The sequence below is a fragment of the Burkholderia sp. 9775_39 genome (assembly GCF_015712225.1).
Lineage (GTDB): Bacteria > Pseudomonadota > Gammaproteobacteria > Burkholderiales > Burkholderiaceae > Burkholderia > Burkholderia cenocepacia.
The window spans coordinates 57,474-105,852 of the sequence record NZ_JACCQC010000025.1 but is presented as its reverse complement, the minus strand read 5'-3'; the positions used below and the strand labels follow the sequence as shown (position 1 = coordinate 105,852).

The following is a 48,379-nucleotide window of genomic DNA, read 5'->3' as shown; positions in this document are numbered from 1 at the left end:
CGAAGCACATCACGGGCAAGGCGGCGGAAGCGGCGCTCGGCGCGGCGCACATCACGGTGAACAAGAACGCGATTCCGAACGACCCGGAAAAGCCGTTCGTGACGAGCGGCATCCGTCTCGGCTCGCCAGCGATGACGACGCGCGGCTTCGGGCCGGCGGAAGCCGAGCAGGTCGGCAACCTGATCGCCGACGTGCTGGAGAACCCGGAAGACGCAGCGACGATCGAGCGCGTGCGCGCGCAGGTCGCCGAGCTGACCAAGCGTTTCCCGGTCTATCGCTGATCGCCGATGCGCTGCCCGTTCTGCCGGCATGACGACACGCAGGTCGTTGACTCGCGCGTGTCCGAGGATGGCGCCGCGATTCGGCGGCGCCGTCGCTGCTCGGCTTGCGACAAGCGCTTCACGACGTACGAGCGGGTCGAGTTGTCCCTGCCGTTCGTCGTGAAGAAGGACGGCAGCCGCACCGAATTCGACCGTCGCAAGATCGTCGCCAGCATGCAACTCGCGCTGCGCAAGCGGCCGGTTGCCGCCGACGCGATCGACGCGGCGGTCGCTCGCATCGAATATCAACTGCTCGCGACCGGCGAGCGCGAAGTGCGTAGCGAGAAGCTGGGCGAGCTCGTGATGAACGAGTTGCGCGGCCTCGATACGATCGCCTATGTCCGCTTCGCATCGGTGTATCGCCGGTTCGAGGACGTTTCCGAATTTGCCGACGTGATCGAAGAGTTCCGTCGCGCCTCTCCCGCCAAGACCCCACGTAAGCGCTGACGCGCTGCGTCCGTTCATCGTCTGCTCCGTTGGTTCGATTCGCGCCGATTGTGTCGGTCGCGATCGCATGTCGCCAGTCGGCCGTTCGGCAAATGGCGCGCGTTTGCACGCGCCGCTACAGTCGTCGCATCACCGTGGCGGAGGACGATTGCGATGGAACGGGGCGCTCAACCCTTGAAGAATGTGGTGCAACGAGCGGGCGGATTCACGCTCGTCGAGTTGATGGTCGCCATGTCGCTGGCAGCGGGGCTTGCGCTCTATGCGGTGCCCACGTTCGACCAGTGGCGCATGCGCGAACGCGTGGATGCCCGCTCGCTCGCGCTGCTCGGTGCGCTGTCGTTTGCGCGTACCGAGGCAACGCGTCTCGGCGCGCGCGTCACGTTGTGCCGCGCGGGGCGCGACGGCGCCTGTCTGCGGGCCGGCGAGCGATGCGATCCGGCCGAATGGTCGTGCGACTGGATCGTCAGCGGGCAGATCGACGGGCGCTCGCGTGTGCTGCGCCGCTATCCGCGCGATGCCGAAGTGGCCGTCACGGGCGCGGCGCACGAGCTCGCGTTTGCGCCACCGGCCGGTCAATCGATCGGCGGAATCCGGCGTTTCGAATTGCGCCCGCGGCGCGGTGTGTCCGCGGCCGACGATACGCGCGTGTCGCGTTGCGTGCGGATTGCTGCAGGCGGCCGCGCGCGGATGGTCGCCGGCCGCTGCGACGCGGCGTGATCGCCATGCGCAATGCCATGCGCGGTACATCGTTGATCGAGGCGACACTGGCCATCGCGCTGCTCGCGACCGTGATGCTGGCGGTGGTCGGCAGCCAGCTCGCGATGGCGCGCGCGCAGCGTGCGACGATCTGGCGCGAACGCGCGCTGTGGCTGGCCGATGCACGTATCGAGCGTCTGCATGCCGCGGTGGCCGCCGACGACGGCCTTGCGGCGCTGGCGGCGGCATCGTTGCCGGGTGGCGCGATGACGCTCGATGGCGGGCCGGGTGCCGTCCGTTACGCGGTTGTCGGCTGGCGTGGCGGAAATGGAGGTGCGTCGTCGCGCTGCGAGGCGACGGGGACGTCGACGCAGCCGCCATCGTGTGTCCGGATGCCGTTTCGCGACGGGCTAGCCGATGAACGCTGATCGTCGTACGCGCGGCCATACGCTGCTCGAAGTGCTGATCGCGATGACCGTCGGGCTCCTCGTGCTTGCGGCGGCCGGTGCGCTGTACCACGCGCAGCGCATTGCGCAGCGTCGCGCGGAAGACGGGTTCAGGATGCGCGACGCGGCCGCGACCGCGCTGATGCTGATCGGTCAGCAGGTCCAGATGGCCGGATTCCGGCCGCTCGATGCCGAAGCGACATCCTCGTCGTTGCCATCGGTGTTCGGCTGCTCGATGGCGCGCGTGCGCGGTAGCGGCGCACAGGTGCGCTGCGAGCCCGCGCGTCTGTCGTCGGACGCGTTGCTGGTCCGGTATGTCGGCGATGCCGTCTCGACGTGGACGACGGTGAGCGGTCAGGCGTCGGATTGCCTTGGGCAGGGTGTCGGTGTGCCGGGTGAACCTGTGCCGGTGGAGAATCGCTTCGACGCGCATGTCAGCCCGTCGACGGGCGAGCCCGAACTGTATTGCGAAGGAAGCGGCCGTCCGGGTACGCCACAGCCCGTGGTGGCCGGAATCGATCAGTTGCGCATCCGCTATTTGCGTCGCGACGCCATGCGGTTCGTCGACGCCGATGCGATGCGTGCCGACGACTGGCGCGATGTCGTGGCCGTGCATGTCTGCGTGCGGGCGCGCGGCGAACCAGTGCGCGAACCGACACCGCATATCGACTGTGACGGTCGCGTGGCCGTTGCACCGGACGGCCACGCACGTTTGACGCTCGATCGCATCGTCGCGGTGCGGAACGTCGCTGTCGCATCCGATGCTGCGTTGCATGGCGCAACTCAAGCAAGCGAGGCGGCGCGATGAGCGGAGCAGCGCAGCACGCGCGGGACGACCTCTCCCGGCGCACGAAGGCCGGCCACGCCCATGACCGCACCGCCGCAAATGACGACGAACGGCAGCAGACCGCGCGCGTTGGCGTTCCGGCGGCGAGCCCGCGCGAGCCGCACATGCGTCTCCGACCCGCCCGCCGCGCCGGGCGTCGCGATGCGGGCCTTGCGTTGCCTGCGGTGATCGCGGTCGGCGCAGCGGTCGCGGCACTGACCGGCACATGGTTCGACGCCGCACTGACGGAGTCGCGCCGCACACGCGCATTGTCGGATCGATTGATCGCGTTCCACGCGGCCGATGCCGCGCTTGCCGCGTGCACCGCGCGATTGCTGCGCGGCTCGGCGCCTTATATGAGCGAAAGCGAATCGCACGCGGAGCCCGACGCATGGCGGCGCATGCCGCCGCTGACGGCTCCCGAGGCGTTCGCGCCATTTGCCGGCTGGCCGATGGCCGCGCAGCCGCCGCGATGTCTGATCGAGGCATGGCGGCGTCCGGCAGGGCAGGCCGGCGGCCGCGCTTACCTGATTACCGCGCGTGGCGTCGGCACGCACGCATCGAGCGCCGTGTGGCTGCAACACCAGGTTGCGATACGCGACGGCCATATCGTCGCGCTGCATTGGCGTCGTGTCGCGACGGTGCTCCGATGAGCGGCCGCCTGCCTATCTGCCGCGCGGCAGGGTTCACGCTGATCGAGCTGATGATCGTGCTTGCGATCGTCGCCGTGCTGGCCGGATGGGGTATCCCGTCGTATCGCGAACATGTCGTGCGCGTTCACCGCGCGTCGGCGGTGTCCGCGCTGTACCGTGCGGCCCAGTATCTTGAAACGTTGGACGGTGCGCCGCCTGCGGCGTTGCCGGACGCGCTCGCACACGCGCCGCCGGACGGGCACGCCGTGTATCGATTGACGCTCGGGCGGCCGGACGGCGACGGTTCGCCGGTGAGCTATGAACTGACGGCGACGCCGCTCGACACCGGGCCGATGCGCGACGATGCATGCGGCACGTTCACGCTGCGCTCGGACGGAACGAAAGGCAACGCAGCAAGCGATGGCACCGACGAACCGGGTGCTGCGTGCTGGGGCGTGCGCTGAGTTCGCAAGAAAGGCGCGCAGCGGCGCATGGCCGTACGCGCGGAATGCCGACGATCAGTCGTCGTGTGCGTCGAGCCCGCGCTCGTCGCGGGACTGCTTCCAGATCCGGTAGACCTCCCATGCGGCGAAGCCGAGCGCGCCCCACTTCAACGCGGGGCCCGCGCTCGCGCGCAGCAGCGAGCGGACGGGCTTCGCCAGCACGAGCGACGCGAGCGAACTCAGCATCGGATACTGGTTGACGAGCTGGCCGAGGCTTGCGTTCAGGTTCTTGGCCGACTGGCCGAACTTGTGCGAGGACAGGCCGGGGATGAACACCTTGAGCCAACTGAAGCGCGTGACGGCCTGACGCATTTCGGCGGCGGCTTCCGCGAGTTCGAGCCGCTCGACTTCGGATCGCAGGATCAGCAATTCCTTGCGGAGCGCGCGGTGCTGCGACGCGCTCCAGTGCGATCGCGACGAATGGGAGCGGGATGGATTGCCCGTGATGTTCTGGCTCATGGCGCGTCGGCGAAGTAGGTGAGAGGGATGAGCGCGAGGGCGTTCACGGCTTGCCGCGGAACAGGTCGCGGTCTTTCTCGAGTTCGGCGAGCGTCGCCTCGAACACGGTCGGCGCGTCGCGCAGGCCCGAACGCGCCTTCAGCGCGCATACGATGCCGCCAACGGCATACAGTGCGGTGATCGCGGCGAGCGCCTGCCAGCGGTAGGTATCCCAGAACGCGATCGCGATCAGCACGGTCAGGCTGATGAGCGCCATCGTCGCGAGCATCATCGCGGCGAGACCGAGGAACAGCACGCCCATCAGGCGCTCCTTCTCCTCGGCAAGCTCGATGCCCACCAGTTCGAGGCGCGTCTGCAGAAGGCCGATGGCGGAGCCGACGAGGCGGCGCAGCGGTCCTTGACCGGACGGCTGCGAGTGGGTGTCTGTCGTCATGGATGAGGTGCTTGCGCGTGCAGTGAGCAGCTAGGACAAAGCCGGCCGGCGCAGACCGGCAGGCTTCGACGCCCGCGGGCCGCACATGCGGCCTGCGGGACGAAACGGCGCAGAGCGCGTTACTTGCGGTTGATCAGCAGGCCGATCAGCACGCCGACGCCGGCGGCCACGCCGATCGACGTCCACGGATGCTCGTGCACGTAGTCGTCGGTCGCGCGCGCGGCCTTCTTGCCTTTCTCGACCACCACGACCTGGACGTCGGCTGCCTTTTCCTTGGCCTGCTTGAGGCGCGACATGGCCTTCTCGCGCAGCTCGGCCGCACGGTCGCCCGTGCTGCTCGCAGCTTGCTTGAGCAGGTCTTCGGCGTCCGAGAGAACGGTTTTGATATCCGACATCAGTTTCTCCTTGTTGATTTCCGACATTGCAACTCCCTTCGTGCTGTCATGCTGCAGGTTCACATCGTAGCGAAACCCCTGCCTGCTGGCGAGCCGGGAAGACACACGGCGGCAGCGCAAGACTGCATGGTAAACGACTTGTAATCATGAACAGAGCGGCAAACGGGTTGAAAAGTTTCCTCTCCAGCCCGCCGTCCTGCCACGACGCCGGGTAAAAATGACAAAAAAGTATGAATATCAAACGGAATAATCGTTCGCACGGCCCATTGCTTCCCGTAAGCTGATGGACTGCCCCGCGCTGTCCAGCGCGCGGTTTCAACCAGCATCGTTCGAGGAGGGAACATCATGAGTCTGCGTCTTGGCGACATCGCACCGGATTTCGAGCAGGAATCGAGCCTGGGCACGATCAAGTTTCACGAGTGGCTCGGCAACAGCTGGGGTGTCCTGTTCTCCCATCCGGCCGACTACACGCCGGTGTGCACGACCGAACTCGGGCTGACCTCGAAGCTGAAGGGCGAATTCGAGAAACGCAACGTGAAGGTGATCGCGCTGTCGGTCGACGGCGTCGAATCGCACAAGGGCTGGATCAACGACATCAACGAAACGCAGTCGACGGTCGTGGGCTTCCCGATCATCGCCGACGCGGACCGCAAGGTGTCGCAGCTGTACGACATGATTCACCCGAACGCGAACGAAACGCTGACGGTGCGTTCGCTGTTCGTGATCGACCCGAACAAGAAGGTCCGGCTCACGATCACCTATCCGGCCAGCACGGGGCGCAACTTCGACGAAGTGCTGCGCGTGATCGATTCGCTGCAACTGACCGACAATTACAAGGTCGCGACGCCCGGCAACTGGAAGGATGGCGACGACGTCGTGATCGTCCCGTCGCTGCAGGATCCGGAAGAACTGAAGAAGCGCTTCCCGAAGGGCTTCAACGCGGTGCGTCCGTATCTGCGCCTGACGCCGCAGCCGAACAAGTAAGCATCGGCGGCCCGCAGCCGCGGCTCCGCTGAAAAAAGCCCGCCCGGCAGCGATGCCGGGCGGGCTTTTTCCTTGGCGGCGTGCGCGTGCGCGGCAACGCTGCCGCGTGCGTCATGGCCGGATCATCAGAAGAATGCCTGGATGCCCGTCTGCGCGCGGCCGAGGATCAGCGCGTGGATGTCGTGCGTGCCTTCGTACGTATTGACCACCTCGAGGTTCACGAGGTGGCGCGCGACGCCGAATTCGTCGGAGATGCCGTTGCCGCCGAGCATGTCGCGCGCGAGGCGGGCGATGTCGAGCGCCTTGCCGCACGAGTTGCGCTTCATGATCGACGTGATCTCGACGGCGGCCGTGCCTTCGTCCTTCATCCGGCCGAGGCGCAGCACGCCTTGCAGGCCGAGCGTGATTTCGGTCTGCATGTCGGCGAGCTTCTTCTGGATCAGCTGGTTCGCGGCGAGCGGCCGGCCGAACTGCTGGCGGTCGAGCACGTACTGGCGCGCGGTGTGCCAGCAGGACTCGGCGGCGCCGAGCGCACCCCACGCGATCCCGTAGCGCGCCGAGTTCAGGCACGTGAACGGGCCGCGCAGGCCGCTCACGTTCGGCATCAGGTTCTCGTCCGGCACGAACACCTCGTCGAGGACGATCTCGCCGGTGATCGAGGCGCGCAGCCCGACCTTGCCGTGGATCGCCGGCGCCGACAGGCCCTTCCAGCCCTTCTCGAGGATGAAGCCGCGGATCGCGTCCTTGCCGTTCTCTTCGAGCTTCGCCCAGACGACGAACACGTCGGCGATCGGCGAGTTGGTGATCCACATCTTCGCGCCGGACAGCGAATAGCCGCCGGGCACCTTCTTCGCGCGCGTGACCATGCTGCCCGGATCGGAGCCGTGGTTCGGCTCGGTCAGGCCGAAGCAGCCGATCCATTCGCCGCTCGCGAGCTTCGGCAGGTATTTCTGCTTTTGCGCGTCCGAGCCGAATTCGAAGATCGGCACCATCACGAGCGACGATTGCACGGACATCATCGACCGGTAGCCGGAATCGACGCGCTCGACTTCGCGCGCGATCAGCCCGTAGCTCACGTAGTTGAGGCCGGGGCCGCCGTATTCCTCGGGAATCGTCGGGCCGAGCAGGCCGACCTCGCCCATCTCGCGAAAGATGGCCGCGTCGGTGCGTTCGTGGCGGAACGCTTCGGTGACGCGCGGCGCGAGCTTGTCCTGTGCGTACGCCTGCGCGGCATCGCGAACCATCCGCTCTTCCTCGGTCAGTTGCTGGTCGAGCAGCAGCGGATCGTCCCAATGAAAAGTTGCAGCACTCATCGTCTCATCTCCTGTTGGTCCGGTCTTCGAGCCGGCCCCGTGTCAAAGTTTGCTTGACTCGCGTTCCGCTGTGCGGAACAATGTTTTGCAAATCGAACCCAGTGTAGCACCGGATGACACTTTCAACCATCGACGAAACCACGATCGACGAGCGCAAGTTCGTCGTCGCGCTCGCGCGCGGGCTCGACCTGCTGCGCGCCTTCCGCCCCGGCGAGACGATGCTGGGCAATCGCGATTTCGCGGAACGCACGGGGCTGCCGAAGGCGACGGTGAACCGGCTCGCCTATACGCTGACCGTGCTCGGCTATCTGCGCTACGACGAGACGCTCGGCAAGTATGCGCTGGACGCCGGCGTGCTGTCGCTCGGCTACGCGCTGCTGTCGGGCTCCGGGACGATCGATCTCGCGCGGCCGCACATGCAGGCGCTCGCGCGGGAGATCGGCGCGGCCGTGTCGCTCGGCTGCCGCGACGGGCTCGACATGATCTATCTGGAGACGATCCGCAGCGAGACCGCCTTGACGCTCGGGCTCGCGCCCGGTTCGCGGCTGTCGATGCTGACGAGCTCGATGGGGCGCGCGTACCTGGCCGTGCAGCCGGAGGACGTGCGCCGCGCGCTCTATGCCGAGCTGCACCGTGCGGCCGGCGGCGCGGCCGACGCCGATGCGCTCGTCGCCGCCGCGCAGCAGGCGGTGGCCGAATTTTCGGCGGGCGGGTGCTGTTATTCGTTCCGTGCGTGGCACATGGACGTGAACGCGGCGGCCGTGCCGTTTCGCGAGCCGCGCGAGGGACGCTGGCTGATCCTGAGCTGTAGCGGCCCGGCGTCGTCGATGGACGAGGGCGTGTTTCGCACGCAGGTCGGGCCGCAACTGAAGGCGCTCGCGCAGCGGCTCGGCCAGACGGTCTGAGCCACGCGTGCGTGGGCTGTTGCCGCCGCGCGGCAATCGGCTCGTGCGCGGCGGATGGAGAGGCGGCGCGGTGGCGTATTGCGCGATGGGCGAACCGCGCTCATCATCGTTCGCCTGCTTACCGACGACGAGGTCTGCGATGGCGCACCCCGAACCGATGGAAGGCGGATGCGCGTGCGGCGCGATCCGCTACCGTATCGCCGACGTGCCGACCGATGCCGGCTTCTGCCACTGCCGGCTCTGTCAGCGCACGACCGGCGCGGCGGTCGTCGCGTCGGCAACGGTGCCGATCGACGCGTTCGAATACCTGCAGGGCGAACCGACCGTCTACGCGTCGAGCGCATGGGGCGAGCGGCGTTTCTGCGGCCGTTGCGGCGCGCAACTCGAATACCGGCGCGCTGACGCGCCGCAGACGGTCGAGATCAACTACGCGACGCTCGACGAACCGTCGCGGTTGCGTCCGGCGTGGCACGTCTGGTATCGGGATCGTTTGCCGGGTGTCGAGATCGGCGACGATTTGCCGAAGTACGACGACGGTGGAAGAGAATAGGCGGCTCATCCGCGCCGATACACCGGTGTCGATCGCGCGCGCAGGCACGGCCGATCTTTCTGCGTGAACGAACAGCGAACCGGCCGGCGTCGAGCGACGCCGCGTGCTGAACCCGCTTCCCGAAGCAGCACGACTCCGGAATCCGCGATCCGGCGCGCCGCTCCCCGCGCGCGCCTTCCCCGCGAATCGCTCAGGCCGTCACGACCTTCGCGAACACCGGCCCCTGCATGAACCGCACGTCGTGCTGGCGCAGCAGCTCGCACTGCGTCTCGTCGACGACGCCGTCGAAGATCAGCGGGATCCGCACGCGCTGCGCATAGGCGACGAGCGCCTTGACCATCCCGTCGCGCAACGCGATGCCCGCATCCATCTTGATGTAGTCGGGGCGCGCCATGTCCGATTCGACCGCGAGGATGCGGCCCGGGTCCGGCAGCTTGTCCGCGACCTTGAAACCGTGATGCTGGTAGCTGCGCGTCAGGTAGCCGAGGAACGTCTTGTGGGCGACCGCGACCGCCGGCAGCTCGATCACGATCCGCTCGGGCGGCAGCCCGAAGCGCTGCAGCACCGATGAGAAATGCTTGCCGTGGTCGTACTTCACGCTCTTGAGCAGCCGCTCGTGCACGCGCAGGAACAGCAGCCCGTGGCGTTGCGCGCCGAAGAAATTGATCGCATGCAGCGCGCGCGACAGGCGGTCGATCGCGACCAGCGTCTGGTCGTCGACGGCCGCGTCGACCGGATCGTGCTGCGCCCCCGTGACCAGTGTGACGGCCTGGAAGCCGAGCTCGTCGCCGTAGCGCTCGATCGCGTCGGCGAACGACGTCGATTGCGGCGCGCCGGGCATCGTCACGTCGTAGATCGGCTCGTACGCACTGGCGAGCGTGCGCTCGGGCAGATTCGCGCACGCGGTGCCGCCTTCGGCTAGCGCGAGGTGTTCCCGCAGATACGGCAGTTGCCCGGCACGGCTGACCAGCTCGGGGATGGTAGGCGGAATCATCGGCGTGAGAAGGAAAAATGGCGGCCGAAAGGGCCGCCTCATGACTTGATATTAGCAGCGCGCGCCGCGCTCGGCTTGGCGTTTCACTCATATGGTTATCCCGTCCTCGCGCCAGCGCCTAGGGTTTACGTTGATTTCACTATTCGTAATTGGTTTTACTATTCGTAAATCCAAGGATTTGTCGCCGATCAAGAAATGCGGCATGCGGGCGCCGCGAAACGGCGCCGTTCACGAATCAACAGGAAGCAAGGAGCGAGACGTGGCGGTTGACAGGACAGGCGGGCGGGCGCGCCGGCAGGAGACGGACGGGACGACGGGCGCGGCGGTGCGCGCACGGCGGGGTTGACGCGCGGATGGCGACCATGAGCATCGATTACCAGACGCTGAAGTTCGAGTACCGCGCCCGCGCGCACGACGCGGCCGTCCACCCGGTGATCGTCGTCGGCGCGGGCCCGGTCGGCCTCGCGGCCGCGATCGACCTCGCGCAACAGGGCGTGCCGGTCGTGCTGCTCGACGACGACGACACGTTGTCGACCGGCTCGCGCGCGATCTGCTTCGCGAAGCGCACGCTGGAGATCTTCGACCGGCTCGGCTGCGGCGAGCGCTTCGTCGACAAGGGCGTGAGCTGGCACGTCGGCAAGGTGTTCCTGCAGGACGAGCAGCTTTACGCATTCGACCTGCTGCCCGAGGAAGGGCATGCGCGCCCGGCGTTCATCAACCTGCAGCAGTACTACGTCGAAGGCTATCTGGCCGACCGCGCGTTCGAGCTGCCGAACATCGACATCCGCTGGAAGCACAAGGTGACGGGCATCGACCAGTCGGCCGAACATGCGGTGCTGACGATCGAGACGCCGGACGGCGTCGCGACGCTGCGCGCGCAGTACGTGATCGCGGCCGACGGTTCGCGCAGCCCGATGCGCACGATGATGGGCCTCGAGAGCCGCGGCCGCACCTTCAAGGACCGCTTCCTGATCGCCGACGTGAAGATGAAGGCGGAGTTTCCGACCGAGCGCTGGTTCTGGTTCGACCCGCCGTTTCACCGCAATCAGTCGGTGCTGCTGCATCGTCAGCCGGACAACGTGTGGCGCATCGACTTCCAGCTCGGCTGGGATGCCGATCCGGTCGCCGAGAAGCAGCCGGAGCGCGTGATCCCGCGCGTGCGCGCGCTGCTCGGGCCGGACGTCGAGTTCGAGCTCGAGTGGGTGAGCGTCTACACGTTCCGCTGCCAGCGGATGGAGTCGTTCCGGCACGGCCGCGTGTTGTTCGCGGGCGACTCCGCGCATGGCGTGTCGCCGTTCGGCGCGCGCGGCGCGAACAGCGGCGTGCAGGACGCGGACAACCTCGCGTGGAAGCTGAAGCTGGTGCTCGACGGCCGCGCGCACGACCGCCTGCTCGATACGTATGCGAGCGAGCGCGAGTTCGCGGCCGACGAGAACATTCGCAATTCGACGCGCTCGACCGACTTCATCACGCCGAAAAGCGCGGTGTCGCGCGTGTTCCGCGATGCGACGCTGAAGCTCGCGCGCGACTGCGAGTTCGCGCGCAAGCTGGTGAACAGCGGGCGCCTGTCGGTGCCGGCCGTGCTGGCCGATTCGCCGCTCAACACGCCGGACCGCGGCGGCGACGCATTCGCGTGCGCGATGCGGCCGGGCGCGGCGGCGGCCGATGCGCCGGTGCGTGCGCAGGGTGCGCCGGGCTGGCTGCTGCAGCATCTGCGCGACGGTTTCACCGGCGTGCTGTTCGGATTGCCGGGCGATGCGGCCGCGCTGGCGCAGGCCGTCGACGGGCTCGCGCTGCCGGTGCGTCCCGTGCTCGTCGTGCCGGCCGGGCACGCGCAGCCGGTCGCCGGCGTCGACGTCGTGGAGGACGTCGACGGGCTCGCCGCGCGGCGCTACGACGCGCAGCCTGGCACGTTCTACCTGCTGCGTCCCGACCAGCACGTCTGCGCCCGCACGCGCACGCTCGACCGTCAGGCGATTGCCGACGCACTGGCGCGCGCGACCTGCGCACGCTGATACGACCAAGATACCGGAGACACCGTCATGCCCTCACTCGACACCCGCCCGCGCCTGGCCGATCCCGACGCGTTCTACGAAGCGCTGATCGACATGCATCGCGACCTGTCCGACGCCGACAGCCAGCTCGTCAACGCGAAGCTGATCCTGTTGCTCGCGAACCAGGTCGGCGACGCCGACGTGCTGCGCGAAGCGATGGCGCTCGCACGCCAGGGCGTGACGCCGCCCGTGCATCCGGCCGCCGAGGTGGCGCAATGAGCGCGGCGCCGGCCGACGCGCGCGTGCTCGAAGTCGAGCGCGTGATCGACGAGACTCGTCGCCCGGGGTTTCACTGGATGCTGCTCGCGCTGTGCGGGCTGTGCCTCGTGATCGACGGTTTCGATGCGCAGGCGATGGGCTACGTCGCGCCGAGCGTGATCGCCGAATGGGGCGTGCCGAAGCAGGCGCTCGGGCCCGTGTTCAGCGCGAGCCTGTTCGGGATGCTGCTCGGCGCGCTCGGGCTGTCGGTGCTCGCCGACCGGATCGGGCGGCGCCCGGTGCTGATCGGCTCGACGCTGTTCTTCGCGGTGACGATGCTCGCGACGCCGTTCGCGGGCTCGATCCCCGTGCTGATGGCGTTGCGCTTCGTCACGGGGCTCGGCCTCGGCTGCATCATGCCGAACGCGATGGCGCTGGTCGGCGAGTTCAGCCCGGCCGCGCATCGCGTGAAGCGGATGATGATCGTGTCGTGCGGCTTCACGCTCGGCGCGGCGCTCGGCGGCTTCATCAGCGCGGCGCTGATTCCGGCGCTCGGCTGGCGTTCGGTGTTCTTCGTCGGCGGCGCGGTGCCGCTCGTGCTGACGATCGCGATGGTCGCGCGGCTGCCGGAGTCGCTGCAGTTCCTGGTGCTGAAAGGGCGTGTCGCGCAGGCGCGTGACTGGCTCGCGCGGTTCGCGCCGGAAGCCGGCATCGATGCGAACACGCGACTCGTCGTGCGCGAACGCGCGGCAAGCGGCGCGCCGGTCGCCGAGCTGTTCCGCCATGGCCGCCTGCCGGTCACGCTGCTGCTGTGGTCGATCAGCTTCATGAACCTGATCGATCTGTACTTCCTGTCGAACTGGCTGCCGACCGTGATGCGCGACGCCGGCTATTCGCCGGGCACCGCGGTGATCGTCGGCACGGTGCTGCAGACGGGCGGCGTGATCGGCACGCTGTCGCTCGGCTGGTTCATCGAACGTTACGGCTTCGTGCGCGTGCTGTTCGCGTGCTTCGCGTGCGCGGCCGTGTCGGTGGGGCTGATCGGCTCGGTCGCGCATGCGCTGCCGTGGCTGCTGGTCGTCGTGTTCGCGGGCGGGTTCTGCGTGGTCGGCGGGCAGCCGGCCGTGAACGCGCTCGCGGGCCAGTATTACCCGACGTCGCTGCGCTCGACGGGCATCGGCTGGAGCCTCGGCATCGGCCGGATCGGCTCGGTGCTCGGGCCGCTCGTCGGCGGACAACTGATTGCGCTCAACTGGTCGAACGGCGCGCTGTTCCATGCGGCCGCGGTGCCCGTGCTGTGCTCGGCGCTGTTCGTGCTGGGCCTCGCAGGCGTCACGCGGCGCAGCGGCGCGCAGGCGCCGAACACCGTGATGAATTGATGGAGAAAGGAAACGATGACGCTTGACCTGTCGAAACCGGCAACCGCCGGCTACCTGAGCGGTTTCGCGAACGAATTCGCGACCGAGGCACTGCCCGGCGCGCTGCCGCACGGCCGCAACTCGCCGCAGCGCGCGCCGTACGGGCTGTACGCGGAGCAGCTGTCGGGCACCGCGTTCACCGCGCCGCGCGGCCACAACCGCCGCTCGTGGCTGTACCGGATTCGCCCGGCCGCCGTGCACCGGCCGTTCGAGCCGTATGCGGGCCCGCAGCGGCTCGTGTCGGAGTTCGGCGATTCGGCCGACGTGCCGCCGACGCCGCCGAACCAGTTGCGCTGGGATCCGCTGCCGATGCCGGTCGAGCCGACCGATTTCGTCGACGGCCTCGTGACGATGGCCGGCAACGGGTCGGCCGCCGCGATGAACGGTTGCGCGATCCACCTGTATGCGGCGAACCGCTCGATGCAGGACCGCTTCTTCTACAGCGCCGACGGCGAGCTGCTGATCGTGCCGCAGCAGGGGCGCCTGTTCATCGCGACCGAATTCGGCCGGCTCGACGTCGAGCCGTTCGAGATTGCGGTGATCCCGCGCGGCGTGCGTTTTGCCGTCGCGCTGCCGGACGGCGACGCGCGCGGCTACATCTGCGAGAACTTCGGCGCGCTGCTGCGCCTGCCGGATCTCGGCCCGATCGGCTCGAACGGGCTCGCGAACCCGCGCGACTTCCTGACGCCGCAGGCCGCCTACGAAGACCGCGAAGGCGCGTTCGAGCTGATCGCGAAGCTGAACGGGCGCCTCTGGCGCGCGGACATCGGCCATTCGCCGCTCGACGTCGTCGCGTGGCACGGCAACTACGCGCCCTACAAATACGACCTGCGCCTGTTCAACACGATCGGCTCGATCAGCTTCGATCATCCCGATCCGTCGATTTTCCTCGTGCTGCAGGCGCAGAGCGACACGCCGGGCGTCGACACGATCGACTTCGTGATCTTCCCGCCGCGCTGGCTCGCGGCCGAGGATACGTTCCGCCCGCCGTGGTTCCACCGCAACGTCGCGAGCGAGTTCATGGGCCTCGTGCACGGCGCGTACGACGCGAAGGCCGAGGGCTTCGTGCCGGGCGGCGCGAGTTTGCACAACTGCATGTCGGGCCACGGACCCGATGCGGACACGTTCGAGAAGGCGTCCGCGAGCGACACGACGAAGCCGCACAAGGTCGACGCGACGATGGCGTTCATGTTCGAAACCCGCACGCTGATCCGGCCGACGCGCTACGCGCTCGACACCGCGCAGCTGCAGGCCGATTACTTCGAGTGCTGGCAAGGCATCAAGAAACACTTCAATCCGGAGCAACGATGAGCGACACCCAAGACTGGCGCGCGACGCTCGACCCGGCTCGCAAGAGCTGGATCGAGACCGCGAACGATCCCGCCTGCGATTTCCCGATCCAGAACCTGCCATTCGGCATCTTCAGCGATGCGAAGGGCGCGCGCCGCCCGGGCGTCGCGCTGGGCGACCAGATCGTCGATCTCGCGGTGCTCGCGCGTGCGGGCCTCGTCACGCTGCCGGCCGGCGTCGACGTGTTCGCCGCACCGACGCTCAATGCGTTCATCGCGCTCGGCCGCGACGCGTGGCGCAGCGTGCGCGTGCAGCTGTCGGCGCTGTTCTCGCGTGACGACGCGACACTGCGTGACGATGCGGCGCTGCGCGCGCAGGTGCTCGTCGCGCAGCGCGACGCGACGCTGCATCTGCCGGTCGAGATTCCCGGCTACACCGATTTCTATTCGTCGAAGGAACACGCGACCAACGTCGGCTCGATGTTCCGCGATCCGAAGAATGCGCTGCTGCCGAACTGGTCGGAGATGCCGATCGGCTACAACGGCCGCGCGTCGTCGGTGGTCGTGAGCGGCACGCCGGTGCGGCGCCCGAACGGGCAACTGAAGCTGCCCGACCAGGAGCGCCCGGTGTTCGGCGCGTGCCGCAAGCTCGACATCGAACTGGAAACGGGCTTCATCGTCGGCAAGGGCAACGCGCTCGGCGAGCCGATCGCGTGCGAGGACGCGGAAGCGCATATCTTCGGGATGGTGCTGCTGAACGACTGGAGCGCGCGCGACATCCAGCAGTGGGAATACGTACCGCTCGGCCCGTTCAACTCGAAGGGGTTCGCAACGACGATCTCGCCGTGGATCGTCACGCTCGATGCGCTCGAACCGTTCCGCGTCGCGCAGCCCGAGCAGTCGCCGCAGCCGCTCGCGTATCTGCGGCATGCGGGCAAGCATGCGTTCGACATCGCGCTGGAAGTGACGCTGCGCGCCGAAGGTGCGGCCGAGGCCACGTCGATCTGCCGCACGAACTTCAGGCACATGTACTGGACGATGGCGCAGCAGCTCGCGCATCACACGGTCGCCGGCTGCAACACGCGCGTGGGCGACCTGATGGGTTCGGGCACGATCAGCGGGCCGACGAAGGATTCGTTCGGCAGCCTGCTCGAACTGACGTGGAACGGCAAGGAGCCGGTCGCGCTGAACGGCGGCGGCAGCCGCACGTTCATCGAGGACGGCGACGAGCTGACGCTCGCCGGCTGGTGCCAGGGCGATGGGTATCGCGTCGGCTTCGGCACGTGTGCGGGCAGGATCTTGCCGGCGCCGAGTGCGTGACGGATCGCGGCGCGAAACGTTACGCGTAGGTCACGTGTAGATCACGCGTAGTCCGGAAGGACAGGGCGGTCCGCATTGCGCGGGCCGTTTTTCGTTTACCGGAGGAGGGGGCGCGAGCGGCCCGATGCGTATCGGTGCATGATGCCGACGCCGACGCCAACGCCAACGCCAACGCCAACGCCAACACCGAGCGACGTCAGACCGCGCGTTGTACTGCGGCGCGCCGCTCCCACAACGCCGCCGCGACGAACGCGGCGACGCAAGCGACCAGCACGCCGACCAGCGCATTGCTGCCCAGTTGCTCCATCAACGCGCCCGCCACCAGCGGGCCGCCGAAGCTCGCGGCGCTCCACGACGCCGACACGAGCGAACTCGCGGTGACGAGCGCCGCGCCGCGGAAACGTTCGCCGCACGCGACGAGCGACAGCGTATAGATGCTGCCGGCCGCCGCGCCGAGCACGAACAGCAGCGGCCAGCACAGCCACGGATTCGCGATCACGAACGGCAGCATCGGCAGGCCGGCCAGCACGATCCAGCCGGCGCCGAGGTGCACGCGCTCGCGGCCGAGCTTGTCCGCGAGCCAGCCGATCGGGAACTGCATCGCGGTATCGCCGAACAGCATGATCGACGCGAGCAGCACGGCGGTCGCGCTCGCGACGCCGTGATCCATCGCGTAGAGCGGCAGCAGCGACAGCGCGAGCGTATCGAACAGCGCGAAGAAGCCGGTGCCGATGATCAGCGCGGGCATGCGCGGCAGCACGTCGAGCCAGCGGCCGTGTGCTTCGTGATGCGCGTCGTCGCCGGCGAGCGGCGCACGGCGGATCGTCGCGAGCGTCGGCAGCGCGAGCAGGAACAGCGCGCCGCACAGCGCGAAGCGGATGTGCGTCGCGCCGGCGATCTGGCTGACGAGCACCGGGCCGGCCATCTGGAACAGCGTGAAATTGGTCGCGTAGATCGCGACGACGCGCCCGCGCGTCGCATCGTCGGCGAGCTGGTTGACCCACGCTTCGCCGATCGTGAACAGCAGCATCAGCGCGGCGCCGCACAGCACGCGCAGCACGCCCCACAGGATCAGGTTCGACGTGAACTGCATCAGCGCGGTGGCGGCCGCGAGCAGCACGACCGACACGACGATCGCGCGGCGCGCGCCGATGTGCCGCGCGAGCGCGGTGACGAACGGGACGATCGCGAGGCCGCCGAGGGCCTGCGCGGCCGTCAGCATGCCGACGACGTTGGTGCCGTGTCCGGCTTCGGTGAGCGCGAGTGCGGTCAGCGGCAGCGTGGCGCCGGTCCCGAGGCCGACGACCGCGACGCTCAGGATCAGCGCGAGGAAATCGCGATTGAGAATGGCTTTCATCGGCCGCGATGCTACACCGCGACCGTTGAAAGGTCCATGAAGGCCGTCACGTTCGAATGGAGTTGCGTACGCAACGATCGCGGCGGGGCCGCGTCACACGTATTCGGTCGGCACGGCCACCGGGCGGCGTTCGAGCGACGCCGACCACAGCGTGAGCGCGAGCGCGGCGACCGCCATCGCGACGCCGACCCACGGCAGGCTCACGAGCGACACGCCCGAGCCGATCGCCATCCCGCCGAGCCATGCGCCGGTCGCGTTGCCGAGGTTGAACGCGCCCTGGTTCAGCGTCGACGCGAGGTTCGGCGCGTCGCTCGCGCGGTCGACGATCATGATCTGCAGCGGCGGCACGATCGCGAACGCGAGGATGCCCCACACGAAGATCGTCGCGAGCGCGGCGAACGGCAGATGCATCGTGCCCGCGAACAGCGCGAGGACGATGCCGATCAGCGCGAGCGTTGCGATCAGCGACGGCATCCGCCGCCAGTCGGCGAGCTTGCCGCCCAGCGTGCCGCCGACCGTCAGGCCGAGGCCGAACAGCAGTAGCACGTAGGTGACCTGACGCGGCGAGAAGCCCGTCACGTCCTCGAGGATCGGCGTGATGTACGTGAACACGCTGAACAGGCTCGCGGACGCGAGCACGCTGATGCCGAGCACCATCAGCACCTGCGGGTGCTTCAGCACGCTGAATTCGCGCGTGATGCTGGTATCGGGCATCGCGAGGTTTTTCGGCAGGCACACCGCGAGCGCGGCGGCCGCGGCGATGCCGATGCCGGTGACGGCCCAGAACGTCGCGCGCCAGCCGAACGCCTGGCCGAGCGCGGTGCCGAGCGGTACGCCGAGCACGTTCGCGAGCGTGAGCCCGGTGAACATCAGCGCGATCGCCTGCGCGCGGCGGTTCGGCGCGACGAGGTTGCTGGCCACCACCGAGCCGATGCCGAAGAACGCACCGTGGCAGAACGCGGTGACGACGCGCGCGGCCATCAGCACCGCATAGCCGGGCGCGATCGCGCAGAACAGGTTGCCGGCGATGAACAGCCCGATCAGGGCCATCAGCGCACGCTTGCGCGGCATCTTCGCGGTGACGATCGCGAGGATCGGCGCGCCGATCGTCACGCCGAGCGCGTAGCCCGACACGAGCATCCCGGCGGCCGGGATCGACACGCCGAGGTCGCGCGCGACATTGGGCAGCAGGCCCATGATCACGAATTCGGTGGTACCGATTCCAAATGCGGCGACGGCAAGGGCGAAAAGAGGCAGGGGCATCGCGGTAGGCTCGGGAAAAGATGCCGCTCGAGCCAGGCGCAGGATGCGCGGGACGGGCGGGATGAGGCGAAGGTCAGCCGCGATTCTACTTCAGTGAAAACCCCTATGCTTGGGGCCAGAACGCTTGTTGCCGGCGTGCGACGAGGCGGCGACCGGGATGCTCACAGTGTGGGATTTGGGCGGTGTCAGGGCCGGGATGATGGCGACCGCCGGCCGTGGATCACGCGATGCGTTCGGACGACCGGTCGGGCATCGCGTCCGGGGTGTGCTTCGTTTCGCTGTCCGGGCCTGCGGGCGACGCAGCCGAATCGGCCCCATCGATGGCCGCCGGAGCGTCCCAGCCGTTCTCGAACAGGCACGCTTCGATCGGCATCCGCGCGGCCCAGCGTTCTTCCTCGAGCATCGGCTTCGCATAGAACGCGTCGACGTGCCCGACGCACAGCACGGCGATCGGCTTCGCGCCGTCGGGCATCCGCAGCAGCGTGCGCACCGCATCGACGTCGAACAACGACACCCAGCCCATGCCGAGCCCTTCCGCGCGCGCGGCGAGCCACATGTTCTGGATCGCGCACGCGGCGGAGGCCAGATCCATCTCCGGCAGCGTGCGGCGGCCGAACACGTGGCGTTCGCGGCCGTCGGCGAGCGCGACGACCAGCAGCTCGCCGCATTCGCGCACGCCCTCGACCTTCAGTCGCATGAATTCGTCCTGGCGCTCGCCGAGCGCGTCGGCCGTCGCGCGGCGCTCGGCCTCGACCAGCGCGTGAATCGCGGTGCGCAAGGCGGGATCGGTGATGCGGATGAAGCGCCACGGCTGCATGAAGCCGACGCTCGGCGCGTGGTGCGCCGCGCGCAGCAGGCGCGCGAGCACGGCCGGATCGACGGGCGCCGGCGTGAAGTGGCGCATGTCGCGCCGTTCGAAGATGGCGCGGTAGACGGCGGCGATGTCGGAATCGTCGAAACGCATGAGCGGCGAAGGCAGGGATGACGTCGGCGCAACGATAGCAGACGGCGCGCGCGAAACGTTACTTCATTCGAAACAATGCGCGGAATTGTTGACGAAGAAAGGGGTGGTGCGCGGCATGGGGCGCAAGCAAACGATTGCGGATGCGCTGCGGGCCGTCGAATTGGCCGTTTCTCAGCGATTTGCCGTCACGACGTTCTGCGGCGCGCCCGCATGCCACGCCTCGATGTTCAGCAGCGTCGTGTGCGCGATCTCGGCCAGCGCCTCGCGCGTGAAGAACGCCTGGTGCGACGTGACGATCACGTTCGGGAACGTCAGCAGGCGCGCGAGCACGTCGTCCTGCAGCGGCAGGTCGGAGTGATCCTCGAAGAACAGCCCGCTTTCCTCCTCGTACACGTCGAGCCCGAGATGGCCGAGCTGGCCGCTCTTGAGCGCGTCGACCAGCGCCTGCGCATCGACGAGGCCGCCGCGCCCGGTGTTGATCAGCATCGCGCCGTGCTTCATTCGCGCGAGCGTCCGCTCGTTGATCAGGTGGTGTGTCGACGGCAGCAGCGGGCAATGCAGGCTGACGATGTCGGCACGATGCAGCAGTTCGTCGAGCTCGACGTAGCGCGCGCCGAACGCGATCAGCTCGTCGTTGTACGGCGGCACCGAGTGCGCGAGCACGTGCATCCCGAAGCCCATCATGATCTTCGCGAACACGCTGCCGATGATGCCGGTGCCGATCACGCCGACGGTCTTGCCGTGCAGGTCGAAGCCGAGCAGGCCGTTCAGCGAGAAGTCGCCTTCGCGGGTGCGGGCGACGGCGCGCGGCAGGCGGCGGTTGAGCGCGAGGATCAGTGCGACCGCGTGCTCGGCGACCGCGTGCGGCGAATACGCGGGCACCCGCACGACCGCGATGCCGAGCCGCTCGGCGGCGGCGAGGTCGACATGGTTGAAGCCCGCCGAGCGCAGCGCGATCAGCCGCGTGCCGCCGTCGGCGAGCCGTTCGAGCACGGCCGCGTCGACGGTGTCGTTGACGAACGGGCAGACGACGTCATAGCCGTGCGCGAGGATCGCGGTTTCCGCGTCGAGGTGCGACGGCTGGAAGTGCAGCCGATAGCCGAACGGCCGGTTGGCGGCGGTGAACGAATCGTCGTCGTACTGCCGGCTGCTGAACAGGATCACGCGCACGCTGCACCTCCGATGGCTGACGCGCGCAGTTTACTGCAGGCCCGTGACGATGTCGGAACGTTCGGGGCCGCGCACCGGCCGCAGGAAGCCGTAGTCGGTGCGGTCGCGGGCGGACGGCGCGCTGAAGTGCTCGAGCGCGTGCTCGACGAAGCTGCGCGTGCGGGCCGGCACGTACTGGCGGTTCGGATAGACGAGCGACAACTGCGCGTCGGGATCGTCGATCCGGTAGCCGGCCATCAGCCGCACGAGCGTGCCGTGGTTGAGGGCATCGGCCACGCACGGCTCGGGCAGGATCGCGATGCCGGCGCCGGCCACGGCCGCCGCCTGGACGAGCGCGAGCTGGTTGACCGTGCAGGCGGGGCGCACCGTGACCGAATGGGCGACGCCGTCGTGGCCGACCAGTTGCCACGTCGGCGCGTGCTGGTGCGGCGCGAGCGTGACCCAGTCGTGGCCCGGGAGGTCGTCGGGCACGCGCGGCTCGCCGCGGCGGTCGAGATAGGCCGGCGCCGCGCACGCGACGAACGGGTTCGGCGCGAGGGCATGGCCGATCAGCGACGGGTTGCCGTCGAGCCGGGTGCCGGTGACGATGCCGACGTCGTAGCCCGAATCGAGCACGTCGAGCGGCCCTTCGGCGACGGTCAACTGCACGCGCAGCTCCGGGTAGCGGTGCCGGAAGCTGCTGACGAGCGGCGTCAGCGCCAGCGGCGACAGCAGCCCCGACGCGACGACGCGCAGCGTGCCGGCCGGCTCGCGCACGGCATGCGCGACGGACGATTCGAGGTGATCGAATTCTTCGAGCAGCGCGCGGCAACCATCGAGGTAGCGCACGCCGGCCTCGGTGAGCGACAGGTTGCGCGTGGTGCGATGGATCAGCCGTGTGTTCAGGTGGCCCTCGAGCATCGCGATCGAACGCGTGACGAGCGCATTGGACACGCCGAGATGGTGCGCCGCGCGCCGGAAGCTTTGCTGCTCGGCGACGCAGACGAATACACGCATGGTCTGAATCTGGTTCATGGCTTGCGTATTTCTGGCCCGGTTGATTGATTTTGGTTGTGATTTTTTGCCACGCAACGTCGAAAACGCATCGCGCGGCCCCAGTTCGCTCTCGTATCGAAAATGAGATTTTCGATTCCGCAGACAATTGTTAAATGCGGAACCGATATCCGTCAACCTGAGAAAACGGGCGGCTTGCGTAAAATCGAAATCGCGGGTACCGGTTTAAGGTTGCAATGCAGCAAGGACGTGCGCTGGAAAACCGTCGCGGTATTCGAATATGCGTCGCTGTTTCGAGGATTCCATATTCCAATCAATGGGTTGGGGTAAATTGCGGCGCGCCGGGGCACGGCGAATTCGGGAGTCGTTCCCCAATACATACCGCAATGGTGGATGTTTTTTCCACGTTCGGATTTTGTGTATCGAATTCGCTCCGCGATTTGTATCAGATGGTCGGTGTATTTCGTTCGATCCACGAAAGGCGCTGAACCACCGGTTTCGAAGAATCGTTTCGATATTGGCCGAGAAAATCGCGCGTCCGGAACCCGAATGGAACCGTTTCGCACCCGGCAGCCAATCGTTTTTTCAATCCGGAAGGCCATCGCGCGCGCGGTGCGCGGCCGGCTGGCCCGGTCCGGCGACCGGGCCAGCGTCGCGCTGTCCGCACGTGCGTGCCTCTTGCGCGAGGCGGCGGAACGCGGAATGATCGATCAGTTCGCTGCGCCGTGCCACGGGCGCGGTGCTGCGGGCGCAGTGCCGCGGCGCGTCCGGGCACTTCCTTTCCTCATCTTTTTCCAGCCATGTCCATCGATTACTCGCCGATTCCCTGTCCCGTCGTCGTGCCGCTCGACGCGATCCTGCCCGAAGAACCGCTGCTGATGATGGGGGCCGGCCCGGTCCCGATCCCGGCCGCGGTGGCCAAGGCGAACACGATCGTGATCAACCACCTCGGCGCGACGATGGCGAAGATCATCGAGCAGGTGAAGGAGATGGCGCGTTACGTGTTCCAGACCCGCACGAAGTGGGTGCTCGGTGTCGCGGGCCCCGGTTCGGCCGCGATGGAAATGGCGATCTCGAACCTCGCATGGCGCGGCACGCGCGTGCTGTCGATCCGCAACGGCTTCTTCAGCGCGCGGATGGCCGAGATGGCCACGCGCGTCGGCGCCGACGTCGCGACGCTCGAAGTGGCCGATCGCGCGGTCGCGAGCCTCGACGAGATCGCCGACGCGATCGCGCGCGAGCGGCCCGAGATCGTCACGATCGTGCAGGGCGAGACGTCGAACACCGTGTGGAACCGCGACCTGCGCGACATCGCGGCGCTCGCGAAGGCGGCCGGCGCGCTGGTCGTCGTCGACGCGGTGTGCACGCTGTCGACGATGCCGCTCGAGATGGACGCATGGGGCATCGACGCGGTGATCACCGGCGGCCAGAAGGGGCTGTCGTCGATCCCGGGCGTGTCGCTGATCGCGTTCTCCGACGCCGCGTGGGAGCGCATGAAGAATCGCCCCGAGCCGAATGCGCACTGGTGCCTCGACATGGCGCTCGCGGAGAACTTCTGGCACAACGCCGGCTATCACTACACGGCGCCCGTGTCGGGCGTGCTCGCGCTGCACGAGGCGCTGCGGCTCGTCTGCGCGGAGACGCTCGAGAGCCGCTTCGCGCGCCACCTGCGCTGCTCGCTGGCGCTCCAGGCGGGCGTCGAATCGATGGGGCTCAAGCTCTATGCGCCGAAGGACTGCCGGCTCAATTCGGTGGTCGGGATCGAGACGCCGGAAGGGCTCACGCCCGGGATGGTCTGCGGCCATATCTCGAAGCAGTACCAGGTCGAGATCTCGGGTTCGTTCGGGTTGCCGATCGTGCGGATCGGCCAGATGGGCGAGCAGTGCCGCGAACACAACCTGTTCCGCACGCTGCATGCGTTCGGCCGCACGATGGTCGACCTGAAGGTGCCGGTCGACCTGCCGGCCGGCGTCGCGGCGCTCGAGCAGGAACTGTCGCGGCGCGGCGCGTAAGCGCGACGCCGCGACGAAACGAGGAAGCGGGCCGCGCTCAGCGGCCCTGCATCGCGCGCCGGTACGTATTCGGCGTCGTGCCGTGCGCGTCGCGAAAGCGATGGCTGAAGTGGCCGGCGTTCGCGTAGCCGCAGGCGGCCGCGATCTGCGCGAGCGGCAGCGCCGTCGTGCGCAGCAGCTCGCGGGCGCGGGCGAGCCGTTGCTCGGCCACCCACGCGTGCGGCGCGCGGCCGAACGACAGCCGGAACATCCGCGAGAAATGGTATTCGGACAGCGCGGCGACCTCGGCGAGTTCGCCGAGCGTCAGCGGCTGCGTGAGATACGTGTCGATGTAGTCGCGCACGCGGCGGCGCACGGCCGGCGCGAGCCCGCCGCGGAACGACGTATCGGTGCGCGTCGTGCTCTGCCCGCGCAACAGCAGGCTCAGCACGTCGTGCGCGGTCTCGTTCACGCGCAGCCGCTCGTCGGCATCGTCCCAGCCCTCCAGCGCGAGCGAGCGCAACAGCGCGGCGACCCGGGCATCCTCGAAGTAGGTGCGATCGGCGAGCTTCAGCTCGCGTGGCTCGCGATCGAGCTCGCGGATCGCGCGCTGCGTGAAGTGCTCGGGCAGGAAATACAGGTGGACGAAATGCATTTCGCCGCGCACCCACCAGCGCGATTCATGGTCGCCCGGCAGCGCGCACAGCAGGCTCGGCGCGCCGTAGCGCGGCACGCGCTGGCGCTCGGTCCGGTAGCCGCCGTCGAGATAGCACGACAGCGTGTGGTGGCCGGGCTGCTCGTAGACCGTCTCGCTTTCGTCGGTGATCCGCGTCCATTCGGCGATCGCGAGATGGTCGCCGAGCCACGCGAAGCGCTCGAGCGTCGCGTTGGCGTCGGCGAGCGTGCGGCAGACCGATTGCAGGCCGAACGGCAGATCGCCGCCGGCCAGGGCGGCGGCGCGGTCGATGGGCGGGGCGCAGAGGGAGAAACTCATGATGCGCCGAGTATAAGCGGGCGCGCGGCGGCGCGTGCGGCGCGCCGAAAAAGACCGCAATTCCGGACAATCGGCACGCGCCGTGCGGCGGCATAGTCGGGATCCCGATTCACCCGATTTTCCGGATTGCCGCCATGAACCTGTCGCTTTATTTCGTCACCGTGCTGATCTGGGGCACCACCTGGATCGCGATCAAGTGGCAACTCGGCTCGGTGCCGCCGCCCGTATCGATCGCGTGGCGCTTCTGGCTCGCGGCCGCCGTGCTGTTCGCGCTGCTGCGCGTGATGCGCCGGCCGGCGCGCCCGCCGCGCGAAGCGTGGCGCTTTCTCGTCGCGCAGGGCTTCGCGCTGTTCTGCCTGAACTTCCTGTGTTTCTACTACGCGGAGCAGGTCGTGCCGAGCGGGCTCGTCGCGGTGATCTTCTCGACCGCGCCGCTGCTGAACTCGATCAACGGGCGGCTGTTCATGGGCCGCCCGCTGCGGCCGTCGGCGATCGCCGGCGCGCTGCTCGGCCTGACCGGCATCGCGTGCCTGTTCTGGCAGCAGATGGCTGGCCATCTCGACGACCACGCGACCTGGACGGGGCTCGCGATCGCGTTCGCCGGCACGATGTGCTTCTCGGCGGGCAACCTGCTGTCGAGCCGGATGCAGTCGATGGGGCTGCACCCGCTCGCGACCAACGGCTGGGCGATGCTGATCGGCGCGGCGATCCTGACCGTCGGCAGCGCGCTGGCCGGGATGCCGTTCACGCCGGACATGAGCCCGCGCTATCTCGGCGCGCTCGTGTACCTGGCCGTGCCGGGCTCGGTGATCGGCTTCACCGCGTACCTGACCCTCGTCGGCCGGATCGGGCCGGAGCGCGCCGCGTACTGCACGGTGCTGTTCCCGATCGTCGCGCTGGCCGTATCGACGGTGTTCGAGGGCTACCAGTGGTCGCCGCTGGCGGTGATCGGGCTGCTGCTCGTGGTGGCCGGCAATCTCGTCGCGTTCGACCTCACGCGCCGGCTGTTTCTGCGCACGGCCTGATCGGGCCGCGCGGCCGCCGTACCCGGTCGACGGATGACGAAACGCCCGCATCGCGCGGGCGTTTTCTTTTGGCGCGGCGGCGGTGCGACGTTCGCGACCGGCCGCCGGGCTGCCAGGCACGGTGCCGGCGGGATCAGGCCGCCGCGCCGCTGCCCGCCACGCGCGCCTGCCGCTGGTACAGCATCATCGACAGCGCGACGCCCGCGGCGGCGGCCACCGCCGCGAACAGGAACACCTGCGGATAGCCGAACGCGCCCGCGACATAGCCGGCGAGCGGGCCGGTGATGCCGAGCGACAGGTCGAGGAACACCGAGTACGCGGACAGCGCCGCGCCGCGGCTCGCGGGCGGCACGAGCGCGACGGCTTCGACGCCGAGCGCCGGGAAGATCAGCGCGAAGCCGAAGCCCGTGAGCGCCGCGCCGACGAGCGCGACGTGCGGCACCGGCGCGAGCCACAGCAGCACGAGGCCCGAGCATTCGAACGCGAACGACACGATCGCGACGCGGAAGCCGCCGTAGGTCTTGATCGTGTTCGCGAACAGCAGGCGCGCGCCGATGAACAGCGTGCCGAATACCGTCAGCGACAGTGCGGCGTTCGGCCAGTGGCGCGCCGCGTAGTACAGCGTGACGAAGGTGGCGATCGAGCCGAAGCCGGCCGACCCGAGCGCGAGGCCGAGGCCGTGCGGCAGCACGCGCGTGAACACGCTCGCGTACGACATCCGTTCGCCGTGCACGAGCGGCACCGGATCGATCAGGCGGGCGAGGTAGAAGCCGAGCGCGGCCAGCGCGATGACGATCACGCCGATCAGCGCCGGATTCAGCGTATGCGCGATCGCGACGCCGACCGGCGCGCCGAGCGCGAGCGCGCCGTAGGTCGCGATGCCGTTCCATGAGATCACCTTCGCGTTGTGCGCGACGCCGACCCGGCCGATGCCCCACAGGATCGCGCCGGTGCCGCACAGGCTTTCGCCGACGCCCAGCACGAGCCGGCTCGCGACCAGCAGCACGAGGCTCGCGACCGGCCAGTGCGCGAGCAGCAGCGCGACGAGCAGCAGCACGCCCGACACGCCGCAGCCGATCAGCCCGCGCAGCACCGTCTGCTTCGGCCCGAGCGTATCGGCGAGGCGCCCGGCGAGCGGCCGCGACGCGAGCGTCGCGAAGTACTGGACGCTGATCGCGCCGCCCGCGACGATCGCGGAAAAGCCGAGGTCGTCGTGGACGAAGCCCGGCAGCACCGCGAGCGGCAGGCCGATGGTCAGGTAGCAGATGAACGTGAAGCAGACGACGGACACGATTTGCAGCGTGACCGCGAGCCCGCTGCGCGGCGGTGTGGCGGAATCGGTTGACATGGGGTCGGAACGAATGGTGAAACGAACGGAAAACGGCGGAAAAGGGAATCGGGATTTTCCCATGGAACCGGTTTTCCCGCAGGTACCATTTAGTTAATCGAACCTTGTTCTGGCGGATCACGGACGGTCGCGGGCGACCAGGGCGGGCCCGGGCGCGCCGCGCGACAAGGCTGTCGGCCGGCGCGGCGCGCATATCGCGGCAGTTATATGGGCCGCATGCGTGATGAGCTATGGGTTGCGGAATTTGACGGTGATAGCGTGCAAACTGTCAGAAAAACGTCGGTCGAGCGCTCCGCGCAGGCCGCCTTGCCCCCCATTTGAAGAACCATCGAGACATGAGTGAGCCGATCCGCTTCTACCATCGTCACGCGATCCGCGAAGTCAGCGGCGCGGACGTGACCCGCACCGTGCTGCAATACCTGCGCGAGGACGCGCATTGCACCGGCACCAAGGAAGGCTGCGCGGAAGGCGACTGCGGCGCGTGCACGGTCGTCGTCGGCGAGCTGACCGACGCCGGCGCGGTCGAGTTCAAGGCCGTCAACGCGTGCATCCAGTTCCTGCCGACGCTCGACGGCAAGGCGCTGCTGACGGTCGAGGACCTGCGCCAGCCGGACGGCACGCTGCATCCGGTGCAGCAGGCGATGGTCGACTGCCACGGCTCGCAATGCGGGTTTTGCACGCCCGGCTTCGTGATGTCGATGTGGGCGCTGTACGAGAAGCACGGCCACGAAGGCTGCGGCAGCGCATGCGCGAAGGCGAAGGACGTGCCGACGCGTACCGAGATCGCCGACGCGTTGACCGGCAACCTGTGCCGCTGCACCGGCTATCGTCCGATCGTCGATGCGGCGGTGCGGATGTTCGATGCGACCGGCGAAGGTGCGTCGGCGCCGGTCGACACGGCCGCGCTGGCCCGCACGCTCGCGTCGCTCAAGCGCGACGACACGTTCGACTACACGACGGTCGACGGTGCACGCTTCACGGCGCCGCGCACGCTCGACGCGCTGGCCGCGCTGAAGGCCGAGCGTCCCGACGCGCGCATTCTCGCCGGCAGCACCGACATCGGCCTGTGGGTCACCAAGCAGATGCGCCGGCTCGACGACCTGATCTACGTCGGCCAGATCGCCGAACTGCAGCGGCTCGCGGAGCGTGGCGACTGGATCGAGATCGGCGCGGGCGTGACGGTCGAGAAGGCCTATGCGGCGCTGGCCGGCACGTATCCGGAGCTGACCGAGATGTGGAAGCGCTTCGCGTCGCTGCCGATCCGCAACGCGGGCACGATCGGCGGCAACGTCGCGAACGGCTCGCCGATCGGCGATTCGATGCCGGGACTGATCGCGCTCGGCGCGCGCGTGGTGCTGCGCGGCGGCGACACGGTGCGCGAGCTGCCGCTCGAGGCGCTCTACACCGGCTACCAGCAGAAGGACATGGCGCCGCACGAATTCGTCGTCGGCCTGAAGGTGCCGACCCGCACCGGCGCGCGCGAACAGCTGCAGTTCCGCACCTACAAGCTGTCGAAGCGCTTCGACTCCGACATCTCGGCCGTGTGCGCGGCATTCGCGTTCATCGCGGACGGCGACACGATCCGCGAGCCGCGCATCGCGTTCGGCGGGATGGCCGCGACGCCCAAGCGCGCGACCCACACGGAGGCGGTGCTCGACGGCGCGCAGTGGCACGAAGCCACCGCGCAGGCCGCGATGCAGGCGCTCGAGCGCGACTACCAGCCGCTGTCGGACATGCGCGCGACGAGCGCGTATCGGCTCGATACCGCGAAGAACCTGGTGTACCGGTTCTGGCTGGAGACGCGTCCGCACGACCCGCTGCCGCCGCAAGCCCTGAACGTGCGTGAAGTGGCCGCCGAAGCCGGCGCCGACGTTGCCGATGCATCGGCGCGCGTCTGAAGACGGAGAACACCGAACATGAACCAGCAAGCAGAACCGTTCCTGAGCACCCTCGACCCGCAAGCCGACGCCGCGCAGGTGCACGTGTCGCGCGCCCACGAATCCGCCCACCTGCACGTGAGCGGGCGCGCCACCTACACCGACGACATTCCGATCGTCGCCGGCACGCTGCACGCGGCGCTCGGGTTGTCGGCGAAGCCGCACGCGAAGATCGTGTCGATGAACTTCGACGCGGTGCGCGCGACGCCGGGCGTGGTCGCCGTGTTCACGGCCGACGACATTCCGGGCGTCAACGATTGCGGTCCGATCATCCACGACGATCCGGTGCTCGCGAAGGGCGTCGTGCAGTTTGTCGGCCAGCCGATGTTCATCGTCGTCGCGACGTCGCATGACATCGCGCGGCTCGCCGCGCGCCGTGCGCAGGTCGACTACGAGGAGCTGCCGGCGATCCTGACCGCGCAGGAAGCGCGCGCGGCCGAAACCTACGTGATCCCGCCGCTGAGGCTCGCACGCGGCGATGCGGCCGCGCGGCTCGCGGTCGCGCCGCACCGCGAGTCGGGCGAGATGTTGCTCGGCGGGCAGGAGCAGTTCTATCTGGAAGGGCAGATCGCGTACGCGGTGCCGAAGGACGACGACGGCATGCACGTGTATTGCTCGACGCAGCACCCGAGCGAGATGCAGCACCTCGTCGCGCACGTGCTCGGCGTCGCGTCGCACAACGTGCTGGTCGAATGCCGCCGGATGGGCGGCGGCTTCGGCGGCAAGGAATCGCAGTCGGGGCTGTTCGCGTGCTGCGCGGCGCTCGCCGCGTGGAAGCTGCTGTGCCCGGTGAAGCTGCGCCCGGACCGCGACGACGACATGATGATCACCGGCAAGCGGCACGACTTCCATTACCGCTTCGACGTCGGCTACGACGACGACGGCCGCATCGACGGCGTCGCGCTCGACATGACGTCGCGCTGCGGCTTCTCGGCCGACCTGTCGGGCCCGGTGATGACGCGCGCGGTGTGCCACTTCGACAACGCGTACTGGCTCGGCGACGTCGACATCGCCGGCTACTGCGGCAAGACCAACACGCAGTCGAACACCGCGTTCCGCGGCTTCGGCGGCCCGCAGGGCGCGTTCGCGATCGAATACATCCTCGACGACATCGCGCGTTCGCTCGGCCGCGATCCGCTCGACGTCCGCTACGCGAACCTGTACGGCAAGACCGAACGCAACGTGACGCCGTACGGGCAGACGGTCGAGGACAACGTGCTGCAGGAACTGCTCGGCGAACTCGAGACGACGAGCGACTACCGTGCGCGGCGCGCGGGCGTGCGCGCCTTCAACGCACGCAACACGGTGCTGAAGAAGGGCATCGCGCTCACGCCGGTGAAGTTCGGCATCGCGTTCAACGTCACGCACTTCAACCAGGCCGGCGCGCTGGTGCACATCTACACCGACGGCTCGGTGCTCGTGAACCACGGCGGCACGGAGATGGGGCAGGGGCTCAACACGAAGGTCGCGCAGGTGGTCGCGCACGAGCTCGGCATTCGCTTCGGCCGGATCCGCGTGACGGCGACCGATACCAGCAAGGTCGCGAACACGTCCGCGACCGCCGCGTCGACCGGGTCGGACCTGAACGGCAAGGCCGCGCAGGATGCGGCGCGCCAGTTGCGCGAGCGGCTCGCGGTGTTCGCGGCGAAGCAGTTCGGCGACGGCAAGGTCGATGCGGCCGACGTGAAGTTCGGCAACGACGTGGTGTGGGTCGGCGGTCATGGCGTGCCGTTCGGCGAAGTGATCGCGAAGGCGTACCTCGCGCGCGTGCAGCTGTGGTCCGACGGCTTCTATGCGACGCCGAAGCTGTACTGGGACCAGTCGAAACTGCAGGGCCGGCCGTTCTACTACTACTCGTACGGCGCGGCCGTGTCGGAAGTGGTGATCGACACGCTGACGGGCGAGATGCGCACGCTGCGCGTCGACGCGCTCCACGACGTGGGCGCGTCGCTGAACCCGGCGCTCGACATCGGCCAGGTCGAAGGCGCGTTCATCCAGGGGATGGGCTGGCTCACGACCGAGGAGCTGTGGTGGAACCAGGGCGGCAAGCTGATGACGCATGCGCCGTCGACGTACAAGATCCCGACGGTGAACGACACGCCGCCCGAGTTCAACGTGCGGCTGTTCCAGAACCGCAACGTCGAGGACAGCATCCACCGTTCGAAGGCCGTCGGCGAACCGCCGCTGCTGCTGCCGTTCTCGGTGTTCTTCGCGGTGCGCGACGCCGTGGCCGCGGTCGGCGACTACCGGGTGAACCCGCCGCTCGACGCGCCGGCCACCGGCGAGTCGATCCTGCGCGCGATCGGCGCGGTGCGGGCGGCGCGCGCCGCGCGGGCAGGCTGACGTGAACGGGCCCGCTCGTCCACCGCATCCCGCGTCCCACGCGTCCGCGGCTGGCTGCGACGGCGCGTGCGGCAACGCGCGGCCGTCGAACCCGCCGTTCGCGCAAGGCACCGGCCAGCGCAACCGCGCGACCGGCGCGCCGGCGCCGATGCACGTCGTGCTGTTCGGCGCGGGGCACGTCGGCCACGCGCTCGTCACGTTGCTCGGCGCGCTGCCGTGCGTCGTGCAGTGGGTCGACACGCGCGACGAGCTGTTCCCGGACGAATGTCCGCCGAACGTGCAGCCGGAGCCGACCGACACGCCGGAGGCCGTCGTCGACGCGGCGCCGCCCGGCGCGTACTTCCTCGTGATGACGCACAACCACGCGCTCGACTTCTCGCTCGCCGCGCAGATCATGCGGCGGCGCGACTATGCGTACTTCGGGATGATCGGCTCGCGCACCAAGCGCGTGAAGTTCGAGCGCCGGCTCGCCGCGCGCGGCATCGATCCCGCGCGGCTCGTGGAGATGGTGTGCCCGATCGGCGTCGCGGGCATCGTCGACAAGGCGCCGGGCGCGATCGCGGTGGCCGTCTGCGCGGAGCTGCTGCAGGCCCGCTCGGGCATGCCGGTGGCCGCTGCGAAGGCAGTCGCGGCCGGGCGCGCGCGCGACGATGTGAGTTGCGTGCGATAAGACGCCGACCCCGCGCGGCCGGCGCACGGCCGCGCGTTTTTGCCTACACTGCACGGCAACGCGCGGCAGCGGGCCGCGCTTCATCTCAACGTGCACGCGCCCATGTCCGATCACTCCGTCTATCTCGACGCGCTCGACGCGAGCCTCGTCGCCATCGAGCGCTGGCTGTCCGGCGTCGATACCGCGCCGGCGGCGCTCGACGCGCTGCTCACGGCGTTTTCCAGTGAATTCACGATGATCCTGACCGACGGCCGCGTGGTCGACCACGACGGCACGCGCGCCCTGTTCGCGAAGCTGGCGGGCGCGAAGCCGGGGCTGCGCATCACGCTGTCGGAGATCCGCGTGCTCGCGGCCGACGCAGCGCATGCGGTGCTCACCTATCTCGAAGCGCAGCACGCGGCAGCGGGCGAGCTGCCTGCGCGCCGCGCGACCGCCGTGTTCACGCGTGATGCGGCGGGCGTCGTGCGCTGGTCCCATCTGCAGGAAACCTTCTGCACGGCCTGAGCGGCCGCGCTGCCTGACCAGCCGCGCTTCACGCCGGCCGCGGCGTCAGCGCTTGCGCGTGCGGACGACCGTCAGCTCGTCGGACACGCTCTGCATCAGCGCGCACAGCCACGCGATGTCGGTCGGCCGATCGGGTTGCGGGTGCGTGAGCAGGTAGCTCTTGATGCGCGGGAACGGCACGGGCGGCGTGGCGACGACGAGCGGCAGCAGTTGCGCATAGTGGGTCGCGAAGCGGCGCGTCGTCGTGAAGATCAGGTCCGACTGCAGCAGCACCTGCGGCACGATGCCGAAGTACGGCAGCGTCGTCACGATGCGCCGCGTGAGGCGCGCGCGTGCCAGGCCGATCTCGATCGCGTTGCGCTTGTCGCCGGTGTACGGCGTCGGCGCGACGTGCGCGGCCGACGCGTACGCTTCGCGTGTGAGCGGTGCGCGGGCGAGCGGATGCGCGTCGCGCATCAGGCACACGATCGTGTCGGAGAACAGGTCCTGGCGCGCGAACTGCGGGTCGGGCTTCGGCCAGTTGCCGATCACGAGATCGAGCGCGCCCGATTCGAGCGCGCCCGCGTGGTCGAGCGCGGGATTCAGCGAATCGATTTCCAGATGGGCATGCGGCGCCGCGTCGCGAAAACGCTCGATCAGCGTCGGCATGAAGAAATCGTTCAGGTAGTCGGGCGCGGCGACGCGGAACGTGCGCCGCGCGGACGACGGATCGAAGTCGCCGTGCGGCGTCGCGATGAAGTCGACCTCGCGCAGCGCGCGCGACGCGGCTTCGAGCAGCGATGCGCCGTATTCGGTCGGCACCATGCCCGACTTGCCGCGCACGAGGATCGGGTCGTTCAGCGTCTCGCGCAGCTTGCGCAGCGCGGTGCTGATCGCGGGCTGGGTCTGGTTCAGCCGCAGCGCGGCCTGCGTGACGCTGCGCTCGAGCAGCAGCGTGCGCAACACGCGCACGAGCCAGATGTCGAGCGAGGCGGTACGGTCGTCGTCCATTCGTGGAGGGTGATTCGGGTGACGCGTAACCTTACCGCAGCCGCGCGTTGCCGTGCGTGATACCGGCCATCACGCACGTCCCTTCGGCAGCGTGCTGATCCGCTTGACCTCGCGCGATTCGAGCCAGTTCGGCGTGCGTGCGCAGTACAGCACCATCGGCAGCGCGTCCTCGCCCCAGAACAATTGCTGGTTCATCCAGAACGTCGGCACGCCGAACACGCCGAGCGCGATCGCGTCGGCCGTGTTGCGCGACAGCTGCGCAGCGGTTTCCTCGAATTCGATCAGCTCGTCGCCGTGGCCGACGCCGACGCGTTCGCACAGCGCCGCGAAGCCTTCCGGCGTCGACGGATCGTTGCCTTCGCGCCAGATGAAACGGAACATTTCCAGCACCGTGACGATATCGGCGCGCAGCGCGATCGCGAGGCGCAGCACCTTGTCGGAATCGAACGGGTGCGCGGGCGGCATCTTGAAGCGGATGCCGAGCTGTTCCGCGCGGAACAGCGCGTGGCGGTACGTGAACACGCGCTTGGCCGGCACATCGGCGCTCGAGCGCTGGCCCCAGTGGCGCTGCAGGTCGGGCAGCGACACGGCCACCGGGTCGAACGGCACGTCCGGCCATTTGTCGTGCTGCTCGAGCAGCAGATACGAGAACGGCGACACGAAGTCGAAGAACCAGGCGGGTTGGGCGGTATCGAGGCCGGTTGTCATGTCGTTCTCCAGAAGGTGGGGCGTGCGGCGCCTGGCGGCGGCCTCCATGTTACGCGGCGGCACGCGCATGCAGCAATGATCGCGGATCGTCCGCTCACGCGGAACCGGGAGTCGCCCGGGGGGCGTCGCCGGCCGGCGGCGCGGGGTCGGCGCGCCCCTGCGGTGCGCTGCCGGCGCCGGGCGGGCCCGCCGGCGCGTCGTGGTCGTGCGCGGTGAGCCGTTCGCGCACGAAGCCGATGTGCTCGCGCAGCACGTAGAACTGTCCGGCGTACGCGAGCGGCATCTTCATCCGGTTCACGGCTTCCTCGATGTCGTCGAGCTCGTCAAGCAGCTGGACGCGCTCCTCCGCCGTATGTTCGCCGAGCGCGCTGCGCTCGAGCGCGATCAGCGCGCCGTACCACCGGTAGATGCGCGAGCGCACGCGCCAGCCGTACAGCGACGGCACGAGCCGCAGCCCCGGGATCAGCACGACGATCAGCGGCACGACCACCACCAGCAGCCGATCGACGAGGCTCGCGACCCAGAACGGCAGCCGCCGGTACAGGAAGGTCTTGCCCGACTTGTAGTAGCGCGCGGCATCGTCCGACAGCGGGAAGCCGCGCGTGACGGACGACGGGAATTCACCGGCATGCTGCAGGATCGTCGCGTGGCCGTGCACTTCGCGCGCGGCCTCGATCAGCAGGTCGGACAACGCGGGGTGCAGCGAGTCGCGCGCGACGAGTTCGATCGTCGGCGCGACCGTGTGGATGTCGGCGGGCGGCAGGTTGCGGCCGAGATCGTAGACGCCCATCGGCAGCGTGATCGCCGTCAGGTACGGAAAGCGCCGCGCATAGGCCTCGGCCTGCGTGAACGAATACACGTGCACGCCCGGCGCGCGGAACAGCTTCGCCATCACCGGGATCTGCGTCGAGTCGCCGGACAGGAAGGCCGCGTCGATCTTGCCGTCGAGCAGCGCGGTCGCGGCGTCTTCGCCGGCGGTCGGCAACAGCTCGGTCGGGCCGCCCGGCACGATGCCGTTCATCTTCAGCAGCGCGAGGCTCAGTTCGCGCGCGCCGCTGCCTTCCGCGCCGAGCGCGAGCCGCTTGCCCTTGAAGTCGGACAGGCGCGCGACGACCGGGCCGCGGTACATGATCGCGAGCGGCACGTAACCGATGCTGCCGAGCGACACGAGATGCTCGTCGCGCTCCTTCGGGCCGATGCCGCTCTGCACGAAACCGACGTCGACCGGCGCGTTCGGGTTCGACAGCCGCGCGAGGTTCTGCGCGGAACCTTCGGACGATTGAACGTCGAGCGTGACGCCGTTTTTTGCGAGGATCGCCTTGTATTTCTGCGCGGCGTTCCAGTACGTGCTGCCGGGCGGCCCGGACGAGATCACGAGCGTGGACGGCGGCGCCGGCTGGATCAGCTTGACCGCGAGCCAGACGGCCGCGCCGGCGAGCAGCACGGTCGGGCCGATCGACAGCGCGAGGTCGCGCCACGAGACGGCGACGAAGCGGGCGAGGATGCGGCGCGGCGGGCGAGGGCGGGCAGGCTTCATGGGATCGGCGGATGACGCTGGCGTGACGCATCGGTGACGGTCGTCGCGGGACGACGCGGATTCTCGCGGCGATGGTAACCGGTTTCCCCGCGCATGCGCGAGTCGGGCGGGCTCGCGCGGCTGCGCGGCGACGGCGGCGGGTGCCGCCGCGTCAAAAGCTTTGCGCTTCCGCGGGCGCTGGATTACATTGTGCGACGCAGCCGCGCCCGATTCGCGCGCGACCCGGCACGTGATGAGACCGGGCGCGTCCGGCCGGCGGCTGTCCGGCCCGGCCGGCCCGCTTTCGCGTGCGCCGGCCGCCGGCCCGTGACGCCTCTCTCGTATCGCCGTGGAAAACACCGGCTGTCCCGCCCGTTCGCGCGCGGGCCGGCTGTTTTTGGGGGGTATCCGGCTGTACTGTGCACGGCCGTTCCGGAGTGATAAGGAGATAGCATGAAGTCGATCGTGTTGAGAGCGTTGGGCGTCGCCGCCGTGGCGGCCTGTCTGTCGGGCAGCGTGTATGCGCAGTCGAGCGACGCAGCGGCAACGGAAGCGCCGGCGGCCGCGACGAGCGCGCCGAAGGCCGCCGCGAAAACCGCGAAGAAGGCGAACCGCAAGCTCGGCTACGCGGTGCGCAAGGCCATTACGAAGGCCGGCGGCATCGACGTGGCGAACATCGTCGTGCGCTCGAAGGGCGGCGCGATCTCGCTGGAGGGCACGGTGCCCGACCAGGCACAGATCGACAAGGCGGAAGAGGCGGCCAAGAGCGTGAAGGGCGTGACGTCGGTCTCGAACAAGCTGACGGTGCAGCAGCAGTAACGCCGGGCGGCGGCGCGCGAGCGCCGCGCACGCCCGTTCCAGGCGGGCCCCGGCATGCCGGGGCCCGTTTGCGCTTCAGAGGCCGAAAGCCGCGCGACGCGGCGGCGGACCGATAACGATATCGAGAGGGCGGCGATGACGAAGCTCGGGTGGGGCAGGCGGGTGGTGTGGGGAGCGGCGCTGGCCGCGGTCGCGATGCTCGGCGCCTGCAACGGCGACGATTCGGCCGAGCGCAACCGGTTGCCCGGCTTCGTGGCCGGCAGCGTGCGCACGACGGCCTACGACGGCGCGAGCGACGACCTGCTGACGGCCGGCCTCGGCAAGACGGGCCTTGCCGCGGCGAGCGCGCCCGGCTTCGCGAACCCGGCGCGGCCGACCAGCGCGGAATTGCGCCGCCTCGCGATCTGGTCGAACTACCGCGCGCTCGTCGACATGAGCGCGAACGGCGGCTACGGCCGCTTCTGGGGGCCGAACGTCGACCTCGACGGCAACGATACGCTCGGCGAAGGCAAGATCGCCGGCACCGAATATCTCGCGTACGCCGATGACGGCAGCGGCACGAAGAACGTGACGCTGCTCGTGCAGGTACCCGCCCGCTTCGATCCCGCGCAGCCCTGCATCGTCACCGCGACGTCGTCCGGCTCGCGCGGCGTGTACGGCGCGATTTCCGCGGCCGGCGAGTGGGCGCTCAAGCGCGGCTGCGCGGTGGCCTACAACGACAAGGGCGGCGGCAACGGCGCGCATGAGCTCGGCTCCGACACCGTCACGCTGATCGACGGCACGCTCGCCAACGCGGTGCTGGCCGGCACCGCGAGCCTGTTCACCGCGAACGTGACGAGCGGCGATCTCGCCGCGTTCAACAGCCGTTTCCCGAACCGCTACGCGTTCAAGCACGCGCATTCGCAGCAGAACCCGGAGCAGGACTGGGGGCGCGCGACGCTGCAGTCGGTCGAATTTGCGTACTGGGCGCTCAACGAGCAGTTCGGACCGGTGATCGACGGTACGCATCACGGCGTGCGCTATCGCGCGGGCGACATCACGACGATCGCCGCGTCGGTCAGCAACGGCGGCGGCGCGTCGCTCGCGGCGGCCGAGCAGGACAGCCGCGGCTGGATTACCGCGGTCGTGGTCGGCGAGCCGCAGATCAACGTGCGGATGGCGCCGAATGCGGTGGTCCGCGCGGGTGGCCAGCCGGTGCCGTCGTTCGGCCGGCCGCTGGCCGATTACGCGACGCTCGCGAACCTGCTGGAACCGTGCGCGGCCGCGTCGGCGTCGCTCGCCGGCGCACCGTACCTGAGCGCGCTGCCGGCCGCGACCACGCAGTCGATCCGCACGCAGCGCTGCGCGACGCTCGCCGCGGCCGGGCTGGTGGCGGGCGCCGACACGCAGAGCCAGGCGGCCGACGCGCTCGCGCAGCTCCACGCGGCCGGCTATCTGGCCGATTCCGACCTGTTGCAGGCGTCGATGTGGGATTCGCAGGCGATTCCCGCGATCGCGGTCACCTATGCGAACGCGTACACGCGCTCGCGCGTCACCGACAACCTGTGCAACTTCAGCTTCGCGACGACGAACCCGGCGACGGGCGCAGTCGCGCCACCCGCCGCGTCGCCGATGCCGGCCGTGTTCGGCGCCGGCAACGGCGTGCCGCCGACGGCCGGCATCAATCTCGTGTTCAACAACGGCGCCAGTGTCGACCACCGGCTCGCGACGCCCGATGCGAGCTTCGCGGGCGCGCTGTGCCTGCGCCAGCTGTGGACCAACGGGATGCTCGGGATGCCCGCGAACGTCGATGCAGTGCGCGTGAACGCGAACCTGCACGGCAAGCCGGCGATCATCGTGCAGGGCCGCAGCGACGCGCTCGTGCCGGTGAACCACGCGTCGCGCGCGTACGTCGCGCAGAACGGCATCAGCGAAGCCGGGCGCAGCCAGCTGGTGTTCTACGAGGTGACCAACGGCCAGCACTTCGACGCGTTCCTGTCGGTGCCGGGCTTCGACACGCGCTTCGTGCCGGTTCACTACTACAACGTGCAGGCGTTGAACCTGATGTGGCAGCACCTGAAGAACGGCGCGCCGCTGCCGCCGTCGCAGGTGATCCGCACGGTGCCGCGCGGCGGCACGCCGGGCGCCGCGCCCGCGCTGACGAGCGCGAACCTGCCGCCGATCTCGGCCGCGCCGGGCGCGAACGCGATTTCCATCGGCGCCGGCACGATCGACGTGCCGCTCTGACGGCCGCGTCGCGCCCCCTCCCGTCAGCCGGACAGCCGTCCGGCTTTTTTATCGACGTCGCCTGGAATCGGTCCCGTACCGCCTTCCATCCGAATGGCGAGCGCTGTAACAAATTATTACTTTACGGCGATAAATCCGGAACCTAATATGCGCCGGTATTTTCACTTAATTTAATAAATTACTGATACGAGAATATTCCTTTCCGTTTAGTTAATCGATCCTTTCGGTTTTATTCAATCTGCTCGAGTCGCGATTGATCGCCGTTTCGCGATTAATCGGTGTCTCGCCGACGGGAATCGTTCGTCCATTCGAAGTGAAGGTGCACCGGTGGGCGGGCTTCACGGGGTGATTCTTTGTCATCGATTCCGTGCGCGTGCGAATTCGTGAAATGAATTCATATTGCCGCGAACCGTTGAATGGTCGTTTGCAATGGAATTGATTCCATTGTGCGGTTGCAAAAACATGGGTGGGGGTAAATCGTGCCGGTCGGTATGCGCCGATCCGGTAAAAAACTCGGAGTGCGTCGCATAACGAATGCATTCCTGGTGCGGAGCGCCGGCGCAAATGATCCTTTGCGACCGGCGGTATTTATCGTTCTGTTCGAGAGGCAATAATGACGACACGGAAGTCCTTGAAAGACGGTTTCGCGCTATTCGGAACGACCTTGAGCGTACCGCTCGCCGCCGCGGCGGCCGCGGCGCTGCTCGTCACGGGGTGCGGCGGCGACGACGGGCCGAGCCCGAGCGCGGCGGCCGCCACCGCGGCCGCGACGTCCAGCGGCAGCACGTCGGCCACCGCCGACGCCACGACCGCCACCGCGGCCGACCAGCCGTACGTCGACACCGACGTGTACGGCACCGGGCCGAACGACGCGGTCACCGACTCGACGGAAGGCGCGGCGGTCGTGCACCGGCAGGTCGCGATCGGCGGCAAGACGATCAAGTACACGGCCACCACCGGCCACCTGACGACGATCGATCCGATCACGTCGGCGCCGAACGCGAAGATGTTCTACGTCGCGTACACGCAGGACAATCCGGACCCGTCGAAGCCGCGCCCGGTCACGTTCTTCTACAACGGCGGCCCCGGCTCGTCGTCGGTCTACCTGCTGCTCGGCTCGTACGGGCCGAAGCGCCTGCAGTCGTCGTTCCCCAACTTCACGCCGCCCGCGCCGTACAAGCTGCTCGACAACCCGGACAGCCTGCTCGACCGCACCGATCTCGTGTTCATCAACCCGGTCGGCACCGGTTACTCGACGGCGATCGCCCCGGCGAAGAACAAGGACTTCTGGGGCACCGACCAGGACGCGCGCTCGATCGACCGTTTCATCCAGCGCTACCTGACCAAGTATTCGCGCTGGAATTCACCGAAGTTCCTGTACGGCGAGTCGTACGGCACCGCGCGCAGCGCGGTCGTGTCGTGGGTGCTGCACGAGGACGGCATCGACCTGAACGGGATCACGCTGCAGTCGTCGATCCTCGACTACGCGAACGCGCTGTCCGCGCCGGGCACGTTCCCGACGCTCGCGGCCGACGCGTTCTACTGGAAGAAGACGACGCTGAACCCGACGCCGACCGATCTCGACGCGTACATGGTCCAGGCCCGCAACTACGCGGACTACACGCTCGCGCCGCTCGCGCAGAAGCCGAACCCGCAGGACGGCGGCTTCGTGAACGTGCGGCTGAACCTGAAGCTCGCGACCGCGCAGCAGATGGGCGCGTACATCGGCACGGACCCGACGTCGCTGATCCAGACCTTCGGCAACCCGGCCGCGCTCGGCAACGTGCCGTCGTCGGACGACAACCCGCCGTACACGTTCTTCCTGACGCTCGTGCCGGGCACGCAGATCGGCCAGTACGACGGCCGCGCGAACTTCACGGGCAAGGGCATCGCGCCGTACATCCTGCCGAACTCCGGCAGCAACGATCCGTCGATCACGAACGTCGGCGGTGCGTATACGGTGCTGTGGAACAGCTACATCAACACCGACCTCAAGTACACGTCGACGTCGTCGTTCGTGGACCTGAACGACCAGGTCTTCAACAACTGGGACTTCAGCCATATCGACCCGACCGGCGCGAACAAGGGCGGTGGCAATACGCTGTACACGGCCGGCGACCTGGCGTCGACGATGAGCGTGAACCCGGACCTGAAGGTGCTGTCGGCGAACGGCTATTTCGACGCCGTCACGCCGTTCCACCAGACGGAGCTGACGCTCGCGCAGATGCCGCTCGATCCGACGCTCAAGGCGCAGAACCTGACGATCAAGAACTACCCGTCGGGCCACATGATCTACCTGAACGACGCGTCGCGGACCGCGCTGAAGGGCGATCTCGCCAGCTTCTACGACGGCATCCTCGCGAACCGCACCGCGCTGCAGCGCGTGCTGAAGCTGCAGGCGCGCACGCAGCAGTTGAAGCAGCAGAAACTGCAGCAGCAGGGGCAGTAAGCGCGGCGGGCGGCGGGTGGTGCCCGCCGCGACGCGACGAAAAAGTGCACTCGCGCAATGGGGGCCGGTGCTTCCGGTCTCGTGCGTTGGTGGCGTCGCTGTTGTTCCAGATGCCCCGTGAGTCATGGACTCCCGGGGCATCGGTTTTTGTGTTCGACGGGCGTCGCCCCGGAAGTTGCGGGTGATGGCACACTTAATCCTCGAAATAGGGATTTATATCCCTCTATTGAGGATTAGGTGAAAAATCCTCATAATGAGGACAGTCATCCCCGATCCAAGGATTTTTGTGGGCGTCGCCGACTTTCTCCTCACACCCGGTATGCAACGTGTGCTGGGTGCCACGTTGCTCGAACCCGACCGCTGCTTTACGCTGCAGGAATTGCTGCGTCTGGCAAGCAGTGGACACGGCAGCGCTCAAAAGCAGATAGACCGGCTGATTGAGGCCGGCGTACTCAAGGAGGACGCGCGCCGAGGCCGGCAGCGGAGCATCCGCGCAAATACGGACTTCGTCCTCTATCCGGAACTCGTCGAGATCGCGCGAAAGACGTTCGCTATCGCGGAGCCGTTGAAGGACGCCTTGTTGCCTTTTGCCGGGCATATTTCCACGGCCTTCGTGTTTGGCTCGGTGGCCAAGGGTACCGACAGCAGCCGAAGCGACATCGACCTGATCGTCATCGGCGACGCCCAACTTCTCGAGCTATCCGAAGCCTTGCACGCGGCCGAGCATGATCTGCGGCGTCCCATCAACTTCTCGTTGTACGAACCTGCCGAATGGGCCGCGCTGGTCGATAGCGATCCCGTTATCGCGCAGATCGCCCAGGGCCCGACTTTGAGGATTCTGTGATGCCGCGTCCGACCGAATACGAAAACCTCGTCAAGACGAGAGCCTTCGAGGCGGTTGCGCCGACGCCCGGGGCAATCGCGGGCTTCCTGCGCAATGCGGAGGACTACAAGGCCACTGCCGACGAACTGGATCCCACCCGGCATTTGCAGGTATTTACCTTGGCCTACGAAGGCTACTTCCAGCTCGTACAGGCTGTTCTCGAGTTCTACGAGGTGAGGACCAAAGATGCCGGCCGCAATCTGGCTATCCAGCGCGTTTCCACCTCGTTGGGTGTGAGCCCCCCGGAATTCGCCTTCATCACGAAGGCCCACGAGCGACGCAACGGCACGTCGTACGTTTCGCCGTTTCCGCCGGTGTCGAAAGCCGAGGCCGCCACCATGCTGGGCATCCTGGCGAAATACCTGCCTATTGCACGTGCGCTGACCGGTATGTCGTGAAACCGCTTGGTCATCCGTCAAGACAGGCGACAGATGGTTGTGGGGGGTACCCACTGAGGCGGCGTTTTTCGGCAGGCGTGAGAGGCTGCTTACGCCAGCACGAGCCGCACGCCGACCGCGACGAGCGTCGCGGCGAGCAGGTTGCGCAGCAGCCGCTCGGGCGCGCGCGCCGACAGCAGGCTGCCGAGCACGATGCCGGGCAGCGAACCGAGCAGCAGCGACAGCAGCATCGACCAGTCGACCGAGCCGAGCAGCCAGTGGCCCATGCCCGCGACCAGCGTGAGCGGCACCGCATGCGCGATGTCGGAACCGACGATGCGGGTCGTCGCGAGCAGCGGATACAGCAGCAGGAGCACGGTCACGCCGATCGCGCCGGCGCCGACCGACGTCATCGACACGAGCACGCCGAGCACGGCGCCCGTCAGCACGGTCGACCACAGCGTGCGTGCGGGGTTCGGCGCGAGCGGGTTGCGCGCGGCGAATGCCGTGAGTTGCGGCCGGAAGATCAACGCGAGCGACGTGAGCAGCAGCGCGACTCCGAGCACGAGCTGGATCATCCGCGCGGTGCCGGGCGTGTTCATCCCGTGCGTGTGCAGCCACCACAGCGTGAGCGCCGCGGCCGGCACGCTGCCCGCCGCGAGCCGGCCGGTGATGCGCCAGTCGATCGAGCCTTTCAGGCCGTGGACCAGCGTGCCGGTGGCCTTGGTCGCGGCCGCGTACAGCAGGTCGGTGCCGACCGCCGTCGCGGGGTGGACGCCGAACAGCAGCACGAGAATCGGCGTCATCAACGAACCGCCGCCGACGCCCGTCAGGCCGACGAGAATGCCGACGAACAGGCCGGACAGGGAGTACAGCAGATCGATATGGGGAAGCGACATCGGAAGCAGGCGGTTATGCGGCGTTCGGCGACGGCGCGCGGCCGCGGCGGCGCGCATCAAAGTCCGCCATTGTCGCAAAAGTGGCGCGTCAATGTACGACCGCGTTAAAAATCGGCCGGGAAGGCTCGCGCGGGCGGCGGCCGGCGGGATGTGAAACGGGCGTTTGAGCCGGGGGCGGGGATCGTCGTCAGCCTGACAGGTATGACGAACCGCGCGCCTCCGCTGCGCGCAAAAAAGGGCGCGACACTGCGCGCCCTGATTCGATGCCGGCTCCCGGTTCGGCTGCCGACGGTCAGTGCAGCGCCGGGCCGGCGCCTTCGACCGCGCGTGGCGGCCGGATCCGCAGCGCGAACCCGATCAGCGCGGCCACGGCCGCGAACGCCGCGCCGAATGCGAAGGCCGCGTGGTAGCCGCCGTTCAGCGCGTCGAGCGGCGCGGCCCGCGCCGCCGCGAGCGCGTCGGTGCGGGCGCCGGCGAGACTCGCGAGGACCGCGAGCCCGAGCGCGCCGCCCATCATGAACGCGGTATTGACGATGCCCGACGCGAGCCCGGAATCGGCCGGGTCGACGTCGCTCATCGCGGCGAGCAGCATCGGATTGAACGCGACGCCCGCGCCGATGCCGAGCAGCGTCATGCCGGGCAGCACGTGCCACACGAAACCGCCGTCGACCGGCGCGCGCGAGAACAGCGCGAGGCCGCACGCCGCGATCAGCAGGCCGGCGGCGATCGGGCCGCGGATCCCGAAACGCATCACGATCCGGGCCGACAGCCCGAGCGAGAACGCGGCCATGATCAGGTTCGCCGGCAGGAACGCGAGGCCGACCTGCAGCGGCCCGTAGCCGAGCACGCGCTGCATGTACAGCGCGGACAGGAAGAACCACGCGAACATCGCGGCCGCCCACAGCACGGCGATCGTGTTCGCGAGCGCGACATTGCGCGCCGCGAACAGCGTGAGCGGCATCAACGGATGCGCGGCGCGCGACTCGATCGCGATGAACAGCGCGAGCAGCACGACGGCCGCGCCGATCAGCGCGACGGTCTGCGTCGACAGCCAGCCGGCCTCGTTGCCGCCGACGATCCCGTAGACGGCCAGCATCAGCGACGCGGTCACGGTGATCGCGCCGGCGACGTCGAGCCGCGCCGTGCCGGCTGGCGCATGCGTGCGCGGCAGCAGCGCGACGCACATCGCGTAGACCGCGACGCCGATCGGCAGGTTGACGAGAAAGATCCAGTGCCACGACAGCGAGCTCGTCAGCAGCCCGCCGAGCAGCACGCCGATGCTGCCGCCGCCCGCGCACACGAAGCCGTAGACGCCCATCGCGCGGGCGCGTTCGCCGGGGGCCGTGAAGAGGTTCATGATCAGCGACAGCGAGACGGCCGACACGACCGCGCCGCCGAGCCCCTGCACCGCGCGCGCGGCGATCAGCATCGCCTGCGATTGCGCGAGGCCGCAGGCGAGCGACGCGAGCGTGAACACGACGAGGCCCGCGAGGAACATGCGTCGCTGGCCGTACAGGTCGCCGAGCCGGCCGCCGAGCAGCAGGCAGCCGCCGAACGTCAGCAGGTATGCGTTGACGACCCACACGAGGGCCGTTTCGGTGAAGTGGAGGTCGGTGCTGATCGACGGCAGCGCAACGTTCACGATCGTGCTGTCGAGCACGATCATCAGCACGCCGAGACAGAGCACGATCAGCGCGTACCAGCGCTTCTCGCCGTGAATCCCGTGGGTCATGGGCCTGCAGCCTTCTGATAGTTATTTGAAAGGATGCATTGTAGACGTCGACGGCGCGGGCTTCCTGCCGGTTTGTGGCAGGAGCGTCGCGTAGTGGCGCCCGGCCCGGCGCGCGTGCAGCGGGCGGCGCGTTACGACCGGGGCAGTTCGCAGCCGTCGGGGCCGCAGGCGGCCGCGTCGCTGCCGCCGAGTGCGACGATGCCGTCGCGCCACGCCTGGTCGAGCGCCTGCGCGAACGCGTCGGTCGGCTGCGCGCCGGACACCGCGTAGCGGCCGCCGAACACGAACAGCGGCACGCCGCGCCCGCCGATCTGCGCGGCACGCGCGATGTCGGCCTCGACTTCGTCGCGGTGCGCGTCGCTGTGCAGCACCGCTTCGACGGCCGAGCGCTCGAGCCCGGCTTCGACCGCGAATTCGGTCAGCGCGGCATGATCGAACAGCGAGCCGTGTTCGCAGAAATACGCGCGATAGAGCCGCTCGGTCAGCGCATGCGCGCGACCCGTGGCTTCCGCGAGCTTCACGAGCCGGTGGCCGTCGAGCGTGTCGCCGACGAGCGTGCCGGGCAGGTCGTAGCGCAGCCCGACGCTCGCCGCCGCCTCGGTCACCTGGCGCAGCATCTGGTCGACCTGTGCGGGCGACATCCGGTACTTGCCCGCCAGCATCGCCTCGACCGGCTCGACGGGCTGGCCGGGCATCAGCCGGTATGCGCGCAGCGCGACGTCGACGCGGTCGGCGTGCGCGAACGCGGCCAGCGCCTCGTCGAAGCGGCGCTTGCCGATCCAGCACCACGGGCAGATCAGGTCGGACCAGATTTCGACGGTCAGGGTCGGGGGGGCACTCGGGGTGGGAGCGGTCGTCATGGGCGGTCCGGGGCGGCAAAAAGTGTAACCGAGACTATATCACTTTATGTTTCGACGTTTCGTCGTCCGCGGGACCGTGCGGAAGGGGCCGCGCCCGCCTGTCGCGAAGCATGGACGCGAAACCGGCAGTCCAGCCCGGTACCGATGACCGGGCCGGCCGTCATTACGCTCGCCGCGTCGCGTTCAGGCGTCGCCTTGAGTTTCCTTCAGATGCTTGAGGTGCTTGTAGACCGTCGCGCGCCCCATCCCGAGCACGTTCGCGACGTAGTTCGCCGCGCTCTTGCCGCGGAACGCGCCTTCCGCGTACAGCGCCTCGACGAGCTCGCGCCGGTGTTCGCGTGTGAGCCCGTTCAGCCCGACCTGGCGCTCGCGCAGCCAGCCGTGCAGGAACGTGTTGATGCGCTCCTGCCAGTCGTCGCGGAACAGCTCGTCGGGCTGCGCGACGACGCCCGCGCCCTTGATGAAGAGGTCGAGCGTCGCGCGTACCTCGTCGAACACCGCGATGTTGAAGTTGATGCACATCATCCCGGCCGCCCGGCCTTCGTCGTCGAACAGCACGTTGCTGACGCAGCGCATGCGCCGGCCGTCCCAGTTCAGCTTCTCGTACGGCCCGATCACGCGCTCGCGCGCCGAATGATCGATTTCCTCGAGCGCCGAATCGTCGCCGACCTCGCGCTTGGACAGGTTGTTCGCGAGATACAGCACGGTCTGGTCGTGCAGGTCGTGGATTACGACTTCCGCGTACGGGAAGAACAGCGCGGCGATACCGTCGGCGATCGGCGCATAGCGGGTGAGCAGCAGGTCTTTGACGGGAGATTTCTTCTTGCGCATCGGTGTCGCGATCTCGGGTGGGCGGGCGCCGGGCAGCGTGCCGGGCCGGCGAGCCGGCGTACCGTCGGTCGGCATGCCCGTGCGCGCGCGCGCGGCCGCCGCGGCGGTTGCGCCATTGTATCGGCCCCGCGTGCGCGTGCCGCTCATGCGCGCGTCAGATGCGCGTACAGCGCGTGCGCGATCGCGATGTCCTCGAGCCCGAGGCCGATCGAGCGAAAGAACGCGTGACGCGTGCGCGATGGCGCGGCGCAACTGCCGGCGACGAGCGCGGGCAGGTCGCCGACGATCCGGCCGGCATCCCAGCCGTGCTCGGCCGCGGCGATCTGCATCTCGCCGGCGCTTGCGGGCGTCGTGTGCCGGTAGTCGCAGTAGACGTCCATGTCCGGCAGCCACGCGGGCGGGATTTCGTGCGCGCGCGCGACGTTCGTGCTGATCGACGTGACGAGCGCGGGGCGCGTGAGCATTCCGTCGCCGAGCACGGGCGTGCCCGACGACGTGCACAGCATCACCACGTCCGCGTCACGCACGCAGGCCTCGACGCTCGCCGCCGCACGTGCGCGCGGGTCGAGCGCGGCGAGGCCCGCCTGCAGCGCCGCATCGCCGGCCAGCGCGGGCGAGTACACGCGGATCGTGTCCCAGTCGCGCAGCGCCGCCGTGTGCTTCAGGTGCGCGAGGCCGACCGCGCCCGCGCCGACGATCGCGAGACGGCGCGCGTCACGCGGCGCGAGGCAATCGACCGCGAGCGCCGTCGTGCCGGCCGTGCGCTCGACGGTCAGCAACCCGGCGTCGCACCACATCAGCGGCTGGCCGGTTTGCATCGACATCAGCGCGGTCCACGCGGTGACGATCGGTTTGCCGTCGGGCTTGCCGCCCGTCACGACGTACGGCGACAGCTTCGCGCCGAATACCTGTGCGTCGGCGAGCGCGCCGAGATACGTGATGAAGTCGCCGGCCTGGTCGGGAAACAGCGTGAGCGTCTGCGGCGGCTGCACCGCGCGCGCCGCGGCGAGCGACGCGAACATGCGGCGCAGCGTGCCGAGCACGTCGAGCGACGGCAGCGCCGCGCGCACCGCGGCCTCGTCGACGGTCAGCGGCAGAGTAGGGACGGTTTGCGTCATGAGGACATCTCCGGTTCGGGCTGGACAGAAAGTCTCGAAAGACGGCGTCCGGTGGGGTTTGTTATGGACGAAAAGTCTAATATAGACAAATGAAATCGGGAGGATTTTTATTTTCGGGACAGAGATTCTTTGCCGTATTCATGAAAAACACCATGAAATCAAGGGTATTCCGAGCGGGTGACGAAATTTCGACGTGAAGAAGCAGCGCGATCTCCTCGTATCCCCTATGG

Annotated in this window: 45 protein-coding genes and 1 pseudogene; 26 read left to right on the top strand and 20 right to left on the bottom strand. The window is 68.6% G+C overall.

Features of this window, described 5'->3' with window-relative positions:
* The 7 genes and pseudogenes from glyA to H0X90_RS27835 all read left to right on the top strand — a co-directional run.
* Positions 1 to 281, top strand: a pseudogene (gene glyA / locus H0X90_RS27865) (serine hydroxymethyltransferase); the annotation flags it as partial.
* Positions 282 to 287: 6 nt separating this feature from the next.
* On the top strand, positions 288 to 767 hold the full coding sequence (gene nrdR / locus H0X90_RS27860) for a transcriptional regulator NrdR (RefSeq protein ID WP_006476792.1): 480 nt from the start codon (positions 288 to 290) through the stop codon (positions 765 to 767).
* Positions 768 to 920: 153 nt separating this feature from the next.
* Positions 921 to 1,484, top strand: coding sequence for a GspH/FimT family pseudopilin (locus H0X90_RS27855; RefSeq protein WP_077189951.1), 564 nt, complete (start codon positions 921 to 923; stop codon positions 1,482 to 1,484).
* Positions 1,485 to 1,501: 17 nt separating this feature from the next.
* Entirely contained in the window at positions 1,502 to 1,891 is a 390-nt protein-coding gene (locus tag H0X90_RS27850; protein WP_227745455.1) for a hypothetical protein, read from the top strand.
* Positions 1,881 to 2,717, top strand: a complete 837-nt coding sequence (locus H0X90_RS27845) for a PilW family protein (RefSeq protein ID WP_077189950.1) — start codon at positions 1,881 to 1,883, stop codon at positions 2,715 to 2,717. Before H0X90_RS27850 ends, H0X90_RS27845 begins: the two co-directional genes overlap by 11 nt.
* Positions 2,718 to 2,860: 143 nt before the next feature.
* The gene (locus H0X90_RS27840; RefSeq protein WP_171984157.1) at positions 2,861 to 3,388 is read left to right on the top strand and encodes a hypothetical protein; all 528 of its coding nucleotides are present in this window, start codon (positions 2,861 to 2,863) and stop codon (positions 3,386 to 3,388) included.
* Complete coding sequence (locus tag H0X90_RS27835) at positions 3,385 to 3,831, top strand: type IV pilin protein (RefSeq protein ID WP_171984156.1); 447 nt, start codon at positions 3,385 to 3,387, stop codon at positions 3,829 to 3,831. The genes H0X90_RS27840 and H0X90_RS27835 overlap by 4 nt, the downstream gene beginning before the upstream one ends.
* A gap of 54 nt (positions 3,832 to 3,885) precedes the next feature.
* Here the strand turns inward: H0X90_RS27835 and H0X90_RS27830 are convergent, their stop codons facing one another.
* The 3 genes from H0X90_RS27830 to H0X90_RS27820 all read right to left on the bottom strand — a co-directional run bounded on the left by H0X90_RS27830 (position 3,886) and on the right by H0X90_RS27820 (position 5,184).
* Entirely contained in the window at positions 3,886 to 4,329 is a 444-nt protein-coding gene (locus tag H0X90_RS27830; protein WP_077189949.1) for a DUF3318 domain-containing protein, read from the bottom strand.
* 43 nt (positions 4,330 to 4,372) lie between these two features.
* The gene (locus H0X90_RS27825) at positions 4,373 to 4,762 is read right to left on the bottom strand and encodes a phage holin family protein (RefSeq protein ID WP_006476790.1); all 390 of its coding nucleotides are present in this window, start codon (positions 4,760 to 4,762) and stop codon (positions 4,373 to 4,375) included.
* 119 nt (positions 4,763 to 4,881) lie between these two features.
* The gene (locus H0X90_RS27820; protein WP_006494044.1) at positions 4,882 to 5,184 is read right to left on the bottom strand and encodes a YqjD family protein; all 303 of its coding nucleotides are present in this window, start codon (positions 5,182 to 5,184) and stop codon (positions 4,882 to 4,884) included.
* A 318-nt stretch (positions 5,185 to 5,502) separates the two neighbouring features.
* Here H0X90_RS27820 and H0X90_RS27815 point away from each other — a divergent pair, with 318 nt between their 5' ends.
* The gene (locus H0X90_RS27815; protein ID WP_006476788.1) at positions 5,503 to 6,141 is read left to right on the top strand and encodes a peroxiredoxin; all 639 of its coding nucleotides are present in this window, start codon (positions 5,503 to 5,505) and stop codon (positions 6,139 to 6,141) included.
* A gap of 125 nt (positions 6,142 to 6,266) precedes the next feature.
* On the opposite strand, the gene H0X90_RS27810 is transcribed toward H0X90_RS27815, so the two are convergent.
* The gene (locus tag H0X90_RS27810) at positions 6,267 to 7,454 is read right to left on the bottom strand and encodes an acyl-CoA dehydrogenase (protein WP_006484906.1); all 1,188 of its coding nucleotides are present in this window, start codon (positions 7,452 to 7,454) and stop codon (positions 6,267 to 6,269) included.
* 113 nt (positions 7,455 to 7,567) lie between these two features.
* Here H0X90_RS27810 and H0X90_RS27805 point away from each other — a divergent pair, with 113 nt between their 5' ends.
* Positions 7,568 to 8,359 carry an IclR family transcriptional regulator gene (locus tag H0X90_RS27805; RefSeq protein WP_077019966.1) on the top strand — a complete coding sequence of 264 codons (792 nt, stop codon included), beginning with the start codon at positions 7,568 to 7,570 and terminating at the stop codon, positions 8,357 to 8,359.
* Between the two features lie 139 nt (positions 8,360 to 8,498).
* On the top strand, positions 8,499 to 8,909 hold the full coding sequence (locus H0X90_RS27800) for a GFA family protein (protein WP_034200949.1): 411 nt from the start codon (positions 8,499 to 8,501) through the stop codon (positions 8,907 to 8,909).
* A 190-nt stretch (positions 8,910 to 9,099) separates the two neighbouring features.
* On the opposite strand, the gene H0X90_RS27795 is transcribed toward H0X90_RS27800, so the two are convergent.
* A complete protein-coding gene (locus H0X90_RS27795) occupies positions 9,100 to 9,903 on the bottom strand; it encodes an EAL domain-containing protein (protein ID WP_006484944.1) in 804 nt (267 codons plus the stop codon).
* A gap of 353 nt (positions 9,904 to 10,256) precedes the next feature.
* Between H0X90_RS27795 and H0X90_RS27790 the strand changes: the two genes are divergently transcribed.
* Genes H0X90_RS27790 through fahA form a run of 5 tightly spaced genes read left to right on the top strand, consistent with a single transcriptional unit; the run spans position 10,257 to position 16,182 of the window.
* A complete protein-coding gene (locus H0X90_RS27790) occupies positions 10,257 to 11,918 on the top strand; it encodes an FAD-dependent oxidoreductase (RefSeq protein ID WP_077189948.1) in 1,662 nt (553 codons plus the stop codon).
* A 27-nt stretch (positions 11,919 to 11,945) separates the two neighbouring features.
* Positions 11,946 to 12,176, top strand: coding sequence for a DUF2783 domain-containing protein (locus tag H0X90_RS27785; RefSeq protein ID WP_006484941.1), 231 nt, complete (start codon positions 11,946 to 11,948; stop codon positions 12,174 to 12,176).
* Positions 12,173 to 13,534: an MFS transporter gene (locus tag H0X90_RS27780; protein WP_077189947.1), complete on the top strand. Its 1,362-nt coding sequence runs from the start codon at positions 12,173 to 12,175 to the stop codon at positions 13,532 to 13,534. The genes H0X90_RS27785 and H0X90_RS27780 overlap by 4 nt, the downstream gene beginning before the upstream one ends.
* 15 nt (positions 13,535 to 13,549) lie before the next feature.
* Entirely contained in the window at positions 13,550 to 14,884 is a 1,335-nt protein-coding gene (gene hmgA, locus H0X90_RS27775; protein ID WP_077019968.1) for a homogentisate 1,2-dioxygenase, read from the top strand.
* Complete coding sequence (gene fahA / locus H0X90_RS27770) at positions 14,881 to 16,182, top strand: fumarylacetoacetase (RefSeq protein ID WP_077189946.1); 1,302 nt, start codon at positions 14,881 to 14,883, stop codon at positions 16,180 to 16,182. Before hmgA ends, fahA begins: the two co-directional genes overlap by 4 nt.
* A 196-nt stretch (positions 16,183 to 16,378) precedes the next feature.
* Here fahA and H0X90_RS27765 read toward each other — a convergent pair whose 3' ends face one another.
* From H0X90_RS27765 to H0X90_RS27745, 5 genes are all read right to left on the bottom strand, one after another.
* Complete coding sequence (locus H0X90_RS27765; protein WP_006484903.1) at positions 16,379 to 17,539, bottom strand: MFS transporter; 1,161 nt, start codon at positions 17,537 to 17,539, stop codon at positions 16,379 to 16,381.
* Positions 17,540 to 17,632: 93 nt separating this feature from the next.
* Positions 17,633 to 18,802, bottom strand: a complete 1,170-nt coding sequence (locus H0X90_RS27760) for an MFS transporter (RefSeq protein ID WP_006484914.1) — start codon at positions 18,800 to 18,802, stop codon at positions 17,633 to 17,635.
* A 220-nt stretch (positions 18,803 to 19,022) separates the two neighbouring features.
* Positions 19,023 to 19,766, bottom strand: a complete 744-nt coding sequence (gene bluB, locus H0X90_RS27755) for a 5,6-dimethylbenzimidazole synthase (RefSeq protein ID WP_006484990.1) — start codon at positions 19,764 to 19,766, stop codon at positions 19,023 to 19,025.
* 171 nt (positions 19,767 to 19,937) lie between these two features.
* Positions 19,938 to 20,936 (bottom strand): 2-hydroxyacid dehydrogenase, encoded by a 999-nt coding sequence (locus tag H0X90_RS27750; RefSeq protein WP_062910969.1) that lies wholly within the window; start codon positions 20,934 to 20,936, stop codon positions 19,938 to 19,940.
* A gap of 30 nt (positions 20,937 to 20,966) precedes the next feature.
* Complete coding sequence (locus H0X90_RS27745; protein WP_077189945.1) at positions 20,967 to 21,950, bottom strand: LysR family transcriptional regulator; 984 nt, start codon at positions 21,948 to 21,950, stop codon at positions 20,967 to 20,969.
* 779 nt (positions 21,951 to 22,729) lie between these two features.
* Between H0X90_RS27745 and H0X90_RS27740 the strand changes: the two genes are divergently transcribed.
* Positions 22,730 to 23,941 (top strand): alanine--glyoxylate aminotransferase family protein, encoded by a 1,212-nt coding sequence (locus H0X90_RS27740; protein ID WP_006484921.1) that lies wholly within the window; start codon positions 22,730 to 22,732, stop codon positions 23,939 to 23,941.
* A 37-nt stretch (positions 23,942 to 23,978) separates the two neighbouring features.
* Here H0X90_RS27740 and H0X90_RS27735 read toward each other — a convergent pair whose 3' ends face one another.
* Entirely contained in the window at positions 23,979 to 24,914 is a 936-nt protein-coding gene (locus tag H0X90_RS27735; protein WP_006484916.1) for a helix-turn-helix domain-containing protein, read from the bottom strand.
* 134 nt (positions 24,915 to 25,048) lie between these two features.
* On the opposite strand from H0X90_RS27735, the gene H0X90_RS27730 reads away from it, so the two are divergent.
* A complete protein-coding gene (locus H0X90_RS27730; RefSeq protein ID WP_006484958.1) occupies positions 25,049 to 25,939 on the top strand; it encodes a DMT family transporter in 891 nt (296 codons plus the stop codon).
* 133 nt (positions 25,940 to 26,072) lie between these two features.
* Here the strand turns inward: H0X90_RS27730 and H0X90_RS27725 are convergent, their stop codons facing one another.
* Positions 26,073 to 27,287 carry an MFS transporter gene (locus H0X90_RS27725; protein ID WP_006484942.1) on the bottom strand — a complete coding sequence of 405 codons (1,215 nt, stop codon included), beginning with the start codon at positions 27,285 to 27,287 and terminating at the stop codon, positions 26,073 to 26,075.
* 335 nt (positions 27,288 to 27,622) lie between these two features.
* On the opposite strand from H0X90_RS27725, the gene xdhA reads away from it, so the two are divergent.
* From xdhA to H0X90_RS27705, 4 genes are all read left to right on the top strand, one after another.
* On the top strand, positions 27,623 to 29,185 hold the full coding sequence (gene xdhA / locus H0X90_RS27720; RefSeq protein ID WP_006496697.1) for a xanthine dehydrogenase small subunit: 1,563 nt from the start codon (positions 27,623 to 27,625) through the stop codon (positions 29,183 to 29,185).
* A gap of 18 nt (positions 29,186 to 29,203) precedes the next feature.
* Positions 29,204 to 31,567: a xanthine dehydrogenase molybdopterin binding subunit gene (gene xdhB / locus H0X90_RS27715; protein WP_077189944.1), complete on the top strand. Its 2,364-nt coding sequence runs from the start codon at positions 29,204 to 29,206 to the stop codon at positions 31,565 to 31,567.
* 1 nt (position 31,568) lies between these two features.
* Entirely contained in the window at positions 31,569 to 32,237 is a 669-nt protein-coding gene (xdhC, locus tag H0X90_RS27710; protein ID WP_077189943.1) for a xanthine dehydrogenase accessory protein XdhC, read from the top strand.
* Positions 32,238 to 32,339: 102 nt separating this feature from the next.
* On the top strand, positions 32,340 to 32,741 hold the full coding sequence (locus H0X90_RS27705; RefSeq protein WP_077189942.1) for a polyketide cyclase: 402 nt from the start codon (positions 32,340 to 32,342) through the stop codon (positions 32,739 to 32,741).
* 45 nt (positions 32,742 to 32,786) lie between these two features.
* On the opposite strand, the gene H0X90_RS27700 is transcribed toward H0X90_RS27705, so the two are convergent.
* The 3 genes from H0X90_RS27700 to H0X90_RS27690 form a co-directional block, all read right to left on the bottom strand.
* Complete coding sequence (locus H0X90_RS27700) at positions 32,787 to 33,731, bottom strand: LysR family transcriptional regulator (RefSeq protein WP_006484931.1); 945 nt, start codon at positions 33,729 to 33,731, stop codon at positions 32,787 to 32,789.
* 69 nt (positions 33,732 to 33,800) lie between these two features.
* Positions 33,801 to 34,439: a DsbA family protein gene (locus tag H0X90_RS27695; RefSeq protein ID WP_006496694.1), complete on the bottom strand. Its 639-nt coding sequence runs from the start codon at positions 34,437 to 34,439 to the stop codon at positions 33,801 to 33,803.
* Between the two features lie 94 nt (positions 34,440 to 34,533).
* Positions 34,534 to 35,976: a TAXI family TRAP transporter solute-binding subunit gene (locus H0X90_RS27690; protein ID WP_059721613.1), complete on the bottom strand. Its 1,443-nt coding sequence runs from the start codon at positions 35,974 to 35,976 to the stop codon at positions 34,534 to 34,536.
* 432 nt (positions 35,977 to 36,408) lie between these two features.
* Between H0X90_RS27690 and H0X90_RS27685 the strand changes: the two genes are divergently transcribed.
* The 5 genes from H0X90_RS27685 (at position 36,409) to H0X90_RS27665 (ending at position 42,730) form a co-directional block, all read left to right on the top strand.
* Positions 36,409 to 36,774: a BON domain-containing protein gene (locus H0X90_RS27685; protein WP_006489437.1), complete on the top strand. Its 366-nt coding sequence runs from the start codon at positions 36,409 to 36,411 to the stop codon at positions 36,772 to 36,774.
* 135 nt (positions 36,775 to 36,909) lie between these two features.
* The gene (locus tag H0X90_RS27680) at positions 36,910 to 39,000 is read left to right on the top strand and encodes a D-(-)-3-hydroxybutyrate oligomer hydrolase (protein WP_077189941.1); all 2,091 of its coding nucleotides are present in this window, start codon (positions 36,910 to 36,912) and stop codon (positions 38,998 to 39,000) included.
* A 613-nt stretch (positions 39,001 to 39,613) separates the two neighbouring features.
* Positions 39,614 to 41,449 carry a S10 family peptidase gene (locus tag H0X90_RS27675; protein WP_077189940.1) on the top strand — a complete coding sequence of 612 codons (1,836 nt, stop codon included), beginning with the start codon at positions 39,614 to 39,616 and terminating at the stop codon, positions 41,447 to 41,449.
* Positions 41,450 to 41,702: 253 nt separating this feature from the next.
* The gene (locus H0X90_RS27670; RefSeq protein WP_043205459.1) at positions 41,703 to 42,293 is read left to right on the top strand and encodes a nucleotidyltransferase domain-containing protein; all 591 of its coding nucleotides are present in this window, start codon (positions 41,703 to 41,705) and stop codon (positions 42,291 to 42,293) included.
* Complete coding sequence (locus H0X90_RS27665) at positions 42,293 to 42,730, top strand: hypothetical protein (RefSeq protein WP_034200937.1); 438 nt, start codon at positions 42,293 to 42,295, stop codon at positions 42,728 to 42,730. Before H0X90_RS27670 ends, H0X90_RS27665 begins: the two co-directional genes overlap by 1 nt.
* A gap of 89 nt (positions 42,731 to 42,819) precedes the next feature.
* Here the strand turns inward: H0X90_RS27665 and H0X90_RS27660 are convergent, their stop codons facing one another.
* From H0X90_RS27660 to H0X90_RS27640, 5 genes are all read right to left on the bottom strand, one after another.
* On the bottom strand, positions 42,820 to 43,608 hold the full coding sequence (locus tag H0X90_RS27660; RefSeq protein ID WP_034178579.1) for a sulfite exporter TauE/SafE family protein: 789 nt from the start codon (positions 43,606 to 43,608) through the stop codon (positions 42,820 to 42,822).
* A gap of 292 nt (positions 43,609 to 43,900) precedes the next feature.
* Positions 43,901 to 45,340: a DHA2 family efflux MFS transporter permease subunit gene (locus H0X90_RS27655; protein ID WP_077055900.1), complete on the bottom strand. Its 1,440-nt coding sequence runs from the start codon at positions 45,338 to 45,340 to the stop codon at positions 43,901 to 43,903.
* 131 nt (positions 45,341 to 45,471) lie between these two features.
* Complete coding sequence (locus tag H0X90_RS27650) at positions 45,472 to 46,200, bottom strand: DsbA family oxidoreductase (RefSeq protein ID WP_077189938.1); 729 nt, start codon at positions 46,198 to 46,200, stop codon at positions 45,472 to 45,474.
* A gap of 183 nt (positions 46,201 to 46,383) precedes the next feature.
* Positions 46,384 to 47,178, bottom strand: a complete 795-nt coding sequence (locus H0X90_RS27645) for a transcriptional regulator (RefSeq protein ID WP_006496684.1) — start codon at positions 47,176 to 47,178, stop codon at positions 46,384 to 46,386.
* Positions 47,175 to 48,149 (bottom strand): ornithine cyclodeaminase family protein, encoded by a 975-nt coding sequence (locus H0X90_RS27640; RefSeq protein ID WP_077189937.1) that lies wholly within the window; start codon positions 48,147 to 48,149, stop codon positions 47,175 to 47,177. Before H0X90_RS27640 ends, H0X90_RS27645 begins: the two co-directional genes overlap by 4 nt.
* Between the last annotated feature and the right edge of the window lie 230 nt (positions 48,150 to 48,379).

Bases quoted from the DNA above. Each gene is read 5' to 3' on its own strand.
- nrdR (WP_006476792.1), top strand. From the start codon at position 288: ATGCGCTGCCCGTTCTGCCGGCATGACGACACGCAGGTCGTTGACTCG.
- H0X90_RS27855 (WP_077189951.1), top strand. From the start codon at position 921: ATGGAACGGGGCGCTCAACCCTTGAAGAATGTGGTGCAACGAGCGGGC.
- H0X90_RS27850 (WP_227745455.1), top strand. From the start codon at position 1,502: ATGCGCGGTACATCGTTGATCGAGGCGACACTGGCCATCGCGCTGCTC.
- H0X90_RS27845 (WP_077189950.1), top strand. From the start codon at position 1,881: ATGAACGCTGATCGTCGTACGCGCGGCCATACGCTGCTCGAAGTGCTG.
- H0X90_RS27840 (WP_171984157.1), top strand. From the start codon at position 2,861: ATGCGTCTCCGACCCGCCCGCCGCGCCGGGCGTCGCGATGCGGGCCTT.
- H0X90_RS27835 (WP_171984156.1), top strand. From the start codon at position 3,385: ATGAGCGGCCGCCTGCCTATCTGCCGCGCGGCAGGGTTCACGCTGATC.
- H0X90_RS27830 (WP_077189949.1), bottom strand. From the start codon at position 4,329: ATGAGCCAGAACATCACGGGCAATCCATCCCGCTCCCATTCGTCGCGA.
- H0X90_RS27825 (WP_006476790.1), bottom strand. From the start codon at position 4,762: ATGACGACAGACACCCACTCGCAGCCGTCCGGTCAAGGACCGCTGCGC.
- H0X90_RS27820 (WP_006494044.1), bottom strand. From the start codon at position 5,184: ATGTCGGAAATCAACAAGGAGAAACTGATGTCGGATATCAAAACCGTT.
- H0X90_RS27815 (WP_006476788.1), top strand. From the start codon at position 5,503: ATGAGTCTGCGTCTTGGCGACATCGCACCGGATTTCGAGCAGGAATCG.
- H0X90_RS27810 (WP_006484906.1), bottom strand. From the start codon at position 7,454: ATGAGTGCTGCAACTTTTCATTGGGACGATCCGCTGCTGCTCGACCAG.
- H0X90_RS27805 (WP_077019966.1), top strand. From the start codon at position 7,568: ATGACACTTTCAACCATCGACGAAACCACGATCGACGAGCGCAAGTTC.
- H0X90_RS27800 (WP_034200949.1), top strand. From the start codon at position 8,499: ATGGCGCACCCCGAACCGATGGAAGGCGGATGCGCGTGCGGCGCGATC.
- H0X90_RS27795 (WP_006484944.1), bottom strand. From the start codon at position 9,903: ATGATTCCGCCTACCATCCCCGAGCTGGTCAGCCGTGCCGGGCAACTG.
- H0X90_RS27790 (WP_077189948.1), top strand. From the start codon at position 10,257: ATGGCGACCATGAGCATCGATTACCAGACGCTGAAGTTCGAGTACCGC.
- H0X90_RS27785 (WP_006484941.1), top strand. From the start codon at position 11,946: ATGCCCTCACTCGACACCCGCCCGCGCCTGGCCGATCCCGACGCGTTC.
- H0X90_RS27780 (WP_077189947.1), top strand. From the start codon at position 12,173: ATGAGCGCGGCGCCGGCCGACGCGCGCGTGCTCGAAGTCGAGCGCGTG.
- hmgA (WP_077019968.1), top strand. From the start codon at position 13,550: ATGACGCTTGACCTGTCGAAACCGGCAACCGCCGGCTACCTGAGCGGT.
- fahA (WP_077189946.1), top strand. From the start codon at position 14,881: ATGAGCGACACCCAAGACTGGCGCGCGACGCTCGACCCGGCTCGCAAG.
- H0X90_RS27765 (WP_006484903.1), bottom strand. From the start codon at position 17,539: ATGAAAGCCATTCTCAATCGCGATTTCCTCGCGCTGATCCTGAGCGTC.
- H0X90_RS27760 (WP_006484914.1), bottom strand. From the start codon at position 18,802: ATGCCCCTGCCTCTTTTCGCCCTTGCCGTCGCCGCATTTGGAATCGGT.
- bluB (WP_006484990.1), bottom strand. From the start codon at position 19,766: ATGCGTTTCGACGATTCCGACATCGCCGCCGTCTACCGCGCCATCTTC.
- H0X90_RS27745 (WP_077189945.1), bottom strand. From the start codon at position 21,950: ATGAACCAGATTCAGACCATGCGTGTATTCGTCTGCGTCGCCGAGCAG.
- H0X90_RS27740 (WP_006484921.1), top strand. From the start codon at position 22,730: ATGTCCATCGATTACTCGCCGATTCCCTGTCCCGTCGTCGTGCCGCTC.
- H0X90_RS27735 (WP_006484916.1), bottom strand. From the start codon at position 24,914: ATGAGTTTCTCCCTCTGCGCCCCGCCCATCGACCGCGCCGCCGCCCTG.
- H0X90_RS27730 (WP_006484958.1), top strand. From the start codon at position 25,049: ATGAACCTGTCGCTTTATTTCGTCACCGTGCTGATCTGGGGCACCACC.
- H0X90_RS27725 (WP_006484942.1), bottom strand. From the start codon at position 27,287: ATGTCAACCGATTCCGCCACACCGCCGCGCAGCGGGCTCGCGGTCACG.
- xdhA (WP_006496697.1), top strand. From the start codon at position 27,623: ATGAGTGAGCCGATCCGCTTCTACCATCGTCACGCGATCCGCGAAGTC.
- xdhB (WP_077189944.1), top strand. From the start codon at position 29,204: ATGAACCAGCAAGCAGAACCGTTCCTGAGCACCCTCGACCCGCAAGCC.
- H0X90_RS27705 (WP_077189942.1), top strand. From the start codon at position 32,340: ATGTCCGATCACTCCGTCTATCTCGACGCGCTCGACGCGAGCCTCGTC.
- H0X90_RS27700 (WP_006484931.1), bottom strand. From the start codon at position 33,731: ATGGACGACGACCGTACCGCCTCGCTCGACATCTGGCTCGTGCGCGTG.
- H0X90_RS27695 (WP_006496694.1), bottom strand. From the start codon at position 34,439: ATGACAACCGGCCTCGATACCGCCCAACCCGCCTGGTTCTTCGACTTC.
- H0X90_RS27690 (WP_059721613.1), bottom strand. From the start codon at position 35,976: ATGAAGCCTGCCCGCCCTCGCCCGCCGCGCCGCATCCTCGCCCGCTTC.
- H0X90_RS27685 (WP_006489437.1), top strand. From the start codon at position 36,409: ATGAAGTCGATCGTGTTGAGAGCGTTGGGCGTCGCCGCCGTGGCGGCC.
- H0X90_RS27680 (WP_077189941.1), top strand. From the start codon at position 36,910: ATGACGAAGCTCGGGTGGGGCAGGCGGGTGGTGTGGGGAGCGGCGCTG.
- H0X90_RS27675 (WP_077189940.1), top strand. From the start codon at position 39,614: ATGACGACACGGAAGTCCTTGAAAGACGGTTTCGCGCTATTCGGAACG.
- H0X90_RS27670 (WP_043205459.1), top strand. From the start codon at position 41,703: ATGAGGACAGTCATCCCCGATCCAAGGATTTTTGTGGGCGTCGCCGAC.
- H0X90_RS27665 (WP_034200937.1), top strand. From the start codon at position 42,293: ATGCCGCGTCCGACCGAATACGAAAACCTCGTCAAGACGAGAGCCTTC.
- H0X90_RS27660 (WP_034178579.1), bottom strand. From the start codon at position 43,608: ATGTCGCTTCCCCATATCGATCTGCTGTACTCCCTGTCCGGCCTGTTC.
- H0X90_RS27655 (WP_077055900.1), bottom strand. From the start codon at position 45,340: ATGACCCACGGGATTCACGGCGAGAAGCGCTGGTACGCGCTGATCGTG.
- H0X90_RS27650 (WP_077189938.1), bottom strand. From the start codon at position 46,200: ATGACGACCGCTCCCACCCCGAGTGCCCCCCCGACCCTGACCGTCGAA.
- H0X90_RS27645 (WP_006496684.1), bottom strand. From the start codon at position 47,178: ATGAGCGGCACGCGCACGCGGGGCCGATACAATGGCGCAACCGCCGCG.
- H0X90_RS27640 (WP_077189937.1), bottom strand. From the start codon at position 48,149: ATGACGCAAACCGTCCCTACTCTGCCGCTGACCGTCGACGAGGCCGCG.